This is a genomic window from Nocardiopsis sp. B62 (assembly GCF_018070675.1).
In the GTDB taxonomy this organism is placed as follows: domain Bacteria; phylum Actinomycetota; class Actinomycetes; order Streptosporangiales; family Streptosporangiaceae; genus Nocardiopsis; species Nocardiopsis prasina.
This window is the reverse complement of sequence record NZ_JAGPXK010000011.1, coordinates 115,154-171,922: the sequence shown is the minus strand read 5'-3', so window position 1 is coordinate 171,922 and position 56,769 is coordinate 115,154. Positions and strand designations below refer to the sequence as shown.

The window sequence follows — 56,769 nt, the reverse complement described above, 5'->3', positions numbered from 1 at the left end:
GGCTCCCGTCGATCCGAACGACCGGGGCCAACTCCATGGCGGTTCCGGCGAGCATGACCTCCTCGGCTCCGGACAGTTCACGGGGTTCGACCGGGCGGCACAGGGTCGGCATCCCGTGGTCCTCGGCCAGGGTGAGAACGGCGTCCCTGGTGATCCCGGGGAGGATTCCCTCGCTCAGGGGCGGCGTGACGAGCGTGTCGTCGATGACAGCGAAGACGTTGGCCGCGGACGCCTCGGCGACCCGGCCCTCCTGGTTCAGCAAGATCGCCTCGTGGTCGCCTCCGCGAACGGCGTCCAGCCGCGCCAGGGAGGGATTGAGGTACCCGCCGGTCGACTTCACGCTGGGTGGGATCTGGGACGCGGCGCACCGCACCCAGGAGCTGGTGCGCACGGAGATACCGCTGTCCGCGTCGCTCACATAGCCCGACCAGGTCCAGCAGCCGATCACGACACTGACGTCGTCGATCTGGCCCGCGACCGACATCGCGCCGGCCCTGAGCATCACCAGCGGCCGGAGGTACCCCTCGGAGAGCCCGCTACGGCGCACCAGTTGGACACACGCGGCGATGAGTTCCTCCTGGCTGTGGGGCAGGCTCATCCCCAGGGCCTCGGAGGAGGCCTCCAGACGACTCAGGTGTTCGGCCAGGCGGAAGATGAGGGGGCCGGGGCGTTCCGGGTCGTCCGAAGTGTAGAAGCGGATGCCCTCATAGGCGCCCCAGCCGTAGTGCAGGCTCGGCGTCATCACGTGGACCATCGCCTCGGGGCCCGAGACGATCTCGCCGTCCATCCAGACGGCCTCCGTTGTCACATCCATGGTGTTCCTTCCGTGACGTCCAGGTCGGTCCGCGCCATACCGGATCCGCACTCCTGCACCAGTCGTCTCCGCTCACCGGTGTCCTGGGCGCGGAGGACCCGTTCCAGGGGGTTGTCCGGGCCGAACGAGAACAGTCCGAAACGGGGCTCGAAGCCGCATCCTCGCGTGCGTTTGGCCGGATAGGCGGACAGGCCCAGTTCCAGGCGCCGGATACCTCGGGGCAGGCCCCATTCGAGTACGTCGTAGTAGACGAGGTTGAAGTAGCAGTAGTGGTGGCTGGAGAGCCTCTCGTAGTCGAACCCCGCGGTGCGGGCGTAGACGGTGTCCCCGTCGACGAGGAGGACGACGAACCCGACGACCGTCCCGGCGCGCCAGGCCCGGTTGACGACCACACGGTCGCCGCACCAACGTGCCAAGGACCTGAACTCGGCGGCGGAGCGTTCCCGGTCCGGTGGCATCCCGTGGCGTATGCGGAGATTGGCCCGCATCTCGATGAGGTCCTCTCCCAGGGCGTCCGGTCCGGTTCGGATCTCGCTGACGACGTCGCTCTCCCCGTAGGCGCGGCGCTCGCGCCACACACGGGAGCGGCGACGGGTCGAGAGGGAGGCCAGGTAGTCCCCCCAGGAGTCACCGGAGCACTCCAGGACGCTCTCCGCTCCCAGGACTGCGGTTCGGTACTCGGAGTCGGGGGAGGCCGTGGCACGCAGGAGTTCGGGGGTGAGGTACAGGAGCGCGTGACTCGCGCACCGCAGCTCCTCGGCGGCCTCGGCGACGGCGGTCGGCAGACCTTCCAGGAGTGACGCGCGCTCGGCGGCGTCGGCCGCGGGATGGACCAGGATTCCGTGGTGGGCACCATAGCTTCCCGCGGCGAGGCTGGGGTAGGCGGCCGTCCTGGCGTCCTCCAGTTCCGTGGCCGTCACGTTCGGGTGTTCGTCCGCTCCGAGCCGTGCGGAGTCCCCGAAGGCGCGCTCGTCTCCGGCCATGGCCGGCACGTCGTAGAAGAGCAGGCCTCCCGCGTGCTCTGTGAGGAGCAGCGGCACGAACATCCGGGGGCCCCGATGGTCGAAGGCCACGAGCTGGAGCGCCCTGTGCGGCGGCAACTCCTCCGTCGCACGGCGAAAGTCCGGACGGGACCAGACCCGGGTCCGTCCGACGGGGTCCTCCCAGGTGTCCAGGTCCGTTCGTGCGGCGACGTCGGACAGTTCGGTGATCGCCCAGCGGACGGCGGAAGCGGTGTGAGTGCGAGCGTTCATCCGGCGCCCACCCCCATCACGGCTTCCTCGTGTCCTCGGTCCCGTGGCGGTGGCTCCCACCTGACCTGTGCCTCCAACAGTTCCGCCGACCGGGTCAACCGCTCCTGGAGGGTGTCGGCGTCCGGGGCGGTGACGGTCCAGGTCAGGACGAAGTCACCCGACTTGCGTCGGGCGTAACGGTCCGCGTCCCACACCTGCCCGTCACCGAACTCCAGGTCGCGCACCCACGGTGCGCATTCCGGCGGCGGTGCTTCCGGCAGGGCAGCCAGAGCGCCCAGCCGGGGCGGGAGCCCGTAGTTGGCGACCAGCCGCCCTTCTGCTGCTCGCTTCCCGAGCGCCTCGGTGTCGCACTCCAACCCCGCCGCCACACGCGTCCACACCTGTTGCAGGCTGGTGTCCAGGGCACGGTCGAGCATGGGTGGAATCGGGTGCCCTGGCATTCGTGAGGCGATCTCGCACAGCACCGGGGTCCTTCCCTCCGACACGAAGAACTCGGCGTGCAGGAGGAGGTCGTCTGCGGGGGGCAGGGCCCGCACGACGTTCCACAGTTCCTCGACGAGGGGGGTGTACCAGGGATGCTCCGGAGGCAGCAGACTGCTTCCGCCGCCCTGGTCGGCCAGGTGCGCGAGACACCCCAGTTCGGTGTACACGGCTGGCAGGGCGAACACGGGTTCGCCTCCGACCATGAGGCCGTCCACGTGGACCACGGTCCCGGGAACGAACTCCTCGACGACGTGGTCCGGCAGCTTCTCGGGCAGTTCCCCCAGCGCCCTGTGGTCGTCCAGTACGCGCACGCCGACACTGCCCGACGCCCTCCTCGGCTTCACCACCACGGGAACACCGTGCGCGTGGACGAAGGCCCGTACCTGTGACGCCTTCTCCACGCACCAGGAGCGCGGGCCGGGCAGGCCCGCCGCAGCGGTGTGCCGACGCATGAGCGCCTTGTCCCGGTAGGCCGCGGCGCTGGCGGGCGACTGCCCCACCAGACTGAGCTGTTCCCGCAGGCGGGCGGCCGCGATGACGTCGGACTCCGCGTAGGAGACCACCCGTTCGATCGGGTACCGCTCCGCCAGACGCAGCCCCGCCGCCACGATGGCCTCGGTTCCGTACTCTTCCAAGGGCACCGTGAGCGCCGCGTCCTCGGCCCCGGTCGGCAACGGTCCACCCGTGATGAGCAGGGTCCGGCCCAGGTCCTCACCGAGCGCGGCGCGCAGGTCGAGTCTCCGCTGGCGTGGACTCACGAGTATGAGGATCATCCGGTCACCTTCCGCCCTTGTCGACCCGCCGTCATCTCGGCCTCCAGGACACGTAGGAGGTCGAGGGTGGCGCCGTCCAGCTCGAGCCCCCGGGCGCTCTGACGCGCCTCGTGTTCGCGTTGCGGGTCGCCGGGCACGAGGACCGGGGAGGCGGGGTCTTTGGGCTCCGCGGCACGCACCCTGTCCACCAGGCCGTTCATCCGCTCCTCCGCGGCCTCTCGTCCTCCGAACGCGGCCGGGTCCACGGCGATGAACAGGTGCGCCACCCCCCGGTCGGACCCGTCCTCGGACGTACCGATGTGGGCCATCTGGAAGTCGAGCGGGCCACCGACGAGCACGGCCGTCAGCACGGTCACCGCCATGGCCAGACCGTGCCCCTTGTATCCGCCGAGCGGGCTCAGGGCCCCCGCGTCGTCAGGACGGATCGCCGTGTCCCCGGTGGAATCCAGCGCCCAGCCGGGCTCGAGATCGGTGCCGGTCCGGCGGCGCTCCTTGATCTCACCGAAACAGACCTGGCTGGTGGCCATGTCCAGGCAGAAGTCCGGGCCGAAGGCGATCGCCACCGGGTTGGTTCCGAACAGCGCCTCGATTCCACCGAAGGGTGCCACCCGTGAGGCTGCCGACGTGGTGACGATCCCCAAAAGCCCCTCGGCGGCGATGCGCCGGGCGTAGGCACCCGCGGCCCCGAAGTGGTTGGATCCGCGAACGCCCACCACGCCCACACCGTGGGACCGGGCTCGTTCCACCGCTGTCCGCGTGCCGTTCAGTCCGGCGGAGGCGCCCAGGGCGCCATCGGCGTCCACGTGCACCACGGGCCCGGTGTCACCGAGGGTCCGGGGCGAGGGGTCCGGGCGGGACACACCCCGGCCCAACTCGTCGATGTAGGCGGAGAGCATCCGCACGCCATGGGTGTGGATCCCCAGGAGCGACGTCTCCACAAGCAGATCGGCGACCTCCTTCGCGTCGCGAACGCCCCTGGAGGCCAGTGCGGCCGTGACCACGGTCCGCACCCGTTCCGGTGCACACTCGTCCTCGGGAGCCGTCGCGCCCTGGTGGTCGCGAGTTTCGTCGGTCTCGTTCATCCCAGTGTTCCTCCCAGGGGGACGGCCACGATGGGTCCGACCACGGATTCGGGATCCGCGGCCCATGCCTCGGATGCGGGGTCTGGAAGAAAACCGGTCCCAGGCAGACCGGACAGGCCGATCCGACCCGAACCGTCGAGCCGGACACCGGTTCCGGTGTCGGTGGCCAACAGGGCGATGGTGTCGACGTCCACGTGGTCGACCATCCCGGAGAGATGGGCCGCCGCGCTGGCGCCGATCGAGGACTCCGGCAGGCAGCCGAGCATCGTGGAGATGCCGCGCTCACGGCAGGCCCGAAGGATCTCCAGGCTGGGGGTGATCCCGCCCGCCTTGAGGATCTTGACGTTGACCCCGTCGAAGTCCCCGGCGTGGCGCTCGAACTCGTCCAGGTTGGTCACCGACTCGTCCGCGAAGATGGGCACCGGGCTCACCTCACGGGCCCGCAGCTGCGCCTCTCGGTCTCCCACGGAGAACGGCTGCTCGATCGCGGCCACCCCCAACGAGGGCAGTTCGCCGAGGACGGCCGCCAGGTCCTCGTAGGCCCAGCCCGCGTTGCCGTCCAGCCAGAAGGGGGCGTCGGTCCGCTCGCGGAGCAGGCGCAGCACGTCCAAGTCCCCGGCCTTGCCGAGTTTGACCTTGTACATGTGCCAGTCGGAGGATTCGGGAAGCTTGGCGACCATGGCCGCGGGTTCGTCCAGGCCGATGCTGTAGGCGGACCGCCTCCCAGTGGGGTCCGGACATCCGAGCCGTTCGTAGAGCGGGATCCCCGCGAGTCGGGCGGCCAGGTCGTGGCAGGCCACGTCGAGCGCGCCGAGGGCGAACGGGCAGTCGGCGAGCAGGGGGGCGAGCCTGGACCAGGTCAGCTCCGGACGTTCGGGGTCACAGGAGGACAGGGTCGATTCGACACCTCGCAACCGTTCGATCAGCGTGGCCAGACGCGAGGAGTAGACGGAGGTCATGAACTCGGGGGCCTCCCCCCACCCCGACTCACCGCGTGCCCGGACCTCGACGACCACCGCCCGGTGCTCGGGGATCGCCTCCCGGGCCGAACGCCACACGTCGTGGTCCACGGTGCGCGCCAGGTGGAGGCGCAACCGCATTCCGGCGGAGGCCGGTCTCAACGATCGGTCACCGAGGTGCCCCAATCGAACTCCACCTCCCCCAGCACGTCCATCTCGGTCATGAGCGAATGGAGACCGCTGTAGTTCCGGACCAGCCGGGAGCGGGAGGTGTCCTCCTTGGTCTCGGCGACCATGCGCTCCCGACCGGGGATCTGCTCGACCTCGAGAATGCGTTCCCAGGTCGAGTAGTCCGTGGCGACGAACGCCTCAAGGCCCGCGACCATGCGGTCCAGGAAGAAGCGGCGCTTGTTGACGTCGAGGACGTCGTAGACCATCTTGGCCAGTTCGTCGGAGATCGAGGCGTGGCAGTACTCGTCGCGATTGTGCAGCTTGGCGGTCGTGGAGTTGATGACCTGGATCTCCTGGTCATCGGCGAGGAGGTCCAGGTAGGCGTTGATCGAGATCTCGGAGACGGTCGCGAAGGCCAGGGTGGTGAGGCTGCGTTGCCAGCGTTCGGACGAGGCGTCCCTCAGCCGCTGGTGTTCCAGCGCGGTGTGGGAGGCGGGTAGGAACGCGTCGGGGAACGGGTCCTTTCGGCGCTTGCGGGTGATGGCGTTCGCGTTGATGTGCATGAGCGTGTGGTACTGCTCATCCACCATCGCCTGGGCCAGGGCGATCTCGATCTCCTGTCCGCCCAATGAGGGGTATTCGCCCTCCATCACCAGAGCGAAGGCGGGATTGGCCACACGCTGTTCGGCCATCACCGTGTGCCGGTTGTAGGCGATCCACGCCCAGCTGAGCAAACGGGAACGTTTCTCTTCGGGCAGTGCCTGCCAGATCGGGTGGCCGGAGAACGGGATGATCGCCTCTGGGTAGTCAGGCCGGGATTCGTCGAAGAGGCTGTCGAGGTCGGGCTCGTCCCGTTTCACCGTCGCACGTCGATACCAGTTACCGGCCAGACGGCTGATGACGGCGCTTTCGGCCTCGTCATTCGGGTCGAATGACGGCAAACCCGGAATGTGCACGAATCCGTCATCGGAGGGCTCAGTGGTCATTCGGCGCTCCCATCAGTGAACCAGAAGCGGGTGAAGTGCCGCCCCTTGTCTTCGTACTCGGACCTGGCATGGAGGAGACGTCGGTTATCCCAGATCAGAAGGGCGTTGTCGGGGATGAGGACGCGGGTGCGGTGTTTGTCGAACACCTCGCTGACGCGCTGGGCCAGCCTGCGGCCCTCGGCGCCGAGCGGGAGTCCGCTCTCCTGCGCCACGGCGTCGAGGTCCGGGTCGAATTCGCCGTGCACCAGGAGGTTGTAACTGAAGCGAAGTCGAGCCCGCCCCTGATCGGTGTACTCCAGCATGGGGGCCTTAAGGCCGGGCAGACCAGGAGGTCCCGGAAAGTCCAGAACGCTTTTCAGGTTCCGGATGTCAGTGGGATCCAGGTGCAGCAGGAGTTCGTCGACCGGGAGCAGGTCGGTGTGGCCACCACCGCAGCGAGCCTGCCGGTGGCAATAGAGGGCGATGAACGCGGGGCTGCTCGGCCAGCCCGGCGCCTCGGTGTGAGCGAGGATCGTGTTCGTGCTCTGCGAGTACGAACGGCTCTCGTTTCCAGGGCGGTAGGTGATCTCGTGCGTGACCTTGCCCGAGTATTGCGGTATCAGGTCGCCGAAAGATTGAACCACTTCGAAGGCGTCGTCCACGCCCCCCAGACCAGGGATTACGACGTACCCCTGTTCATGCAGCTCGCGCCTAAACGATTCCATTTCCACTTCGCCCCTTGACTAAAGAAGGTCCAACGGAAAACCACCGGCGCAAGCTACCACACCATGACGAGCTTTATGAAGGGCCTGTAAAGCGGCGAACCCAGGCCCAGTTTAGCTACTTACCGTAGTTTTCATTCCCGGCGGCGATCCGAGCCTGCCAGGAGACCCGCGAATCGTGAGGTCAAGGCTTCCCCCAAGGTGGAACCCCGTCCTCTGCGGCCTCACGATATGTAACGGAAGGCCGAGGCAGTCCGGACCATCTCACCGTTTGGTCCCGACAGTCCAAAAGGGTTCCGATTCCACGCACACCCGTGAACTGGCGCCTTGCACGACCAACGGCAGGGATTGGCCCCGAACATTCACTATATGGCGAACATCACATTATGCGGGCATCCTTTCAGGTGGATTACACATGTCGGTGACGTAAGTGTGCTCACCGGGTCCGTGGAGATCCACAGCGCGGCCTGGGCGAGGTACCAATCGACGATCCACGCCCGATGCCGGACGCCAGTCCGGCGCGCCGGGCCCTGACTGCGACCGACCCGTTCAGCCCGGGCTCATTCGGCTCCTCCCCTTTTGCTCACACCGGGGACAACGACCTCGGCCCGCGCACCCTGGAAAGCACCGGGAACCGTGGGTCCCACACAGTGGACAGGTCGGTCTGAGAACCAGAGGGATGGCCTAGGGCGCGGTCCTCGAGGAAGCCGATGTCACTCCCCCACAGGCCCGCGGCGTGGAAGGACGCGCCGGTGTCCGCTGTGCCCCAGCAGCAGTGGGGCCGGTCCCCGGGTTCACTTCGGGAGGTGAGAAGGCAGTGGGGCCGCGAGTTGGTGAGCTTCCCGATCCGGTCCGTCGTTCCCCAGCCGCTCTCCGTGGCGATCCTCCGCGACACATGATCCGCCTTCTGGGACACGCTCGAACGGAACCCCGGGTCGCAGCGGTGTTCTGGGAGGGTGGTCACTTCGGGACCACCCTCTCCGGGGACGCACATGAGCTCAGCGACCACCGCCTTTGCCGGGTACAGCCATCTGTTTCCCGGGGCCCGCGTCCTCGTGGAGACGGACGCCGAGGACCTCGCCCAGCTTCCCGAGTCGTTCCCCGTGGTGTTCTCCGACGACTCCCTTTCGACCGCCCGGCTCCTGCGGGAGGACGGCCGATCCTGGATCCTCGTGGTGGAGGGTTACTCGACCACGAAGGGAACCCGCCTCGACGAGCGGGCATGGGCCGTCAGCGCGGTCGAACCCGACGCCGAGGGGCTCGGGCTGACCCTTGGTTCCCGTCTGCCCACCGGATGAGCGAAGCGGGCCCCGGTCACTGACTGAGCGGCCCGCCCGCGGCGCGCCACTCGACGAGTCCACGACTCATGTTGACGGCGTCGAAGCCGTACTCCACCAGGAGGTTGGCCGCACCGGCGGACCGGATTCCACCGGTGCAGAAGGTGATGAGGAGACGTTCCTCGGGCAGCTCGTGAGCGCGCCCCCGCAGGTGTTCCAGCGGCATGTGGACGGCACCCGGGATGTGCGCCCGCTTCCACTCGAACTCACGGCGGACGTCCACGACGAGCGCGCCCTCCCCGACGAGGCGGACCGCCTCTGCGGCGGGGACGGACGGCGGACGGCGCAGGTAGTGGCGCAGACTCATGCGGCTCGTGCCTCCCTGCGTACGTTCACCACGGTGAGGGGTCCGCTCAGCAACGGGACCACCGCGCCGATCCGGGTCCGCGCGGTGAGGCCGCGGCCGAGGAGCGCGGTGACCGCGACCGCGAGGTAGAGCGCGCCGTGGGTCGGGCCGAGCACGCTCGAGACCGTGTCGTCGTGCACGGTGACCAGGTTGGCCAGCAGCGCGAGGACGCTGACGAGTTCGAGCGCCGAGAGCGCGGCCAGGGTTCGGAGCAGTCCGTTCATGAGTGGTCCGATCCCGGGCGCACGATCATGAGCACCACGACGACCACCCAGAGCAGGTTGAAGACACCGACCACCATGCTGAGACGGCGGAGCTGTGTGCCGTCGTCGGGCGAGGCGAGCGCGTCACGCTGGCGCGGGCTGATCTGGAGCACGAGCAGGGCTCCCGCGACCGCCGTGAGCCCCATCGCGACGACGATCCAGATCTCCGAGGTCCTGCCCTGGACGATGGCCAGTACCAGGCCGACGACCGGAACCACGAGTGTGAGGGCGCCGTAGACCCGCGTGATGCGGTGCAGCAGGCGGGCCGTCTCGGGGCCTCGCTCGATCCGGGCGGCGCCCGTGACGGGCGCGTAGCGGGGAAAGAGGCTCGTGGCCACGGCCACGGGACCAACGAAGAGAATGCCCGCCACGACATGGACGGACAGCAGCAGTGCTTCCATAACCTTCAGGCTAGCTGAAGGTTAGTCGGAGCCCGCCAGCGCCCTCGCCATGGTGAGGCGCAGCGCCTCGGTCAGTCCCGGGTGCTCCGTGGCGAACTCCTCGTCCAGCCTGGCCACCACCTCGGCCGCACGGGCGAGGAGTGCCTCGCCCTCGGCGGTGACCCGCAGTGTCGACGCGGCCCCGGCCTGGGCGGTCCCGTCGTCGACGAGTCCGGCCGCCACGAAGGCGGCCACCGCCGAGTGGGCGCTCTGCACGGTGATTCTCGACCGGCGGGCGAGTTCGCTGAACGAGATGCCCGGGGTCCCCCGAACGTGTCCCAGCAGTCCGTACTTGCGCGTGGTCAGTCCGAGTGGTTTCAAGGCCGCGTTGAAGGCGGCCTCCCACACCCGGCCCAACGTCAGCAGTGCGACCGTGGGGCTGAAGGGAGGCTGTTCCGGCATGCGAACAGGCTAACGGCGCCGCTCGCTCGGCCGGTGAGGAGACCGGCACCCCGCCTTTGGCGTCCACGGCCCCTACACCTTCTGGCCCCCTCTCCTCGCGACGTGTCCGACCATCGTCGGATGGGTGTTTGGTCCTCGCGGTCGATGTCCGCGACGCCCCTGGTTCCTAGATTCGGGGGTGACAGGGAGACGCGACACGGGACGGAAAGGTCTGGCATGACTGACAGCCGCAGGAGCCGACGGGGCGTGACGATCGCGGGAGTTCTGGGCGCGGGGGCGTTTCTGGGAGCGACGGCCCTTGCGGCCCCGGCGGGCGCGATCATCGGTGGTGACGACGCCACCGAGGAGTACGAGTTCATGGCGGCCCTGTACGACGACAGCGGCGAGCACCTGTGCGGGGGCGCGCTGGTCGATGACCAGTGGGTACTCACCGCGGGCCACTGCACCGACCCCGAACAGCTCACCGTGCGGGTGGGCAGCACCGGCCTGGACGAGGGAGGCAGCGAGCGCGCGGTCGTCGACGTCGTCCTCCACCCCGAGTACGAGGTGGAGGACGTGAGTGACGACCCCGACTACCCGCTTTCGCAGTACCTGCTGCGCAACGACGCCGCACTGGTAAAGCTGGACTCCCCCGTCGAGGAGACCCCGATCAGCGTCGGAGGGGAGTCGGCCGCCCCGGGTTCCGCGGTGCGCGGCCTGGGCTGGGGGATGCTCGACGAGTTCGGTGAGGAGGGGAAGCCGGACACCCTCCAGCAGCTGGACACCGAGGTCGTCTCCCCCGATCGCTGCGCCGAGATGGACCCTGGGAGCGACCTCTGCTCGGAGCACCCCACCGACAAGGCGCAGATGTGCATCTCCGACTCCGGGGGTCCCCTGGTCCGTGGGGAGGAGGGGAACTGGGAACTGGTGGGCGTCGCCAGCCGTGACGGCGACTTCGACGAGAACCCGCTCTGCGTGGGGTCGATGGTCATCACCGACCCGGTGGCGCACACGGACTGGATCACCACCACCGTTGCGGACGCGGAGTGGCCCGAGTACGAGCAGGGTGAGATGGGGTGGAACATCGAGGTCGCCAAGCGGCTGCTGGCCGACGAGGGATCCTTCGAGCCGGGTGAGGTCCTGGACTACCGGTTCGACGAGGCCACCGTGGCGGCCCTGCTTGACTACCAGCAGGCCACCGACCTGAAGGTCACGGGGATCCTCGACACGCGCAGCTGGGAGTTCCTGGCCGAGGAGGCGGGCAGCGTCGTCCAGGGCGACGAGGGCCACGCGGTCGGCGCCGCGCAGACCGCTCTGGCGGAGAAGTTCGGCCACGACCTCAGCGCCGACGGATACCGGATGCACAGCCCCGAGCCGGGTGTCTTCGGCGAGGCCACGCATGAGGCCGTAGTGGACTTCCAGGAGCAGGCTGGGCTGTACGTGGACGGCGAGGTCGGACCGACCACGCTCCAGGCCCTGGTCTCAGCGCCCGAACAGGGCTGACTCCCAGGAGCAGGCCTCGACCCCCAGGGGTCGGGGCCTTCCGTACTTTGTCCACAGGTTGTGGACAAAAGGTTGTCGACCCGGACCGGGTGGGGTAGCCCAGCCGGGCACCACGACGATGCCAGGAGGGGCAGGGCCGGTTCTTCAGGGGCCGGTTCTTCAGGGGCCTGTCCACAGCCTGTGGACGGACCATCCGGCACCCCACGGGAACAAAAGGAACAATTCCCAAGAATACCGATTCGTGACACCCATTACCCCGACCCCGACCAGGCGTCTGGATCGTGTCCGCATCCGGCCACAAAAGAGAAATACCCAAAAGGGCGCGGTAGTACTGGATTTCAGAGGGGCGGAGCATCTCGGCCCTTCAACCGTGAATTCTTGACGATGCCACTTTCCTCCGTCGCTCCCCCGTTTCGGAGCATCGACACGGAGAACAACAGGACCGGGGTCCTCGAATGCGCAATACCGTCAACCAAGGAATCGTCGTCGCTCTCGTCGTCGTGGGGGTCACCGCCGGGGCCACGGGTGCGGCCCTCGCGGGCACCCGCGTGGGCGGTGGCACCTGGCACCACGGAGTCACCGTCTCCTCCGTGTACTCCAACTACCACCACGCCCAGAACTGCCACGGGTCGACCGCTGTGGGCACCTACACCGACCGCTCCAGGAACACCGCTGCCGGCCACACCTCCTACGCCAGCGCCCCCAAGGCCTGGACCAACAACCAGTCCTACTTCCGCAACGGCTGCTAGGGGCCACCGTGAAGTCGCTTTCACGTGTGTTCGTCACTTTCCTCACCGCCGTCGTCATCGCCCTGGGCGGCGCAACGGCAGCGCTGGCCGCGCATTCCTATGTGGGCGGCGGTGAATGGCTCTGGGGCATCACCGGAGTTCCCGGATCGGGCGAGGTCTACTCCCATTTCCTCCACGGATCCGCCTGCCACGGAGCCACCGCGGTGGGAACGCGCACCGTGCGGGTGAACAGGAACCCCGGGCAGTGGGCCCGGGCCAACGCACCGCGTGCGAACGGAAACAACCAGAGCTACTGGCGCAACGACTGCTAGCCCCAGCAGGGAGCCCCAATGAAAGCCCTCCTCCGTCTGTCCGCCATCGTGGTCGCCGTCCTCGTCATGACCACCGGCACCGCCCTCGCCCAGACCTCCCGGGTCGGCGGCGGGGTGTGGGAACGCAGCCTCACGGGAATCCCTGGTCAGGGGTTCGTCCGTTCCTACTACCACCACCCGAAGAACTGCCACGGGGCCACCGCCGTGGGCACCCACACCGAGCGGGTCAACGCCTCCGCCGGGTTCTGGGCCAGAGCCGAGGCCTCGCGGGCCATGGCCAACAACCAGCAGTACTGGCGCAACGGCTGCTGACCCGTCCCGGGAACCCGTGGGCGCTCCCCGCCCCACGGGTCCACCTCGCCCTGACAGGACCGCCAGGTGCCCAACCGGACCCTCTCCTTCGCCTACACGGCGTGCGTCGCCTTCGCCGCGCTGCTCGCCTTCCTCCTGGCCGCCACCGCCGAACAGACCGTTCACGTGCTCGACGACCCGCACCTGGTCTGGATCACCGAGAGCGACGGCACCCACGACACCGACGAGGTGGCACGCTCCGTGCAGGAGGTCGCCGACGCCCATGACGCCGCCATCGGCTACAGCGTCCTGGACGTCCACACGCCGTCCTCGCTGGCCCACCTGTACCTGGCGGTCTCCGACCCCGGTTCCCGGTACGGCCGCTGGCTGGACGAGGGCTATCCGTCCTTCAGCCGTTCCTTCGCCGTCCGGACCCATCCCATCTCAGAGTTCGGCGACGTGGGCCCTCACGGCTACTACCTGGTGTTCGGCGCACCGGAGGCCGCTCCCGCGCTGCGCGAGGCCCTGGCCGAACACGGCCTGTCCGAGGCGCCCGGCATGCAGAGAACCCAGCTGTGGCACTTCCTCGCCAGCGGCCACCTGTTGCACCTCGTGGCCGTCGCGATGCTCACCACGGTCACCGCCACGGGCGCCGGGGTCCTGCTCGACTCCCGCGACCACGCGGTCCGGCGACTCCAGGGGCACTCCTACGGTCGGCTGCTCGCCGGTGAGCTGTTGGGGGTCCTGCGGCTGTGGGCGCTCGTCCTGCCCGTGTCGGCCGTGGCCGTGCTGGGGCTCCTCGGCGTCCACAACGGTGGGAACCAGATCGGCTTCTACTCGCTCCTGGCACTGGTCTTCCTGGCCGCGCTCACCCTGGCCTGTCTGCTCACCCACGCGGTGTTCCTGGCCCTGGTGGGCGCGACCGGCATCCTGCCCGCGCTCCGGGGGCGGCTGCCGGTTCGCGGCACCGTGGCCGCCGTCTACCTGGTGCGCGTCCCCGCCCTGGCGCTGACTCTTGTGCTGTTGGGCTCGGTGGTCACCACCGCCCGGGAGGCCCGGGAGCAGGGGCTCGGCGTGGAGGTGCATGACGCGTACGGACAGACCTCCCGCCCCGCGTTGAGCGCCAACTACGGCTGGGCGGACGACCAGGCGGTGGACGACACCCTCGGCCCGTGGCTGCGGCGCACGGACGCGGACGCGGACCTGGTGTTGGCGGCCCAGATGCACCCCTCCGAGATCGTCCCATCCGTCCCCGGGAGTCCCGCGGTTCTGGACAACCCCGTGCTGCTGGTCAACGACACCTACCTGGACGAGGAGGAGGTCCTCTCCCCCACTGGGAGACCGTACGGTTCCGCGGGAACCGTACGGGTCCTCCTCCCCTCCTCCGTCTCCGGCCACTCCGGTGCCCTGGTCGAGGGGGTGACCGGTTGGCTCGGCGTCAACGGTGCTCCGGGCGAAGGGTTCGACGTGCGGGTCCTGCCCGCCGCCGACGAACAGACCCTGTTCACCTACGGCGCGGAGGAACGTCTGGGCGGCACCCTGCCCCTGCTGTACGAACCCGTGCTCATCGTGCTGCCCAACGGGGCGGTGCTGTCCGACAACTCCTACGTGAACCACATGTCCGCCAGACAGACGGTCTTCCCCGACCCCGGGGTGGTGGAGGCGTTCCGTGCGCGGAGCCCGGAGGCCTCCCGCTACGTCTCCATGGTCGAGACGCTCGGCACCAGTGCGCGCAGAGCCCACGCGCTCACCGTGAACGCGCTGCGCACGGAGACCTTCAACCTGGTCGGGGCGGGCGCCGTGCTCCTGTTGACCGCCATGGCCGCGTGCGTGGTCCACGCGCGTACCCGGGCCCAGGAGATCTTTGCCCGGCACATCAGCGGGTGGGGGTTCCTGGCCACCCACCGCCGCCTGCTGACCGTGGAGGCCGCCCTCGCGCTGGCCTTCGTGGGCTGGGCCGTGGTCCACACAGCCGCGAGGCTGTCCGCCCCGGACGATCCCGCCCGACCGCCGACCGACCAGGCCAGCGGGGCCGAACCCCTCCACGCGGCGGGGATCGCCCTGGCCTCACTCACTCTCACGCTGGGCGTGCTCGCCTTCCTGCACCGACGCGTCGTCCGGGAGGGAGCCACACGAGCCTGAGCCGACCGGACCAACAGTCAGCGCCCGGAGACGGGAAAGCGAGGAGGCGCCTGTCCGCCGACCAGCGGAAGCGAGGCTCTGGACAGCGTCAACGACTCCGCAGCGGTGGACGCCCCGCACGGCATGACCCGGAAGGCTCGCGCCGCACTCACCGCCACCCGCGACCAGGCCGTCCGTGACCCCGCCAACGACCGCAAGTTGGTGGACGTCCCATCCGCGTGCAGCCTGACCGGACGGGAGGACCAACCGCGGCCCGTCCGAGCGCGTGAGCCTGAACAGCGTCAACCGACGGCGCCCTGGTAGTTGGGCGTCCCGCACGGCATGACCCGGAAGGCTCGCGCGGCACTCGGCGCCACCCACGACTGGGCCGTCCGTGACACCGTCGACGTCTCGGAGGCGCCCGAGGTGGGCGATGCGGACCACCGCCCCTCGTTGCTGCCGCCCCTACTCTCGGGCGCATGGAGAACCAGCCACCGTCCACGGCGGGCGCGATCGCCGCCAGGGTGACACAGGGTGCGACGAGCGCGGTCGAGGCCGTCCGGGAGTCTCTGGCGGCCGTCGACCGGATCGCACACCTGCGCGCCTTCGTCGAGGTCTGGCCGGAGGCGGCACTGGAGTGCGCGGCACGGGTGGACGCGGCGCTGGCCCAGGGCCACCCCCTCCCCCTGGCTGGGGTGCCCCTGGCGGTCAAGGCCACGGAGGGGGTCGGCTCCCACCAGGCCCGACGACTGGTCGCGGCGGGTGCGGTACCGATCGGGGCCACCTCGGTGCCCGGCCCCGGGACCCCGTGGAAGACCTGGGGGAACACCGACGACGGCCCCACCCTCAACCCCTGGAACACGGAGCGCGTCCCGGGCGGTTCCTCCGCGGGTTCGGCCGTCGCGGTGGCCACCGGCGCCGTGCCGTTGGCGACCGCGAGCGACGGTGCCGGGTCCACCCGCATCCCTGCGGCCTGGTGCGGGGTGATCGGCTACAAACCGACCACGGGGCTGCTTCCGGCGCGCGACCGGGCCGGGCTGACGGTCGGCGGGCCGATCGCGCGCACGGTCGGGGACGTCGAGCTGTACCGGAGCGCCGTACTCGGCGGCCGTCCCGTCGCCGCGCCTCCACGCATCCGAGTCGCGTGGTCGCCGACGCTGGGATTCAACGATCCGGAGCCGGAGGTGGTGGCGCTCGCGGAACGGGCGCTGTGGCGCTGGGCCCGGTCGCGCGGGGTGACGGTGACACGGTCCGAGATCGCGCTCACCGATCCCACGAGTACCTGGCACACCCGCCGGGAACGGGGCAGCAGCACGGGCCCCGCCTCCGTCGGGCAGCGGGACCAGTCGGCGCTGGACGGCCTCCTCCACTCCGTGGACCTGCTCGCCACTCCCACGACTCCGAACCGCGCCCACCCGCACTCGGGACCGGGCGACGTGATGAGCGTCGGGTTCACCTGGCTGTTCAACCTCACCGGGCACCCGGCCCTGAGCCTGCCCGCAGGGCTCACGGAGGACGGTCTGCCGGTTGGCCTGCACCTCGTGGCACGGCACCACGAGGACGCACTCCTGTTGGCCGCCGCCCGTGACGCCGAACAGGCGCTGGCGCGGGCCCTCGGGGACGGCGGTCACGCACCGGAGATGTAGCATCTGAGGCGGATTCTCCCCCTCGTCCGCGTGTTCCCCGGCCACCGGAGAAGACCGTGTGACGGGGCTGCCCCAGACACGGAAACGGACGGCATGGACACGGAAGAGACCCAGGTCATGGCCAGGACGGGCCAGTTCACCACCACTCTGGGCTGGGAGACCGCCGTCAGGGGTCGGGTGGCCGCCGCGGTCGACCGTTTCGCCGGTCCGCTCGCCGACCTCGCGGAGCGCGATGCCAACGACGGCGACACCCGCCTGTTGGTCGCCGACTTCTTCAGTGTCGGTCTGAACTTCAGCAAGTACCAGGACCTGACCACGGAGTACCGCACCAGCGGGGACTCGATCGACTACGCGATCGTCCTCGACGGCGAACTGTTCGCCCCGGTGGAGGTACGCCGGATCGGCCAGGACCTGGACCTGCGCAACATCCAGATGGCCCGGCGCCTGGCCGTCGAGCAGGGCGTGGACTGGGTGTTCCTCACCAACGGCCGCGTCTGGCGGGTCTACCACCTGAGGCCCGCCGCCGACGGCGGTGCCCCGCAGCCGGTCGTCGTGGTCGACGTGGACCTGCTGGACGAGGACTCCCACGACCGCAACGTCGACGGTCTGTTCCTCCTCACCCGCGAGTCCGTCGAGCACGGCCGGTTGGACGCGATGCGCCGCTGGCGCGAGGCGGCCGAAGCCGCCCCGCTGTCCGGTGCCCTGATCAGCGACGAGGTGGTGGCCGCGGTGCGCGATCGCCTGAGGGAGAACGCCGAGCACCCCGGGCACGTGGGTGAGGACGACGAGATCCGCCGTGTTCTGGCCGAGGAGGTCGTCGCCCGGGGCCTGCTCGACTAGTCGCCGGTTCGCTCCAGCGGCACGGTCATGATCCGGTCGTCGTCATCGGCGGGCGAGCCCCAGGAGTCGAGGTTGCTGGTGCTCAACCACAGGGTCTGGCCGTCGGGGTGGGCGACCACCGTGCGCAGGCGGCCGAACTCGTCGACGAAGTGCGGCTCCGGTTCGCCCACGGTGCCGTCGCCGTTCAGGGGGATCTCCCAGAGCCGGGCGCCGCGCAGCGCCGCCACGTACAGGGAGTCCCCGGCGACCGCCGCGCCGCTCGGTGAGGCCTCGGCGGGCTCCCAGGTGACGAGCGGGTCCGTGAACTCGTCACCGCCGCCGGGCCCCTCCACCTCCGGCCATCCGTAGTTGTTGCCCGGTTCGATCAGGTTGACCTCGTCCAGGGTGTCCTGGCCGAACTCGGTCGCGTAGAGGTTCTCCTCGGAGTCCCAGGCCAGGCCCTGCACGTTGCGGTGGCCGTAGCTGTACACGTGGTTGCCGAAGGGGTTGTCCGGGGCGGCTTCGCCGTCGTCGGTGATCCTCAGGATCTTGCCCGCCAGGGAGTCGGTGTCCTGGGAGCTGTCCGTCTCCTGGGCGTCGCCGGTGGCCACGTACAGGTAGCCGTCGGGCCCGAAGGCGATCCGGCCGCCGTTGTGGGTGTTCGCGGCTGGGATTCCGTCCAGGATCACCTCGGATCCGCCGAGTGAGCCGGATTCGTACTCCACCCGGCTCACCCTGTTGTCCGTGTCGGTGGTGTGGTGGACGTACACGTGGGGCCGCTCGGGGAAGTCCGGGTCGACGGCCAGGCCGAGCAGACCCCCCTCACCTCCGTGGCGGACGCCCTCGATGGTCCCCGCCTCGGTGACCTGGCCGTCCGGGGTCACGTGGGCGACGACGGCGGAGTCCCGCTGGGCGACCAGGGCGGACCCGTCGGGGAGGAAGTCGATCCCCCATGGAACGTCGAGGTCGGTGGCCAGGGTCTCGGGCTGCCCGAGGCCCTCGCCCCCGGTCGCCCCGTCTCCGGGCTGGCCGCCCGAGCCGGAGCCGTCGGCGCCGGTCGTGGAACAGGAGCCCACGAGGAGGACGGTCCCGAGCAGGGAGAGCGTTCGGGTGAGCAGGAGGGGCCGTGTGGTCCCGGCGCGCGTCGGTGTCCGATCCATGTCCGAACCCTGCCCGCTCCGCACACGGGGTACGCCCCCGGGTCCGGCCTCACCCGGGGTCGTGGCGCTCGGTGTTCTCCTGGCCCTGGTGGATCTCCTCGAAGATCCGCTCGACGTCGGTGATCAGGGCGCTGTAGACCGGCCAGTTCCGGTCGTCCCAGCGATCCCGCAACGCGTCGCGCTCCTCGTCCACCTTGCGCAGCGCCTCGTCGACCTTCTCCCGAAGGTCGCCGGAGGCGGTCGCACGCCCGGGCTCCTCGGAGTCGTGCACGGTCTGGAAGACGTCCGAGACGCGTTCGACCAGCGGGGCGAACTCCCGAAGGAAGGCGTCGTCGGGTTCCGGGAAGCGTGCGCCGCGTCGGGTGGTGGTGCGCAGGGTCCGGACGATGGACTGCACGTGCCGGGAGGCCCGACTCAGCGCGGAGATCCACTCGCCGTAGGTCTGGAGGGCACGGGTGTCCATGCGGGCGCCGGCGACGAGCTTGCGGGGGTTGAGCCGGGTCCGGTCCTCCTGGCGCTGGACCGCTTCCTGGGCGTTGCTGACGGAACCGTCGAGTCCGTCGCTGGCCCGGATCCAGTGGTCCAGGTCGAGTCCCTCGCCCCCTTGGCGCAGACCCTGCGCCATCTCCCCCGTCAGGGAGCGGAGTCCGTCCGCGAGGTCCCGGACCGCGTTCTCGGCGTCCCGGAACCGGATGACCGGGGCCATGACCGTGTTGGTGACCAGGGCCGAGGCGGCGCCGACGCAGACCATCAGCAGGAGGTATCCGAGGTCGGAGGCGCTCTCCGCGGTACCGCCCGCGAGCGCGAAGGCCGCGACCACCGGCAGCTGCGTACCCTGGCCGCCGAAGAACCTGGCCTGTCCGGCGATCAGCGCGATCAGCAGCAGCACGGTGAAGGACCACACCTGGGCTCCGACCGTCAGCCCCGTCAGCCCGGCGAGCAGGGCTCCGGCGAAGACCGCCGCCACGTAGCGGCCGGACTGGAGCACGGAGCCGTACACGCTCGGCCGGACCACGAGCAGGGCGGTGAACGGGGCGAATCCGATCTGGCTGGAGGCTCCCAGCAGGGTGCCCACGACCCAGGCGACGGTGGCCGCGATCGTGCACTTGACGATGATGACGGCGGTCTCGCGCTCGAACCCGCGTCGTTGGCGGGCGCGCCTGATCCCGTTTCGCAGTCCCTCGAACACCCTCGCCCCCGTTCCTCCGTGACCACACACCGTAGCCGTCGTTCCCCGTTGGGCCCGGGTTATGGGTCCGTTTCCAACAAATGTCGCGGCCACCCGACATGAGCGTCGAGAAGCGGACGACGGGGGTGACGTGGTCGGTCGTCGGGGAGGGCACGAAGATCCCCGGTGGCAGGGGGACGGCCACCGGGGCGGTGTGGAGACGGGGGGTAGCTGCCGGAATGGTGCCGTCCTCACCACTCCGGCAGCCCGACCACTCCTCTCCGCACAGGGGGAGGGCACCGGAGGAGGGCGCGAACAGTGCGGAGCGAGAGGTTGGGCGTGATGCCCAGGTGAAGTCTGTCGCCTACGGTGACCGTCGGACCACCGATCAATCGGTAATTCAGGACAAAAAGGATTACAAAGCGGCTTCGAAGACTCCGTTCAGGCGCTCCATGTCCACGATCACCACGCGCCGGTAGCTGGTGATCAGGATGCCCTCGGACCGGAAGCGCCGGATCGCGTTACCCACCGCGTCCGTGCGGGCCCCGACGAGTTTTCCCAGGTCCGTGTGGGAGAGCCGCACCCCGAGATGGACTCCCTCCTCCGTGGGCACCCCGTGCCGCTGTGCCATGTCGACCAGGATGCGGGCCACCCGGGCCTCCACCTCGTAGCCCGCGAACTCCGCCCGCTGACGGTCCGCGCACTCCTGCCGCTCCCCCATCACGGCGAGCATCGCGCGCCAGGCGTCGGGGTGCTGTTCCAGGAAGCCCTCGAAGACCTGGTGAGGGTAGACCCGGATCGTGTGCGGGGCGCACGAGGTGACCGTGGCGCTGGGCCGGGTGTCCCGGAACATGCCCAGCTCACCGACCAGGTCACCCCACCTGCGGATGCCGAACATCGCCTCGGTGCCGTTGCGCAGCACCGACGTGATCTTGACGCACGCCGGGTCGGCCGCGGTGCCGTTCTCCGGGGGACACAGGAGCATGACCTGTTCCTCCGCGTCGCCCTGGGAGATCAGGACCCGGTTGGTGGGGATGTGCCGGGGCGGCGCGAGAGCGAGGAGGCGGTCCACCGTCCGGGGACCGAGCCTGGACACGAAGCTGCCCGTCGGCCAGTCGGTCATGCGTCCTCCGATCATGCCCACAACGATGCCCAGGTGGTACCCAGTTCCGCAGGAGAAGCACGAAATCGGCGGATCTTGTTTCCCCGAACCACGGTGATCGACCGGTCCGGGATCCGGCGCGCCACGGCGCCGAACCCCGGATCACGAACCGCTCCTAGGCCCCCGCGGTGATCCGCGAGCGCGGAGCCCTGGTCAGGGCCAGGACCGCGACGACCACGACCAGCACGAACCCGCTCAGGGACAGGGCGACCCCGTGCAGGGCCCCGGTGAATGCGGGACCGGCGAGGTGACCGCCGGTGAGGACCGCCAGGGCCGCGCCGACCACGGCGATGGAGACGGTCTCCAGGCTGAGCCGGGTCGCGTTGAACACCCCGGCCGCGGTGCCCACCCGCTCGGGCGGGACCGCACCCAACCCCAGGCCGTCGATCATCCCGCCCGTCAGGCCGACACCCGACCCGACCAACAGGAACGGCAGCATGACCGTCCACGGGGTGGAGTCCGGGCCCAGCGTGGTGAAGCCGAGGACACCCGTTCCCAGCAGGAGGAGCGCGCCGACCACCACCGCCGTGGGCGGGAACCGGTTGGCCAGTTCGGCGCCCACCGCGGGCAGCACCAGGGTCGGGACGGTCATGAGCAGCAACCAGAGTCCCGCCGTGCCCGCGCCGAGGCCGACCACGTTGATCAGGTAGGACGGCAGGTAGACCAGGAGCGGGACCAGCACCGACATGAAGGTCGCGGCCGCCAGCGCGTAGGCCACGAACCGGCGGTTGGAGAGCAGGCCGAGATCCACCAGCGGCACCTCGCGGCGGCGCTCCACCAGGGTGAACAGGACGAACAGGGCCGCCGACAGGGCCAGGAAACCGACCAGCACCGGCGCGCCCCGGCTCGGGCCCTCGACCAGACCACCGATCAGGCTCAGCAGGGCGGCGGTGAACAGGGCTCCGCCGAGCCAGTCCACGGGCCGTCCGTCACCCCGCATCGCGGGAACGCGTGTCACCAGAAGCAGAACCGCCCCCGCCACCAGCGCGGGTCCTGCGAAGGCGAACCGCCAGCCCAGGTTCTCGACCAGCAGTCCGGCCACGGCGGGCCCGAAGGCGGTTCCGGCGCCCAGCACGGTACCGAGCAGCCCGAAGGCCCTCGCGCGCGCCGGTCCCTCGAAGGCCAGGGCGAGCATGGAGCCCCCTCCGGCCACGGCGGCCGCCGCCCCCACCCCACCCAGGGCACGCAGGGCGACCAGCGCCCCGATGTCCTGGACGAGCAGGCTGAGCAGTCCGCTCACGAAGAAGAGGACCACGCCGAAGGCGTAGACCCGGCGGCGCCCGACCGCGTCGGCGATCGACCCGGCACTGACCAGGAAGGCGGCGAAGCAGGCGTTGTAGGAGTTGACCACCCACTGCGCGGAGGTGAGCCCCACGCCCAGGTCGCGCTGGATGTCGGGCAGCGCGACGGAGGCCCCGGTCAGCGCCAGCGGCAGGAGGAGGGTGGAGAGCAGGACGGTGACGAGCACGATGGTGCCGCCGCCCCTGCCTGTGGACAGAGATGTGTTCACGGGTACGTCCGGTGTGGAGAGAAGGACACCGGGCAGCCCGAAGGACCGCACCGGCAGGGAAGCTGATGCGGCGGTCGGAACTGTGAGGGATCAGGCCGCCGCTAGAGGGCGGCCAACTCTTTCGCGAGCGGCATGGGCGCAGGTTAACCCCATCCGCCCTCCCGGAGCCAGCGATATTCCCTGGGCTGTCGGAGATCCGCGGTCTAGGGTGGGCCGATGACCACGATCAGAGAGTTCCAAGTCACCTTCGACTGCGCCAGTCCCGAGCGCGTGGCCCGGTTCTGGTGCGAGGTGCTGGGGTACGTCGTGCCACCGGTCCCGGAAGGATTCGCCGACTGGGACGAGTTCAACCGCTCGCTCCCGCCCGAGCAGCAGGATTCCGCGTTCGCCTGCGTCGATCCCTCGGGCAAGGGTCCCCGCCTGTACTTCCAGCGCGTCCCCGAGGGCAAGACCGTCAAGAACCGGGTGCACCTCGACGTGCGTGCCGGTACCGGTCTCGTCGGGGACGAACGCCTCTCCACGCTCCAGGCCGAACGCGAACGGCTGGAGGCGCTCGGCGCCGAGTGCGTCCGCGTCATGCGCGCCGACGGGGTCAACGAGTCGTGCATCGTGATGCGGGACATCGAGGGCAACGAGTTCTGCCTGGACTGAGTGCCGGGCGGGGCCGCAGGGGGTTCGGCCCCGCCCGGGGCCGGCTCACTCGTCCAGGTGCTTGTCGACCCAGGCGTCCAGGGGCTGGCCCTGGATCGCCGCGGCCATGAGCTCCGGGAAGGCGTCCGGGGTGCAGGCGAACGCCGGGACGCCGAGGTCGGCGAGGGCCGAGGCGTTCTGGCGGTCGTAGAACGGCGCGCCCTCGTCGGAGAGGGCCAGCAGGACCACCACCTGGACGCCCGCGGACTTCATGGCGGCCACCCGCTTCAGCATCTCGGCGCGGACGCCGCCCTCGTAGAGGTCGCTGATCAGGACGAAGATGGAGTCCTGCGGGCGGTCGATGAGCGTCTGGCTGTAGGCGATGGCCTTGTTGATGTTGGTGCCACCTCCGAGCTGGGTCCCGAAGAGCACCTCGACCGGGTCGGTGAGCTGGTCGGTGAGGTCGACGACCGCGGTGTCGAAGACGACCAGGGACGTCTTCAGCGTGCTCATGGAGGCGAGCACCGCGCCGAAGACGCTGGCGTAGACCACCGAGGAGGCCATCGAACCGCTCTGGTCGATGGCCAGGACCACGTCCTTCTGCACGCCCTGGCTGCGGCGCCCGTAACCCACGAGGGTCTGCGGGATCACCGTGTTGTGTTCGGGCAGGTAGTGCGCCAGGTTGCGGCGAATGGTGGCGTTCCAGTCGATGTCCGAGACCCGGCGGGGGCGGTGGGTGCGTGCGGAGCGGTCGATGGCACCGCGGATGACGGACCGGGTCTTCTGCGCGACCCTTCTCTCCAGGTCGTCGACGACCCCGCGCACGATCGTGCGGGCGCTCTCCCGCGCCTCGGCGGGCATCACCCGGTTGAGGGAGAGCAGGGTCCCGACCAGGTGCACGTCGGGCTCGACGGCCTCCATCATCTCCGGCTCCAGCAGGAGCTGGTGCAGCCCCATGCGGTCCATGGCGTCGGTCTGCATCACCTGCACAACGGTGGACGGGAAGTACTCCCGGATGTCGCCCAGCCAGCGTGCGACCCGGGGTGCGGAGGAGCCCAGGTCACCGGAGCGGTCGTCGCCCGAGGCGGCGGAGCCGTCGCCCTTGTTGTACAGGGCCGCCAGAGCGGAGTCCATGGTCTGGTCGCGCCCGGTCAGGGTCGCGCACTGGGACCTCTCCCCCAGGACCAGGCGCCAGCGGCGGGCGCGTTCGGTGGTTTCCGTACTCACGCGCGGCTCCCTTCGAGTAGTGCGGTCACGGCGGCCACGGCCGGTGCGGCGCGGCGGGTGTCGACGGGGCGGCGCACCCGCGCGGTGGTGGTCCGGCCGCCGTCCGCCCTGGTGATGGCGGTGCCGATCTCCTGGCGTTCGGCCGCGCCGAAGGCCCCGAAGGTGCGGCGCAGCAGCGGCAGGATCGCCACGAAGCGTTCCTCGGACAGGCTGAGCAGCCACGAGTCGATGAGGCCGAGCAGCCGCTCGTCGTGCACCAGGATCAGTCCGCTCCCCTGGAGGAAGCCCTCCAGCCAGGCGGCCGCGCGGGTGGGTTCGGTGCCGGGCGACATCGTGAGGCCGAGCCTGCGGTGCAGTTCCTCGGTGGTGATCCGGCCCGCGTCCGCGAGGATGCGGTTGACCCTCCCGGCGATCCGCCCCGGGACCTGGTCGCGGCGGGCGAGGGACTCCAGCGCCTCCGTCCAGCCGTGCGCGTCCCCGTCCAGGAGGGTGGCGGCACCGTGCGTCTGGTCGATCGCCCGGACGAACCGGGCCGCCGCGTCGTCGTCCAGCCCGCGCACCGCCGGGGCCAGGCCCACGCACACGCGGGCCAGGAGCTGTCGGGCGACCGCGCGCAGGTGCGCGCCGTCGGTCCCCCGCACGTTCCCGTACCGGGCCGATCGGGCCAACGGGGGGAGCGCCGACATCAGGTGGGTGATGTCGCTGTCGGTGGCCGCGCGGTCGGTGAGCAGGGAGAGCACGTCGGGCAGCGCGTCGCCGAGTTCGGCGAACAGACACTGTTCGGTCAGCGCGGTCAGGGTGGGCAGTTCGGCGTCGGCGGCGACCTCCACCACGCGGGCGGTGGCCGCCGAGACCACGGTGGTCCCCCAGGGCGCGGCCTCGATCAGCGCCACGTCCATGTCGGGGTCCCAGCGCAGCCGCCAGGACTCGCGGAAGGTCCCCTTCGAGTGGTGCTCTGCGGCGCGCGGCACCCCCCATTCGACGCCGAGCACGCGCAGCCGGTGCAGCAGGACGCTGCGTTCGCGCTGGCTCTCCTTGCGCAGGTCGAGGTCGAGGTCGCGGTCGAAGGCCTCGGGCTTGAGGCGGAGCCGTTTCTGCGCGGCCATGAGGTCGCGCTGCAACGGCACCATGGGGGTGTCCGGGGGCACCGAGCCGAGGCGTTCGCCGATCACCATCCGGCCGTGCACCAGGGCGGCCCGGCTCTGTTCGCCCTCGCAGAGGACGGCGGTGACCGCCTCGGAGACCTCGTCGATCCCGGCCAGCGGCCGTCCGCGCAGCACGGCCAGGCTCTCCGCGAGCCGAACACCCTCGATCACGTGCGAGGAGGAGACCGGCTGGCCCTCCTCGCGCAGCAGACGGGCGGCGTCGGTGAGCCACCGGTGGATCGGCAGATCGGGGGCGGTGAACAGGTGGTGGTACCAGCCGGGCGAGGTCACCCCGGCGCCGTAGCCGCTGGCGGTGGCGAGCCGCCCGTGCGTCCACGGCACCCAGGTGGCGGTGGTCCGCACCCTGGGCAGCCCCTTCAGGAGGGCGGCGTCGTCCTTGATCGGGTAGTCGTACAGGTCGCGCAGGGCGGGCGCGTGCCAGGCACCGCACACCACGGCCACCCGTTCGTACCCCTCCTTGAGCACGGCGCGCAGGGTCTGGCGCATGTGGGCCTCGCGGCGCGCGTCGCGCCCGGTCTCCGGACCGCTCTCGGCACGGACGGCCGCCATGGCGTCGGCGATCGCCGGGAAGGGCGAGGGTTCGCCGTCGCCGCGCTGTTCCACGACGTCGTCCCACCAGCGTTCGGCGTCGTCGTACCCGGCGGCCTCGGCGAGCACCCCGAGGGGGTCGGTACGAACCCTGCGGGGTTCGCTCTGGGGCGCGGGCCGGGCGTCCTCCTCCTGCCGGGCGTCCTCCTTCTCGGCGGCCCCCTTCTCCGCGGACTCCTCCGCAGCGGCCTCCTTCTGAGCAGCCTCCTCCTCCGCAGCCTCCGCCCGTTCGATCCGCTCCGCGATCGTGTGGGCGGCGGGCAGGTCGCAGAAGCGCACCGGTACTCCGCGTCCGTGGGCGTGCACCAGGGCCGCCCACTCCGGGGAGAAGGACGCGAACGGCCAGAACCCCCAGCCCTCCTTGGAGCGCGCCGTCCCCGCCTTGGGGGTGTCGGCCAGGTGGACCAGCAGGGCCACCGGCGGTTCCAGACCGCCCACCAGGGAGGTGATCGCGTCGGCCTCGGGCGGCCCCTCGATCAGTACGATGTCGGGCTTGATCTCGTCCAGGGCGGCCGCCACGGCCCGGGCCGAACCCGGACCGTGGTGGCGGACACCGAGGACACTGACCTTGTCGGTGCCCTGTCGGGGTCGTCCCATCAGGCGCCCACCTCGCGGCAGGCCCGGTAGAAGTCGTCCCAGCCGTCGCGCTCGCGGGCGACGGTCTCCAGGTACTCCCGCCAGACCACCCCGTCCGAGACGCGGTCCTGGACCACGGCGCCCTGGATTCCGGCGGCGACGTCGGCGGGACGCAGCAGCCCGTCACCGAAGTGGGCGGCGAGCGCGATGCCGTTGGTGATCACGGAGATCGCCTCGGCGGTGCTCAGGGTTCCGCTGGGTGACTTCACCTTGGTGGTGTTGTCCTCGGTGACTCCGGAGCGCAGCTCGCGGAAGACGGTGACCACGCGCTGGATCTCCGTGAGGCTGGTGGGCACCTCGGGCAGCTCCAGCGAGCGGCCCAGCTGCTCCACCCGCTGGGTGACGATGCGGACCTCGTCCTCCGCGCTGTCCGGGACGGGCAGGACCACGGTGTTGAAGCGGCGGCGCAGCGCGCTGGAGAGGTCGTTGACCCCCCGGTCACGGTCGTTGGCGGTCGCGATGACGTTGAATCCGCGCTGGGCCTGCACCTCGACGCCGAGCTCGGCCACGGGCAGCGCCTTCTCCGACAGCACCGTGATGAGGCCGTCCTGCACCTCGGAGGGCATACGGGTGAGTTCCTCGATGCGGCCGATCGCACCGCGCGACATGGCGGTCATGATCGGGCTGGGGACGAGTGCGGCCGCCGAGGGCCCCTCGGCGAGCAGGCGGGCGTAGTTCCAGCCGTACCGGACCGCCTCCTCGGAGGTCCCGGCGGTGCCCTGGACCAGCAGGGTGGAGTCACCGGAGACCGCCGCCGCGAGGTGTTCAGACAGCCAGGTCTTGGCCGTGCCGGGGACACCGATGAGCAGCAGGGCGCGGTCGGTGGCCAGGGTGGCCACGGCCACCTCGACCACCCGGCGCGAGCCGATGTACTTGGGCGTGATCTCGGTGCCGTCGTCGAGGGTGGTGCCCAGCAGGTACTGGGTGACCGCCCACGGGGAAAGACTCCAGCCCGGGGGGCGCTGGCGGTCGTCGGCCCCGGCCAGGGCCTTGAGCTCGGCGGCGTAGGTCTGCTCGGCGTGCGGGCGCAGCGCGCTGGCGGCGTCGGTGCTGATGCCAGAGCCGGTGGCGGAGGTGGTCAACTAGAGCTCCCTGTGCATTTCGAGCCGGAATCGGAGGGTGTCGCGGAGGCGGAGGTAGGCGGGGCCCTCCTCCTCGTGGGGTGGTTCCTTGGGCAGGAGGTCGAGGTGTTCGGGAGGCATGTGCTCGGCGGCGGCCTCGCAGAGGAAGCGGTAGCCGCGTGAGTCGCGCGTCCCGATCGGCCCGGTGAGTCGGCGCGTGACCTCGTCGGAGAGCGCGCGTGTCCACGGGGCGTCGACCGTGTGCAGGACCTCCCCGAGAACGTGGAGGTCGGTCCGCCCGGTGGTCGGTGCGCCCTCCACGGAGCCGAGTGCGGCCACGACCCGGTCGCACCGCTCCTGGACCGGAAGCGCGGCCAGGAGCTCCTGTGTGCGCGGCCACTCGCGGTGGCGACCCGCGGCGCGGAGCAGCGGGGCCAGCCCGGCCCCGGGGTGGTCGAGAACGGCGCGGGCCCAGTCCGGGACGGCCTGGAGGCAGGCCGCGTCGGCCAGGGCCTCGCGCAGGTCCTGCTCGTCCTCGGCCAGGTCGAGGACCCCGGCGGGGTCGGTTCCCAGGAAAGCGGTCCAGGTGTCCAGCGGCGCGTGGGTGATCAGGACGCGGCCGAGTTCCCAGCGGGCCCGGCGCGCCTCCGGCCGCTTCTTCGGCGGCACCAAGGCGAGGTCGCGGAGCTGGTCGGCGGTCGGGACGTCCATGTCGACCACGTCGACGGCGCGCGGGGGCCCCTGGTAGCGCCCGAGATGGGCCCTCAGGTGGGCGCGGAGGCGGTGCGCGTGGGCGCTGTCCGGCAGCCGGGTGAGCAGGGCCAGGGCGAGTCCGCGCACGCTGGCGGCGCGGTCGTCCAGGGCCTGGTCCAGCACCGCCTCGTCGTCGGGGCCGAGGCCGACCGCGAGGGCCTCCAGGAGGCCGCGTCGCTCCTCGCTCCTGCTCTCCTGTGGCAGGACCCCGGCGAGGAGGTCGCGGGCGGCCGCCGGGTCGGTGGCGCGCAGGGCGAACAGGGACCGACGGCGTTGCGCCGGGGTGCCCTCGTGCCAGGCGGCGTCGGTGTGCACGTCGGTGGCCAGGGGTTCGCGTGCGATGAACGACCACGCGGTGTTGTGCGAGGCCAGCCAGGTGCCGCGTTCCCCGACGACGGGGGCGACCAGGGGGCGCAGCGAGCTGTCACGGGAGGCGCGGTCCAGCAGGTCGGGGACATGGACGTGGCTGACCCTGCGTCCGCCCCGTGCGGCGGCGCCCAGCCACTCGGGGAGGAGTTCGGGGCGGGTGGCGAGGATGACGTCCAGCCGGTGGTTCGCGGCGGGCCCGACATCCGGACGTGTGTCGGGGGCGTCGGGGGTGACGGGTTCCGCCGTGTGCGCCGTGTATCCGGCGCGGGTGCGCACGGCGTCCAGGGCGACCAGGTCCAGCAGCCCGGCGGCGCCCTCGCGGGTGGCTGTGGGGAGGTCGGGCAGGTCCGGGACGGGGCGGCGGGTGGTGCCGACCAGCGCGGTGGAGACCAGCCGGTCCCAGGAGGGGGTCTCGGGGGAGGTCGTCCCTGGCTCGGGGGCCCGGGTCTGGTCGATGGGGGTCGGGTTCACAGCGCGACTGCCTTTCCGTCGGCGTCCCACAGGGTCATGGGGCTCAGGCCGGTGCCGGGCGACCATTCGGCGGCGATGGTGGTGGGGCGCCCGCCGGTGGCCGCGAGGAGCCGCCACAGTTCCCCCTGGTTCAGAGGCAGGGAGGCGCCCGTCGGGTCGGCCAGGTGCCAGCCCTCGGCTCGGGCTGGGACCGCGTTCTCCAGCACCACGGGCCAGGCCTCCAGCCACGGGTCCTCGGCCAGGGCCTCGGCGAAGGAATCCAGGGCCTGGTCAATGCCGCCTCCGGGCGGGGGCAAGGCCGGGCCCTCGGTTCCCTGGCCGGCCCGGACCGCCCGGCGGCCGTCCGGGTGGAAGGCGAGTTCGCCCTCGAACTCGGTGCCGGGACGGAAGGCGGAGTCGGGGGTCTGGGTGGGCGGGGCGAAGGTGAGGGAGAGGGCGAGGCGGCCGGTCGAGGCCCCGTGCAGCCACTGGCGGCGGCCGCGCATGCGGTCCGGGGTGATGGCGTCACGGTGTCCGAGCACCCGCCATGTGTCCCGCACCCGTTCACCGCTGGCCAGGACCTCCTCGGAGCGGGTCGGGATGCCCACCCGGGAGCGCAGCACCGCCCGGAACCGGGGGTCGCCGTCCTCACCCGCGAGGTAGGCGTCGGTCAGCAGGTGCAGCATGCCCAGGCGTTCCAGGAGGCGATCCGGCCAGCGGTCGGCCCCGCCGTTCTGGGGGAGCTGGGTGACCAGGGACGCGGCGCCGCCCGCCTTGGCGTCCACCAGGCGCTTGGCCATACGGTCCCAGTGCCCGTAGCCGAGTTTGGGGACCTCGGCGAGGCCGCCGTCCACCTGGTCGTGCAGCCAGAGCCGGAGCTCCTCCAGCCCGGCGGCGACCGTCTTCTCCCGGGCGCGCAGGGTGGCGGCGGCCCTGTCCGGGTCGACCGGGGCGGCCGCGGCCGCGCCGCTCGCGCGCTCCTGTCTGGCGACCCTGCCGGAGAGCCACGTCGTGACCCATTCGGGCCGGTCCTCGCGCTCGGCCACGGTGTCCTGGCTCCACAGGGAGAGCAGGGCCAGGACGTGTTTACAGGGGAACTTGCGGCTGGGGCAGCTGCACTTGTAGGCGGGTCCGCCGTCCCCGTCCAGGTGCGCGGCCGCCAGGTAGGGCTTGCTCCCGCTCCCCTTGCACTCACCCCAGACCGCCGAGGTGCCGCCGCCGTCGGCGACCACCACTCCGCTCTGGGGCCACGATCCCGCCTTGGCCACCTTGAGTGCGGCCTTGTGTGAAGAGGGGTCCGGAGCCAGAGCCCAGACTTCGTCGGTACTCCATCGATCGCTCACACAGGTAACTCTAGGGATCACCAGTGACAATCCGGCACTCTCGGGACAGCCACCCAGCGCGGGACAAAAGAGAAGAAACAAACTCCGGGAACGAAAGGGACGACGCGAATAATCCGTTCCTGTTGAAAATCGGGTGTCGACAAACCTAGAATGCCACGACCAGGTTGGCTCGATCCCCGGCCGCCGCCCCGAAGCGATTTCGGGATCTCCCGCTTCCCCCTTCCCGTCACCATGACAGAGCCACGTCTCCTCGAAGGGAGGGAAGCGGCCCCGTGAATGTGTTCCGGGTGTCCGCCACCCGAAATGACCACGACTCAGCACGGTGAATCCCAGAACTCGGAGTCGGGCGCGGAACAGGGCGCCCAGGCCCCCGGTCCCCCCTCCGCCCAGGGCTGCCCGGTCGACCACGTCCGCCTCTACGACCCCACCCCGCACGAGGGGCGCGCCGAACTCTGGCAGCACCTGCGCGAACGGCACGGGCCGATCGCCCCGGTCCAGTTGGAGCCCGGAGTGCGCGCCTGGCTCCTGCTCGGTTACCAGGAGAGCCTCGCCGTCCTCCAGCAGCCGCACCTGTTCTCCCGGGACACCCGCAACTGGCGCGAGGCGACCGAGGGACGCGTCGACCTCGACAACACCGTCGCGATGATGACCTGGCTGCCCAACGCCTTCTACGCGGACGGCTCCGAGCACGCCCGGCTGCGCGCGCCCATCATGGACGGGCTGGCCAGGATCGACATGACCGCGATGGCCCGCACCGTGCACCGGATCGCCGACGGCCTGGTCGACCGGTTCGTCAAGGACGGCGAAGCCGACCTCGTGAGCGACTACGCCCAGCTGCTCCCCGCCCTGGTGGCCAACCGGCTCTTCGGCCTGCCCGACAGCTACGGCCACATGCTCAACGACCTCACCGCGGTCATCTTCAGCGAGAACTCCCAGCGCTCGGAGGACTCCATCACCGGCCTGCAGCAGTACTTCGCCGGCCTGGTGGCCCGCAAGGCCGACAAGCCCGGGCACGACCTGACCAGCTGGATGCTCGAACGCTCCACGGACCTCACCCTGGAGGAGGTCGCCTACGCGGCGTCCCTGGTGGTCAGCGCCAGCCACATGATGACCGTCCACCTCATCGGCAACACGATGCGCACTCTGCTGACCGACGACCGCATCCGCTCCGCCAACACGGACGCGCGTCTGTCCACGCACGACCTCCTGGACCACATCATGTGGAACGACAGCCCCCTCCAACTCCTGGCCGGACGGGTCGCCCTCCAGGACGTGCGGATCGGCAACGCGCGGGTGCGCAAGGGCGACGCCCTCTACCTCGGGGTCGACGCCGCGCACCGCGACCCGGCCGTGCGGCGGGGCAGGTCGGACCCGGACACCGGAGTGTCCAGCGGCAGCCGCGCGCACCTGACCTTCGGGGCCGGGCCGCACAGCTGCCCCGCGCGGTCGCTGGGCCGCCTCGTGGCCTCGACCGGGGTGACCGTCCTCCAGGAGCGGCTGGGCGGGCTGCGGCTCGCGGTGCCCCCGGAGGAGCTGCGCCTGCTGACGTCACCGTTCCTGCACGGGGCGCGGGAACTGCCCGTCACGTTCACCCCCGGGCCCCTGAGCGAGCCGCCCGAGCTCCAGACCCAGGAGATGGAGCAGGTCCCGGCGGTCGCAGAGGAGGAGCAGCCGCCAGAGGACCTGTTGGGCAGGCTGCTCAGCTGGTGGCGCGGTATGGGCCGGTGAAACGGTGGTCGTCCCCTTTTCGAACGCGTGAACTGGGGCGCCGCAAGCACTGGTGGTTCAACGGATGCGTGTTCACACCTTCGTCTTCATAGTGAACGCACGCCCACGGAACGGATGCGAATCCCGTGCGTTCCTCCCTCGAATACCGACGGGAAAACGGATCCGTGGCGTCCACGGCGAGCCGTGGATTCCCGCTGCGCGAGAAAAGGAAGACGACGTGAGTACCGACCATCCCCTGTCCCCCGTGTCCCCCTCACCGGTACCCCGCACCGCCCGCTCCCGCCGGAGCGCCCCCGCCCACCCGACCGCTCAGGTGCCGCGCACCCGTTCCTGGGCGGCGGCGCTCGCCGCGAAGTCCGCTCTGGTGGTGGGTCTGGCCCTGTTCGGCGCGGGTGCGGCCGTCGCACCGGCGCAGGCCGCCAACCCGCACGAACGCGGTCCGGCCCCGACGGAGCAGAGCGTCACCGCGCCCCGGGGCCACTTCGACACCGCCACGACCTCCGTGTCCTCCCTCGTGAGCGGCTTCGGCGGCGGAACCATCTACTATCCGACCGATACCTCCCAGGGCACCTTCGGCGGCGTGGTGGTCGCCCCCGGTTACACCGCCGGTCAGTCGTCCATGTCCTGGTACGGGCACCGCTTCGCCTCGCAGGGCTTCGTGGTGTTCACCATCGACACGAACACCCGGTACGACCAGCCGAACAGTCGGGGCCGCCAGTTGGAGGCCGCTCTGGACTACCTGGCCGACAGCAGTTCGGTGAGCGACCGCGTGGACAGTGACCGCATGGCCGTCATGGGGCACTCGATGGGCGGTGGCGGCACCCTGGCCGCCGTCGACTCGCGGCCGGAGCTGCGCGCGGCGATCCCTCTGACCCCCTGGCACACGCAGAAGAACTGGTCGAGCGTGCAGACGCCCACGCTGGTCGTCGGCGCCCAGAACGACGTCACCGCGTCGGTCCGCTCGCACGCCATCCCGATGTACGAGAGCCTGCCCAGCTCTCTGGACCGGGCCTACCTGGAGCTGCGCGGCGCGAGCCACTTCGCGCCGAACGTCTCCAACACCACCATCGCGAAGTACGGCATCTCGTGGCTCAAGCGGTTCGTGGACGACGACGAGCGCTATGAGCAGTTCCTGTGCCCGCCGCCCCGCACGGGGATCGGCACCGACTTCTCCGACTACCGGGACTCCTGCCCGCACGGCGGCTGATCCTGCGTCGGGTCGTCGAGATGAGACCCGGTCGGGGCCGGTGGGGATCCCCTCCCCACCGGCCCCTTCCCATGGTCGCCGTCATCTCACGCCCTGGGCTTCAGGGGCACCCGGGTCCAGCGGCCCCAGGCCACCAGGACCGCAAGGACGAGCACGACCACGTTGAAGAGGACGTCGGTCTCGCCCCGGAGGAGGTGGAAGGCGATGGCGGACACCTGGAGCCCGGCGCATCCGGCGGCGGCCAGGACGGTCACCCCCGGCAGGACGCGGGTGAGCGCGGGGAGGAGGACCCCGAGCCCTCCGAGGACGTCGAGTACGGACGTCACGAGGAAGAGCGGCAGGGGTGTCTCCCCGACCCACGGGAAGACCTCCGCGACCTGCGCCAACGGCGTGGCCAGTTTCCAGACTCCCCCGCCGACGAACACCAGCGCCAGGGCCCACTGCGCGACCCACAGGGTGGTGTTCAGGCCCCGGGGCGCGGAGGAACCGCTCCGCGGCGGATCGGTCTTCGTCATGGCGTCGCTCGTCTCTCACTCGTCTCGCGGTCGGAACCCCGGACTCCCGAGAGGCCCCTGCCGCCAGCATTTAAATGAACTACTCGTACAGTAATGTACTAGTGGTTCAGAATCTACCGCCGCGTCCAGAGGACCCCGGTAGGATCACGGCCATGGGAGAGAGGAAGGCGTCCGGCGAGGACCCCCGGGTCCAGCGCACGCACCGTGACGTGGTCGACGCCGCGGTGCGGCTGTTCGCGGACGAGGGATGGGCCGCCGTCACCCACGCGGAGGTGGCGCGCAGGGCCGGCTACTCCAAGGCGACCGTCTACGCGCACTGGCCGACACGCCTGGACCTGATGCGGGCGTCCGTCGGCAGGATCTGCGACGAGACCGACCACCCCGAACCCACCGGGGACCTGCGCGCGGACCTCGTCGACGGGTTGGTCGACTTCGCCGAGGACCTGGCGGGCGGGCACCTGGACCGGGTCCTCGGGGGACTCCTGGAGCGCAGCGGCAGCGACCCGGCGGTGGACGAACTCCGCCGCAGGCTCTACGAGGCGGGAACCAGTTCACTGGCGTCGGTGCTGCGCGCCCACCTGCCCGCCGAGGACGTCGAACCGTCCCTGGCGCTACTGGTGGGGGGCGTCCTGGCCAGGATCTCCTTCCAGGCGGAGCCGTCCTCCCGCGCCTTCGTGGAGGACCTCGTCGATCGGGTCCTCTCCTCCTCCGGTCGCCTCGACCCCGCCTGACCGGCCCAGGACGGACCGCGCCAGTTCGCGGAGGCCCTCCCTCGGGTCCACTCCGGACTCCTCCCGTACGTACTCGACCAGGTCGCCACGCACGGCGGCCAACAGCGCGTGTGCGAGGAAGTCAGCGTTGCGCGGCCCCCGGGCCCGGCTGACCAGGTCCGCCAGGTGCCGGTGGAGCCGGTCGTAGCTCTCGTTGCCGTACGGACTGGCGAAGCCCTCCTGCTCCAGCGCCAGCGCCAGCACCCGGTGTCGCCGCTTGAAGTCCCAGACACGGGTCAGCAGGTCCGGCACGTTCTCGGGCAGGGCCTGGAACTCATGGGCGGCGTACTGGTCGTACAGCGCCCGAATCAGGCCACTGCGGTCACCGAAGCCGCGGAAGACCGTGCCCTTGCCGACCCCCGCGGCCCCCGCCACCGCGTCCATCGAGATCTGGTCGGGGTCGGCCGCCTCGTCGAACAGACGGGCCGCCGCCGCCAGAATCGCCTCTCGGTTACGCGCCTTGTCCGCCCGCACGGACCCCACCCCCAAAACGGACCGATAGTCCGCTATAGTCGAAACGGACCAGTGGTCCGATTATGCGTCACAGCTTAGAGGAGCAACTGTGCCCGACAGCCCCACGACGGTCTTCCGCCGCGCCACCGAACACCTGCTCTCCCACGACATGCGGGCCTTCACCGCCCTGTACGCCGAGGACGCCGTGATGGAGTTCCCCTTCGCGCCCCCGGGGGCTCCCCGGCGCCTCGAAGGCCGAGAGACGATCGAGGCCTACCTGGCCGGTTACACCGACAAGCTCAACGTCCAGAGCGTGCACGACGTCACCGTCCACCAGACCACCGTCCCGGAGGTCATCGTCGCCGAACTGGCGGTGAGCGGACGCAGGGTCCCCACCGACGCACCCTACACAGCCCGTTACGTGGCCGTTCTGACGATCTCCGGCGGCCTGATCCGGCACTACCGTGACTACTGGAACCCGCTCGACTTCGGATCGGACGCGGAGGCCGCGCTGTGACGATCCTGATCACCGGCGCCACCGGGACGACCGGCTCCCGCCTCGCCCGCCTCCTGGACCACCACGCCGCCCCCGTCCGACGGGCAGGGCGCTCCCCCGGCACCGACGTGCGCTTCGACTGGGCCGACCCGACCACCCACGCTGACGCTCTACGGGGCGTCCGGGCGGTGTACCTGGTGGCTCCCCCCGGTGCCGCCGACCCGGAGACCCCGGTCATCCCGTTCCTGGAGACCGCCCGCGCCGAGGGGGTGGAGCGGGTGGTCCTGCTCGGCTCGTCCGCGGTGCCGATCGGAGCCCCGGGACTCGGCGCGCTCGGAGCTCGCCTGGGCTCCTTCGTCCCCCACCCGGTGGTTCTGCGTCCCACCTGGTTCTCCAGCAACTTCACCGGCGACCACCCGCACGCCGATTCCCACCGGCGCGACGGTGAGATCGTCAGCGCGACAGGGCGGGGCAGGACCCCCTTCATCGACCCGGGTGACATCGCGGCGGTCGCGGCGCGTGCGCTCATGGGCGAGGTTCCGGCCGGGGCCGACCTGGTGCTGACCGGGCCGCGACCGTTGAGCTTCGACGAGGTCGCCGCCACGCTGGCCGAGGCGACCGGACGTCCGGTTCGGCACCGCCGTGTCAGCGTGGCCGAGCTGTCCCGGCTCCATCAGGGGTACGGGCTGCCCGCTCGGTTCGCGGACCTGCTGGCCGCCATGGACGAGCGGATCGCCGCCGGGGCGGAGGACCGCACGACCACGGTGGTGGAGGACGTCACCGGCAGGGCGCCCCGCTCCTTCCCCGAGTTCGTCTCGGACTCACTCGGCGCCGGGACGGGTCCTCCGGCCTAGATCCGTCGTACGGCGCGCTGGACGCGCGCTCGTCTCGCGGGTTCCGGATCGACCAGGCGCCCCCTCCGGAGCGACCTGATCGACCCGCGTTCCCGGGGCCCTCCCACTCCACGGAAGAGGCGTCCGCGTCCCGTCCTCCCGCACGGGAGGACAGGGCGCGGCACGCGGTGAACGGAGCGGGGGAAGCACCCTCGGGGCCCGAGATCACGGCCGCCGCGACGGCTGCCCGGACTGGGCCCTGTCTTTGGATGATTCCGCGCTCGCGATGTCGGCTCCGCCGACACCAGCGAAAGCATCCAGAACAACAGGACCTAGTCGTGGAAGGGCAGGTCCTGCGGGGAGAGCCGCTCGAAGTCGACCTCCTCGACGGGGCCGTCCTCGCGGTCGGTCACCCGGGCCTCCTGGACCATCTCGATGGCGCCGCCCGCCTCGAACCGCACGACGTACACGCCCTGGTGGCCGCCGTGGTCACCCTCACTGGAGGAGAAGGGTGTGAAGCCCGGACCCTGCCACTCCTGGGTCTCCAGGGCGTCGACCAGGGACTGGCGGGTGAGGTCCTCCCCCGCTGACATCAGGACCTGGGCGAACATGACGGCCTGGGTCATGCCGAACATGTGCGTGTTGGTGGGCGGCCCACCGTGTCCGTACTCCTCGTACACGTCCACGAAGAACCGGCCCCACTCGTCGTCCTCGTCCTCGACGCGCGGCATGTAGCTCGTCACGACCGCCCCTTCGAGGAAGGCGTCGGCCGGGACGCCCTCAGCGTCGGTGTCCTCGGTGAACTCGGTGAGCAGCGCCTGGAGCGTGGCGGTGTCCCCGCCGATGCTGGAGATCACCCACTGGGGCTCGTAGCCGATCCGGGCGGCCTCGAGCATGCCGAGCGCGACGAAGGCCGGAATGCAGGAGCAGACGACCACCTCCGCTCCGGCGTTCTCCAACTCCGCCATCTGCGAGCCGAGGTCGGGGATGTCCGACTCGTAGTGCTCGCGGGCCACGACCTCGGCGGACAGGTACTGGTCGAGTCCGGCCTGGGAGTCCTCGCCGACGTCGTCGTTCTGGAACAGGTACCCGACGTCCTGCCCGGCGAAGTTCTCGGTGATGTACTCGCCCTGGATCTTGGCTTCCTTGGTGTAGTCGGTCTGCCAGCCGTAGGTGAGCGGGTGCTCCTCCGTGTTGTTCCAGGCCAGGGCCCCCGAGGCCGGGAAGACGTCGGGCACCCCCTCGTCGTTGAGGTAGTCGATGACACCGCCGTGGGTGGGCGTGCCGAGGCCGCCCACCATCGCGAAGATCTCGTCCTCGATGACCAGTTGGCGGGTGACGTCGATGGTCCGGGAGGGGTCGTAGCCGTCGTCCTCGACCCGGTAGTCGATCCGCCTCCCGTTGACCCCGCCCTGATCGTTCACGTAGTCGAACACGGCCCCCGCTCCCTGGGAGACCGCCAGGTACCCGGGGGCGGCCGGACCGGTGAGCGGTTGGTGGGTGCCGATGACGACGGCGTCGTCCGTGACGCCCGGCGCCACGTCCAGGTCGACGTCGGCGCCCTGGCCGACCTCGCCCGCGCCCGAGCAGGCCGCGGCCAGCATGACCAGGGCCAGGGCCGGGGCCAACAGGACCCGGGTTCCGTGTTCGCGCATGGTTGTCTCCTTCACTGGGGGGTTCTCGAGGAGGTGTCGGAGCGGACCGCCCGAAGGCGGGCTCCGAGGCTTCGGAGGGCGCCGTGGACGCCGAGGGGCCAAAAGCGCAGGACGAGGATGAGCACGACGCCGAAGAACACCACCGGCAGGTTGTTCTCGGCGTTGCGTCCCAGGTTCGCCGCCCGTGCGAGGTCGGTGGCCCACACGTCCAGGTAGACGATGGCGATCGAGGCCCACAGCGCGCCCCACAGGCTGCCGATGCCGCCGAGCACGAGCGCGGCGAGCAGGGTCAGCGAGAGCACGAGGGTGAAGCTGCTGGGGGTGACGGTGCCGAGTACGTAGGCCTGGAGGCCTCCGGCCAGGCCACCCGCTGCGGAGGCGATCACGAAGGCGACGACCTTGGTGGCGCCGACCGGGACGCCCGCCATGGCGGCGGCGGTCTCGTCGTCCCGGATGGCGCGCATGCGGCGGCCGAGGCGCCCGGCGGAGATCGTGGCGAGCGCGGCGAGGCCGAGCACGACCGTGGTCCACACGACCAGGGCCCGCCACTCGCTGGTGGTCACGAGTCCGTCGAGGAACGGCGGGGCTCCGGCGGTACGGATGTTGAGGCCGTTGCTGCCGCCGAGGAACGCGTGGAAGCGGTGGGCCAGCCCCGGCAGGCCGACGGCGAGAATGAGTGTGGCCCCGGCCAGGTAGGGGCCGTGCAGACGCGCGCTGGCGGCGCCGACCGCGACACCGGCCACGACGGACACCACGACGATGACGCCGAGGTTGACGGCCAGCGGCAGGGTCGGCTGGTGCAGAACCAGCAGCGCCATGGAGTAGGCGCCGATCATCATGAACGCGCCGTGGCCGAGGGAGACCTGTCCGGAGCCGCCGACCAGCAGTTGGAGTCCGGCGACGGCGAGCATGGTGTACCCGACCGCGGCGATGCGCAGGGCGGTGAGGTCGCCGGTCACGGACAGCAGCCCGGCGACGGCGGCCAGTCCGAGGGCGGCCAGTAGCAGGTGGCGGACGGGCAGGGGCATGGCTGGCTAGACCTTTCGCGCGGTCGGTCGGGAGAGGATGCCGTCGGGGCGCACGCTCAGGACGGCCACGACGATGACGAGGGCGGCGAGGGTCGCCAGTTCGGGCCCCAGGAATCCGGAGACGTACGACATGCCGAGCCCGATGAGCAGACCGCCGATCACGGCGCCGAAGGGGTTGTCCAGGCCGCCCACCACCGCCGCCGTGATCCCGAAGACGAACACGACGTCGAAGACGTTCGGCGAGATGAACGGCGGCCCGGCGAGCATGCCCGCCAGCGCGCCGATGAGGGAGGCGATGCCCCAGCCCGCCGTGAGCATGAGGCCGACCCGCACCCCGCTGAGCCGGGCCGCCTCCGGGTGGAAGGCGGCGGCACGCATCCGCAGTCCGAGGGGTGTGAACCGGTACAGGGCGAACAGCAGGAGGGCGACCACCCCCACGGAGACCAGGGCGAACACGTCCGAGGGGGCGAAGCGGCCCACGTAGCTGAACGCGTAGCGGAAGCCGTGCTGCTCGTTGCCCCAGACCATGCCGACACCGCCCTGGACCACCAGGAGGAGGCCGAGGGTGACGATGATGGCGTTGAGCTGGGAGGTGCGGGCGATGGGACGGATGATGACGCGCTCCACGAAGGCGCCGACCAGCAGGCCGGCCGTCAGGGCGGCGGCGAACCCGAGCCAGTAGGAACCGGTGAGCTGGGTGACCGTGTAGGCGGTGTAGACGGACAGCAGCGCGAGCGCGGGCTGGGCGAAGTTCACCAGCCGGGTGGCCTGGTAGATGATCACCAGGGACAGCGCCAGTGCCGCGTAGGCCGCCCCGGAGGCCAGCCCGTTGAGGGTCAGGGTGACGAAGTAGTTCATGGGGTCTCCCTCAGAAGCCGAGGTAGGCGTGGCGCGTGCGGTCGTCGGCCAGGAGTTCGGCGGAGGGCCCCTCCGCCACGACGCTCCCCTGGTTGAGGACGTAGCCGTGGTCGGTCACGGACAGGGCCCCGGCGGCGTTCTGCTCGACGAGGACGACGGTGAGGCCGGTGCGGTCGCGCAGGTCGCGGAGCAGGTCGAGGATGCGCCGGGTGATCAGGGGCGCGAGGCCGAGCGAGGGTTCGTCGAGGAGCAGGACGCGGGGCCGGGCCATGAGCGCGCGGCCGATGGCGAGCATCTGCCGCTCCCCGCCGGAGAGGGTGGCGGCGGCCTTCGCGCGGCGCTCCGCCAGGGGCGGGAACAGGTCCATGACCTCGTCGAGGGTGGTCCGGTCGCGTCGGTCCGCGCGCCAGAGGGACCCAAGGCGCAGGTTCTCCTCCACGGTGAGTTCGACGACCACGCCGCCGCCCTCGGGGACGTGGGCCAGACCCCGGGTGATGACCTGTTCCGTGGGGAGCCGGGTGATGTCCTCGTCCGCGAGCAGGACCCGCCCCGAAGCGGCGCGGTGCAGGCCGGTGAGGGTGCGCAGGAGCGTGGTCTTGCCCGCGCCGTTGGCCCCGAGGACGGCGCACAGTCCGCGTTCGGGGACGGTGAGGCTGACGCCGTCGAGGGCCCGGACGGCGCCGTAGGCGGCACTGAGGTCCTCGACGGTGAGCAGGTGCCGGGTCATCGGGGGTCCCCGTTCCGGTCGTCGGGTCCGGTGGCCGGGTCGGTGGAGGTGCCCAGGTAGGCCCGGGTGACGGCGGGGTCGGCCTGGACCTCCTCGGGGGTCCCGGAGGAGATGACCCTGCCGAAGTCGAGGACGACGACGCGGTCGCAGACGTCCATGACCAGGTCCATGTGGTGTTCGACGAGGACCACCGCCATGTCCTGGCTGAGTCCCCGGATCCGATCGGCCAGTTCGGTCATCTCGTGGCCGGAGAGCCCGCTGGCGGGTTCGTCCAGGAGGAGGAGTTCGGGTTCGCCGACGCAGGCGCGGGCGAGGGCGACCTGCTTCTGCACCCCGTAGGGCAGGGTGCCGGGCAGCCGGTGCGCGTGCTCGGCGACGCCGAAGCGTTCCAGTGCGGCCATGGCCCGCTCCCTCAGCTCGCGTTCGTCGCGGTGGTGCCGTCCGAGGCCGCTGACGAGGGAGAACGCCCCGCCCCTGGCGAGGCGGTCGGCCCCCACCATCACGTTCCCGATGACGGGCATCATCGGGAAGAGGTTGAGGCCCTGGAAGGTCCGGGCGATCCCGGCCCTGGCCAGGTGGTGGGTGCGCCTGCCGGGTGGCGGCGCCCCCTTCCACGAGACGGCTCCCCTGGTGGGGCGCAGCACCCCGGACAGGACGTTGAAGAGGGTGGTCTTTCCCGCTCCGTTGGGTCCGATGAGACCGACGACGGAGCCCGGGTCGACCCGGAGCCCGACGTCGTCGAGCGCGGTGAGCCCTCCGAAGCGCACGGTCACCCCCTTGGCTGTCAGGAGGTGTTCCGGTGCGGTCGTTGTCATGACTGCCTCTCTCCGGCTGCTTGCCGGACTTCATACCGACCAGTTGGTATCCCCTGGTCGGCGCGACGGGGCGCCCGCACGCGCCGTCGCGTCCGGTCCCGGGACGTGTTCAGTTCAGGAGTCGGGCCAGGTCCACTCGGGACCGGATGTTGAGCCTGCGGAAGATGCCGCGCAGGTGGTGCTCCACGGTGCGCGGGCTGATGAACATGTGCGCGGCCACCTCACGGTTGGTCGCGCCCTCCGCCACCAGTTGGGCGATCTGCTGCTGTTGGGCGGTCAGGTCCCCCGTGGCCGGGGTCTGCGGGCCGCGTTCGGCGGTCCCGATGGCGCGCAGCTCGGCGCGGGTCTGCCGGACCCACAGCCGCGCCCCGAAGCGCTCGAAGGTCTCCAGCGCGTTGTACAGGTGCTCGCGGGCGCGCCCGGGCAGGCGGGACCGCCGCAGGGAGGCGCCGAAGAGCAGCTGGGTGCGCGCGTGTTCGACGTCGTCGTCCCCGCAGGCCCGGTGCAGGTCGAGCGCGGTCTCGAAGTGGTCGGCCGCCTCCTCCCCGGTGGCGAGCAGACCGTCCCCGCGGGCGGCCAGGGCCAGGAGGCTCGGGCTCTCCACGGCCTCGGCCCAGCCCCGGTACCCGGCCTGGGAGGCGCGCGCCCACCCGGTCTTGCCCGTGCGGACCGCGGCCTCCACGAAGTGCGGGGCGGTGAGCAGTCGCATGGTGGGGTGCCCGTGTCCGGGGCCCGCGTGCACCAGGGAGCGCAACCGGAAGAAGGCGTCGGCGGCGTTGCCGCGTGAGAGTTCGAGGACGGCCTGGGCCCAGGAGGCCAGGGCGGAGGGCAGTCCGAGGCTCTTCTCCCCGGCCTGGGCGGTCACCGCGCGCGCCCGGATGTGGCAGGTGTCGACGTCGCCCTGGATGGCGGCGATCATCGCCAGCGAGGCGAGGTTCTGGGCGACCCAGATGGACTGGCCGGACTCGCGGGAGGCCCGCAGCCCGGTCAGGGCGGTCCCGGCGGCGGACGGGAAGCGCCCGCTCCAGAACTCGGAGAACACGAGGAAGGCCAGAGCCGAGGGCACGAACGCGTGTTCTCCTCGGGATCGGGCCGACTCCGCCGCACGGGTGGTGACGGTGCGGACGAAGGGGGCGTCCCCCAGGCGGAGGCCGCAGATCCCCGCCCACACCAGCTCCGAGGGGGCGCTCATTCCGTGTGAGAGTCGGATCGCCTCGCGCAGCAGCGGGGTGGAGTTCACGTAGTCGCCCCGGAACGAGACCGTGCACCCCTCCAGGAAGGCGGCGATCAGTCGCATCGAGGGCGGGTCGTCCGGGCGGACCAGCGGGACGGCGAGTTCGGTGGCCCTGGCGTGGCGGACCGGGTCCCCCGCGTAGGAGGCGCTGTCGGCGGAGCGGACCAGGGCGCGCAGGGCGAGGGTGCGGTCGTGCGGAATGAGCTCGCGGCCGACGGCGTACAACCGTTCGGCGGCGTCGACGGCGTTGGAGTCGCAGGTCTCGAAGGCGGCCTCGATGAGGGAGATCACGGCCCGGCGGCGGTCGGAGACCGCGAGCGGCCGGGCCCGCCCGAGCAGCTGTGCGGCGCGCTCGGGCTCTCCGGCGAGGTGGGACTCGTAGGAGGCGGTGGCCAGGCGGCAGGCGCGTTCGTCCGGGTCGGGGGTGAGGGCGGCGGCGCGCTCGTTGGTGTGGGAGGCGGCGAGCGGTCCCGCCAGGCGTTTGGCCCGCCTGGCGGCGGCCGCGATCCGGTCGGCGAGGTCGGCGTCGGGGGCGTCGGCGCCGCAGGCGGCGTGCCTGGCGAACTCGACCGGAGCGTGCTCGCGGTCGGTCACCCCGGCCAGGGCTCGGTGGGCCGCGCGCAGGCGACCGGCGGGGGTGCCCTGGACGACGGCCTCCCGCAGGAGCGGGTCGGGGAAGACCAGGGTGTCGCCGTCCACGCGCACCAGGCCGCGTTCCTCGGCCGGTTCGAGGGTGGACACCGAGGGCGCGGGTTCGGGGTGGTCGGGCTCGCACGCGGCGTCCAGGAGCAGATGGACCCGGGGCTCGGCGGCCAGCGCGCCGAGCAGCAGGAGCCGCCTGGCGTCGTCGGGCAGCTCCTCGTAGGGGGCGAGCTGCGCGGAGCGCAACCGTGCCGCGAGCGGAAGGGGTTCGGGCGGGGGATGTTCACCCCGGACCTGCTCCGGGGTGAGGGCAGAGAGGAAACCGAGGGCCGCTGCGGGATTTCCGTGGGCGGCGCGGACCAGTCCGGTGCGGACCGGGGACGACAGGTGGGCGGGGGCGCGGTCGGTGAGCAGGTCGTGGACCGCGCGGTCCTCCAGCGGGGCGAGGACCAGTTCGGTCACCCCCGGGACCGGACCGGGGGCGGTGGATCGGGGGTGTCCGCCCCGGGCCGCGAACACGGCCGCGATCCGGGTGCCGGTGAGACGCCGCGCGGCGAACGCCAGGGCGTCGAGCGAGGCGGAGTCCAGGAGTTCGGCGTCGTCCACGCACAGCAGGAGCGGCCGTTCGGTGCTCGCCTCGGAGAGGAGTTCGAGGACCGCGGTGTAGAGCGGGTACCGGTCGGTGTCGCTGCCGCCGCCCCGGGTGAGGGCCTCCCGCAGGAGGTCGCGCTGGGCTGCCGGGAGTCGGTCGAGCACCGGCCCCACGGGGCGCAGGAGGCGTTGGAGGCCGGAGCAGGGGAGGTCGGTCTCGGTGGGGACCCCGCCCACGTGGAGGACGGTGAAGTCACCTGCGGTGTCGCGGACGTGGTCGAGCAGGAGGCTTCGGCCCTGGCCCGGACCGCCCGTGAGGAGCACGGACGCGCCTCGCCCGGACCTCGCGTCGCCCAGGGCGTCGGCGAGGGTCCTCCGCTCAGCGTCCCGGCCCCGGAGGCGTACGCTCGGGGGCTCCGTGTACCGTTCCGTCACGTTGTTCACATTCGCACAGCGCCGCCCCGCTCCGGCAGATGTGAACGGACACACTGGTCGTTTCACCGATACCCGCTCGGGGTCGCGAGTGGCGCCCGCGCACGGGGGTTCTGGTGGTCTTCGGGTGACTTCTCGGGGATGGTGTTCCGCAAGCGAAACCGGTGGCCAGAACGGCTTTTCGGTGTCAGAAAAGTGATCCCGGTCACTCTCTCGGCGCGATACCGGAACTCCGCGCACGTCCGTCCAGGTAATCAGGACACCGTGCGCGGAAGCGCCCCGACAGCGAAACAGACAAACGACACAAACGACTCGTGGATAGCTTTTTGTCCACTGCGGGACACTGTCGCCGCCGTCCTCGTGCGGGATATCCAGTGCGGGACACACTGGATCGGACAGCCGGAGGACCCGCATGGAGAACCGCTCCCTGACAGCGGACGACCGACGCATTCCCGTCGGCGCCGCGAACCGACCACTGACGTTCGGTGTGGAGGAGGAGTTCTTCGTCGTCGACCCGCGCACGCGCCGCATCCTCTCCCGGGCACCCGACGTCCTCGCCCTCACCCGCGCCTTCGGCCCCCACCTGTGCGGCGAGTTCACCCGCGCCCAGGTGGAGGCCAACAGCCCCGTGTGCACCACCTCCGAGGAGGCCCGCGCGTTCCTGGAGGCCGCACGGGCCGAACTCCACCGGGCCGCCGACGGCGCGGGCCTGGCCGTCGCCGCGACCGGTACGCCGATCCTGGGCGACCCCGCGTCGGTCGCCGTCAGCGACGGGCGCCGCTACGCCGCCATCGCGACCCACTTCGGCGCCCTGCGCGACTCCCACGTGGTGTGCGGCTGTCACGTGCACGTCGGCATCCCCGACCCCGCCACCGCCGTCGCCGTCAGCGACCACCTGCGCCGATGGCTGCCCTTCCTGGTCGCGCTGGCCGCGAACTCGCCCTTCCAGTCCGGCCGGGACACCGGTCACGCCAGCTGGCGGACGGTCACCTGGAACCGGCTTCCGTCCGCCGGACCGCCGCCGCTGATGGGCACCGTCAAGGAGCACGAGAGCGCCGTCCGGGGACTGACCTCCACCGGGGCGATCCTGGACCGCCACATGGTCTACTGGGACATCCGCCTCTCCGACCACCTGCCCACCCTGGAGATCCGGGTGGGCGACGTGGCCGCCACCGCCGACGAGGCCCTGCTCTTCGCCACCCTCACCCGCGGCCTGGCCACACGGGCCCTCAACGACGTGCGGCACGGGGTTCCCGCGCCCGCCGTCAACACGCACACCCTGCGCGCCGCCGTGTGGCGGGCCGCCCGGGAGGGGTTGGAGGGGGTGATCCCCGACCCGCTGACCGGCGAGTCCCTGACCGCGAGCGCCGCCATGGAACGGGTCCGCCGCGCCGCCCTGCCCGGCCTCGCCGTCTCCGGCGACACGGACCTGGTGTCCTCCCTGCTCGACCGGGTCCTCACCGTGGGATCGGGCGCCCACCGCCAGCGCCTGGCCTACGCGCGGCGGGAGCGGATGACCGACGTGGTGGACCATGTCGTCGCCCAGACCCGCGAGGGTCTGGGTTCGGTGCCCCGGCCCCGGAGCCCACGGGTCTGAGCCCCGGCGGGAGGCGGCCCCTCCCGCCGGGGGACGCCTAACCCCGGAGGCGTTCCCGGATGTCGGCGGTGGTGGGCGGGTCGGCCCCCTCCCGGGTGACCGTGTGCGCGGCGGCGGTGACGGCGAAGGTCAGCAGGTCCGTCAGGTACGCCTCGGTCAGCCCGGACAGACGGCTCCGCGGCCGCTCGCCGAGCCTGTCGTCCAGGTCGAGGCGGCGGAGCAGGGCTCCCATGAAGGAGTCGCCCGCCCCGACCGTGTCCACGACCTCCACACTCGGCGCGGGGACCGTGGCCACCACACCGTGGGAGAGGGCGAAGGCCCCGTCCCCGCCGAGGGTGACCACGACCAGCGCCGGACCGAGCGCGGCCAGGGCGTGCGCGGCCCGTTCCGGCGTGTACTCGGGGTAGAGGAAGGCGAGGTCCTCGTCGCTGGCCTTGACCACGTGCGCCTGGGCCGCGTGGCGCAGGGCCAGCGCGCGGGCCTCGGCCGGGTCCCCGACCACGTCGGCCCGGATGTTGGGGTCGAGGGAGACCGTCACCTGACCCCGGCCGTGCTCGCGCCGCAGCAGCGCCTCGATCCGCGAGGCCCCCGGTTCCCGGAAGAGGGCGATCGAGGCGGCGTGCAGGGCCACCACGCCGGGTCCCAGGGTGCCGGGGAGTTCGCCGGGCTGCCACCGCCAGTCGGCGGCGTCGTCCATGCGGAAGTCGTACCGGGCCGACCCGTCCTCGCCGAGGGTGGCCAGGGCCAGCGCGGACGGTTCCTCGGCCGCGACCAGCCCCGAGGGGTCCAGCCCCCCGGTGAGGAGGCGCTCCCGGATGAGATCCCCGAAGCCGTCGGCGCCGATCCGGGCGAGCAGCCGGGTGGGCGTTCCCAGTCGGGCGGCGGCCAGCGCCGTGTTGGCCGGGCCGCCGCCCGGTGCGGCCCGCAGCACGCCCGGGCCGTGCCGGGTGGGGAGCAGGTCCATGACGTTCTCCCCGACCACGACCAGTCGGGTCGATCCGGGTTCGGTGCCCGTCGCCTCCCCGCTCACCGCGTCCCTCCATTGCCGGGCAGGGCGGCCGCGATCGAGGTCGAGAACCCGACCTGCGGCAGCAGGGCGGCCTGGTAGGCGTGGTAGACGTCCGGCTTGCCCGCCCACACCGCGTCCGAGGGGCGGTTGGCGGGGTCGAGCTCGTGCCGCCAGCTGCCGTTCTCGCGGTCCACGTGGAAGCGGTCCGCGTAGTCCCACCAGCGTTCGTACTGCTCGGTGTAGGCGGTGTCGCCGGTGCGCCGGGCCAGCACCCACGCGGCCATGGTGGCCTCGGCGACCACCCAGTGCATGCGCTGGCGCACGACCGGACGGTCCTCCCAGTCCAGGGTGTAGGCGAAGCCCTCCGCGCCGTCCACTCCCCAGCCGCGCCGGACGGCGTTGGCGAAGAGGTGTTCGGCGTCGGCGCGCAGCCACGCGGGTGCGGTCCCGCCCGCGCGTTCCAGGGCGAGTTCGAGGTGGATGAGCAGGCGTGCCCACTCCAGGAGGTGGCCCGTGGTGCTGCCGTAGGGGCGGAAGGGGTGGTCCGGCTGGTCGCGGTTGTAGTCCGGTACCGGCCGCCACTCCGGGGTGAAGTGCTCGGGCAGGCGCCAGTCGTGCTCGGCGGCCACCCCGTGCACGAGGCGCTCGGCGATGGCCAGGGCCCGCCGGGTCCAGCCGGTGTCACCGGTGGCGTCGGCGGCGGCCAGGAGCGCCTCCACCCAGTGCATGGCGCTGTTGGCCCCCCGGTAGGGCTCGGTGACGGTCCAGTCGGCGTCCCAGCTCTCCCGGACGCAGGCCGCCTCCTTCTCCCAGAAGTACGTGTCGAACACCCTCAGGGCCTCGTCCAGCAGGTCGCGCGCGCCCGGCCGGGCGGCGAGGGTCGCCGACGAGGCGGCCAGGACGACGAAGGAGTGGGGGTAGGCGGACTTGTCCGGAAGCTTCTGGGAGCGCTCCCGAGCGCTGGTGGGATCCTCCTCCGGCACCTCGTCGAACCACCCGCCCAGCTCGGTGTCGCGCAGCGGCCCGGAGAGGGCCGCCAGCCCGTGGTCGGCCAGCGCGGCGGCGCGCGCGTCACCTCGCAGGTGCGCCAGGGCGAACACGTGCGTCATGCGAGCGGTGATCCAGGTCTCGGTGGGGCGGTCGGGCTCCACACCGCCCCGGGCGTCCAGCCAGCCGAACCCGTCGGGGACGGCCGCGCCGGCGGCGAAGTCGACCAGGCGCCGTTCCTCCGCTCCCAACCACGCGGGGGACCCCGGCGCGGGGCGTGTCGAAGTGGTCAAACCAGTGCCTCCTCAGGCAGTCGTTCCGCCCGCCACGCTATCCCGCGCCGCGTCTCCCGGGGAAGGCTCCGTTCGCCCCTCTCCGTGCCCGGTCGGCGGCGCTGCACGTCCAGCGGATGTGCTCGGCGACGCTGAGGGGATCGTCCGCCATCGGGATGTGTCCGACACCCAGCAGCGACACCATGCGCGCGTTGGGGACCCGCTGGTGGGCGTGTTCCGCGCTGGAGGGCAGCAGCGTACGGTCCCGGTCTCCCCAGGCGATGGTGACCGGACAGGTGATCGGGCGCGAGGTGAAGTCGTAGTCGGCGATCCTCGGCACCATGCGCACGTACGGCGCTCCCGGGGTGAGCCCCTGGATACCGAACCGGGTCGCCTTCGCCTCGGGCGAGGAGGGGTCGCCGCGCAGGGCGATGCGCGCGGCGGCACGCGCGGGCGGGGTGTCGGCGAGCCGCTCCTTGACCGACATGGGCAGGTGGGTGGCGAGGTTGGCCACCGCCCCCACCGTGCGCATGCCCCAACGGGCGAGCCGGTCGGAGAACCCGGCCGGTGAGAACACCGTCACCGATCCGGCCACCCCCTGGACCCCCAGTTCCAGGGCGATGGAGCCGCCCAGGGAGTTGCCCGCAAGATGCGGCCGCTCGAACCCGTGCAACTCGCAGAACTCCCGGATCACCCGCACCAGACTGTGCACGTCGTAGGGCTCGTCCAGCTCCGGAGCCGGAGACTCCCCGAACCCCGGCAGGTCCACGCTGACCACCTCGTAGTCGGCGGCCAGCCGGGGCGACACCGCCTCCCAGCTCTGTCTGCGATCCCCGAGCCCGTGCAGCAGGACCACGGGGCGACCGCTTCCGCTCCGTTCGAAGGCGATGCGTCTGGGGTTCATCCCACCGGTCTACCCGAGGTAACCGTCCCGACCACCGGGTCGAACCAGGAAACTGGGCAAAAGCTGGGCTCGCGTTGACCCGGCGGCGGAGCGCGCACGCGGTGCGGCGGTCAGCAGCAGACCGAACACCACGGCCACCAGGCCCAGCACCGGCGCCAGACCGAAGCCCAGACCGGCCACGGTCAGGGCCAGCAGTCCCCCGCCGATCAGCGCGGCGGCGGCCAGCACGCGGAACAGCCCCGGGTCGCCCCGCAGGACCTTCGGAGGCTCCTCGAACCGCACGGCCCAGTTGGCCAGCGGCAGGAGCAGCGGCACCAGGACCGCCACGCCGAGCACGCCCCACAGCAGCCACAGCCCGGTCATCGGGTCGGGCGTGTTGATCCCCAGTCCGTACACGACGGCCCCGGCGACCACGGAGATCGGCAGCATGTGCCACAGGTACACGGTCATCAGCTGCGGCGAGACGCGGTCCAGCATCCGCGCCGGACCGGGCCGGTCCGACCACGCGGAGATCCGGTCCCGCAGGAGCATCGCGACGCCGACCTGCACCGCACCCAGCGCCGCCAGCACCAGGGTCGGCGGGGCCACGTTCGAGGTCTCGGCGGCGAACACACCGGTCATGTTGAGGGAGTAGGGCCCCACGTACACCAGGACCACGGCGGTCACGGCGCCGACCACCGCCATCCCCACCGCGTGGGGGCGGCGGATCGCACCGGTCGCGTACCGGAACCCCAACTGGTGCACGGCCAGCCAGACGAAGGCCACGTTCAGGAAGCCGAAGGCCTCCACCCCGAACCCGAACCGGCTCAGGTCCACGACCATCGCGCCGGCCAGCAGCGCGGCGGGGACCCACCAACCGAACCTGTCCTGGGCGGCCACCAGGATCGGCGTCGCCACCACCACCAGCACGTACGCGGCCAGGAACCACAGGACCATGCCCGCCGCGCCCGCGCCGACCAGCACCGGCTGCTGGGGGGCTCCGCCCAGGACCGCCAGGTGCGAGGCGAGGATCCACACCACCGCGAGGGGCACCACCGGCCAGGCCAGCCGCCGCAGCCGCTTGGCCCACCAGACCGAGGCGGACTCGCCCCGGGCCCGGGCCGAACGCCAACTGATCAGGTTGGCGGCGCCGCCCACGAAGAAGATCAGCGGCATGACCTGGGACACCCAGGTGAGCGCGAACCCGCCCGGTGTGCTCAGGACGCTGGTCGCGGCGAGCTCGCCCTCGGACTGCACGGTCAGCACCGGCAGCCACCAGTGCTGGAGGACCACCAGGACCATGACGAACAGGCGCAGGAAGTCGAGGAAACGGTCCCGGCTCCTGGAACGGGGCGCGGCCACCGCCGGTGCTGTGGCGGTGGTCGGGGGCCGGTCCCCGCCCGCGGGTTCGACGGTCACGGTCATGGCTTGTCGCTCCTTGGTCTTTCCCGGGTTCTGGGGGACGTCCCGGCACCGGTGGCGCCTGGACGTGCTGACCGGGCTGTGCTGACCTGTGGGGGGTCCCGACACGTCCCGGTGCGTGCCCTGCTGACGGGCGCTCACCGATACGGATGACGGCAGTGGTGACGCGTCGCTGGTATCGACTCTAGGTGCCAGGTCAAAGGGGGCGCGAGGGCGCTGGGTACCCTCTCTCACCGACGGCCTGCCCTCCCCCTGAGGGTGGTGCCAGCACTACCGGGACCCCCGGTGCGCCGGTGACGCGGGGGTGTCCGCGGTGCCGGGGGTGCGGGTGGGGCCGGGGCGAGGTGGTGCCGCGGGGACCCGGGGGGGGATCAGGGAGCGGTGGGGAGGGCGCGCTTGTGCCCGGTCACACGGTAGCGGTCCACGAGGGTGCGGACCACCTCGTCGGAAACCGGGAGGCCCTCGAGGAAGTCGTCGATCTGGTCGTAGGTCAGCCCCAGCGCGTCCTCGTCGGGCTTCTGCGGGGTGAGCGTCTCCAGGTCGGCCGTGGGCACCTTGTTCACCAGGTCCTCGGGGGCGCCGAGTTCGGCGGCGACCGCGCGCACCCGGCGCTTGGTCAGGCCGGTCAGGGGAACCAGGTCGACCCCGCCGTCGCCGTACTTGGTGAAGAAGCCGGTGACCGCCTCGGCGGCGTGGTCGGTGCCGACCACCAGGCCGCGCAGGCCGCCCGCGATCGCGTACTGGGCGATCATCCGCTGACGGGCCTTGACGTTGCCGACGACGAAGTCCTCGGCGAAGGCGTGCTCGTGGGTCACGCCGGCCTCGGTGAGGGAGGCGGCCATGGCGTCCGTGGCCGGGCGCACGTCCACGGTCAGGCAGCGGTCGGGGGCGCCGAACTCCACGGCGCGGGCCGCGTCCTCCTCGTCCTTCTGTGCCCCGTAGGGCAGGCGCACGGCCACGTACTCGGCGTCGTGCCCGGCCTCGCGGGCGCGGTCGACGGCCAGACGGGACAGGCGTCCGGCGGTGAGCGAGTCCACACCCCCGCTGATACCGAGGACCAGCGCGCGGGCACCGGTCGTGGTGAGTCTCTCGGCGAGGAAGGCCACGCGGCGCTCGATCTCGGCGTCGACGTCGAAGTGCTCGGGGACTTCGAGGTCGCGGATGATCTCGCGGCGCTGCTCGCTCAGCTCGGTCTCGGTCACGTGCGCTCCCTGGGTGTGGTGCGTGGTCCACCGATTATCACCCTTGCGGGGGATGGCTTCACCACGTGGTCAGGCGTGCGAGCGCAGGCGGCGGGCGAACCGCTCGTAGTCCACCACCACGCCGTCACCGTCCACTGACAGCCGGTACTCGCCGTGGAGGGGGTCGCGGTAGGTGTACCGCTCCAACCCGTCCTCGGCCGGGTGGCGGGTGTAGCGCTGACGGACCCGGCGGACCCGCAGGCACGGGATGTCGATCCACGCGACCGCGATGTCCCGGTGTTCTCCGGGGCGCAGTCCGAGGCGGCGGATGGGGAGCGTGTTCGTCAGGGGGGTGGCCGCGACGTCGGCGTCCAGGCAGCCCACCAGTTCGGGGAGCGGGCGGCCGTCCGCGTCGGTCCAGTGGCCGCCCTGGGCCCGGAGCGTGACCGATCTGGGCCCGCTGGTGGAGAGCACCTCGGCGCGGACCTCGCGGGTCGTCCAGGCCAGGTCCGTGCGGACGGTGAAGCGCGTGAAGAAGCGCTCCTCCCCCTCCACCACGGTCTCCCCGGCCTCCAGACGGTGGCCGTCGGGCTCGGGAAGCACCGCTCCGAGCCCCAACCCCTGGGGTACGTCGGTGCGGGTCCAGGCGGCCGGGTGTTCCGTCAGTGACGACATGTCACCGTTCTACCGTTCTGGAGGGTGCGGCGCCAGAGCGCGAGCGTGCCCGTGCCGAACGTGACACGGGCACGGAAGCCTTTCGTTACGGGGCCCGCGGTCCGTCCGACAGGGACCGCGGGCTCCGTAGGACGGGTGTCAGGCGACGGGCTGGGGCTCGTCGTCCCGACCGCCGGCCTTGAGTTCGGCCTGCACGAGGTCGAAGTCCGCCTCCATCTGCGGGCTGACCTTGCCGAGCCCGTTGAAGACGAAGATGCACAGCACGCTCAGGGCGATGGCGGGCACCATGGCGTACAGCCCGAGGCCGAGGTAGGCCTCGTCGATGCTGTCCCAGATGATGGCGGTGGTGGCGCCCGCGACCATCCCGGCCAGGGCTCCGGCCCAGGTCATCCGGCGCCAGAACACGGCGAGGACCAGGACCGGACCGAAGCCCGCACCGAAGCCCGCCCAGGCGTAGCCGACCAGGCCCATGACGGACTGGTCGCCGTACAGGGCCACGAGCGCGGCCACCACGGCCACGACGACCACGGCCAGGCGGCTGAGCCACATGAGGGTCTTCGGGTCGGCGTCCTTGTTGACGAAGGCCTTGTAGCCGTCCTCGGTGATGGCGGAGGAGGCCACCAGGAGCTGGGAGTCGGCGGTGCTCATGACCGCCGCGAGGATGGCGGCCAGCAGGAAGCCCGCGACCCACGGGTTCATCAGGGCGTCGATGAGGCGGGGGAAGACCTGCTCGGGGTCGTCGAGCGGGGTGTCGAAGTAGGAGATGCCGACGAAGCCCACGAGGAGCGCCAGCGCCATAGCGGTGACCGCCCAGGTCACGCTGATGGCCGCGGCCTTGGGGATGTCCTTGAGGGAGCGGATGCCCATGTAGCGGGCGAGAATGTGCGGCTGGCCGAAGTAGCCGAAGCCCCAGGCCAGACCGGAGACGATGACGACCCAGCCGAGCGTCTCGGTGGACACCCAGGCCCCGTCGGTGAGGGTGGAGCCGCCGAAGGCCGACATCAGGTTCTCGCCGTTGGCGTTGACGCCGTCGGCGACCGCGCCGAGGCCGCCCAGGAAGCTGATCGCGACCACGGGCACCACTAGCAGGGCCAGCCACATCATCATGGCCTGCACGACGTCCGTGACCGAGACGGCGAGGTAGCCGCCGATGACGGTGTAGGCGACCACGATGCCGAGGCCGATGAGCACCGCCAGCTCCGGGTTGAGCCCGAAGACCTGGTCGAACAGCGACATCATCGCCGTCATGCCGGAGGCGACGTAGAAGAAGTAGAAGACGATGATGAGGATCGCCGAGACCGCGCGCAGCAGACGGGTGCGGTCGTTGAAGCGGTTCTCCAAGAAGGCGGAGAGGGTGAGCGAGTTGGACTCGCCACCATGGCGGGAGTCGGTGACGCGCTCGGTGTACACCCGCAGGCGGGGTGCGAGCAGGATCCAGCTGCCGAGGAAGCCGGAGGCCAGACCGACCGCGATCCAGGCCTCACCGAGACCGGACGCGTAGATCGCGCCGGGCAGACCCAGCAGGAGCCATCCGCTGAAGTCACTGGCGTTGGCGCTCAGGGCGGTGACCAGACTGCCCAGCTTGCGACCCCCCAGGACGAAGTCGGACTGTGACTGTGTGCGGCTGTAGAAGTACACAGCCATCGCGACCATGAGGCCGAGATAGATCGTGAAGGTCACGATGGGGCCGACCAAGGAGTCGGGGTTCAACCGTCTCCTCCTTTCCCTGGAACGCCAACGTTTGACCGTTTAGCGTCATTTACTAAGAACAGGCCCGATCATCACGGTTGGTAGCCCAGACCACAATGCCCTGTGTGCGAAACAACACCCGGTCGAGACCTGGTCGAGTTCTTGACCAGGCAGAATTGTCCAGAAGGCCATCGCTGCGAAGTCCTGTTTGTCGGATCGGACATACGCGACTCCCGGTGGCCCCGAAACGGTCTCGGATAACGAGACACGACCACACTCGGAAACGAGACGGCCCCTCGGGCGTCCGTGCGTTCAGCCGAGCAGCTCCCGCAACCGGCGCTCCACTCCGGCCAGGTGCCCGCCCAGTGCGAGTCGCGCCGCCTCGGGGTCGCGCGCCCTCACCGCTCGGACGATCCGACGGTGTTCCCCGTCGCTGGCCGCCAGACCGTCCTCGGTCAGCGGTGCCACGTCCATGAGCTGGTTGATCCTCATCCGCGCGTCCGTGACCGCCGCTGCCGTCCGCTCGGATCCGGTCAGCTGGGCCAGGGTGATGTGGAAGACGGTGTCGCAGCGCCGGTAGTCGGCGGGTCCGGCATCGGCGGCCACACCCACGCGCCGGTCCAGGAGGGCGTGCTGGTCCACGGTGAGGCCGGTCTCGGCCAGCCGGACCACCGCACCCGTCTCCAGGGTGCGCCGGAAGGAGAGCAGGTCCTCCAGGGCGGTCGTCCCGGTCCCACCGAGGCCGTGGCGGGCCTCCTCGGGGGTGGGCCTCGGGGGCGGCTCGGCGACGAAGGTGCCACCGCCCCGACCGCGACGGGACTCGACGAAGCCCCGTCGCCGGAGGTGCTGGATCGCCTCGCGCAGGGTGACACGGCTGACGCCGAGCCGGGAGGAGAGGTCGCGCTCGGCCGGGAACCGGCCGCCCGCCGGGACGACACCGAGCCTGATGGCGCACATCAGCCGCTCGACGGTGACCTCCAGGGCGTTGTCGGCCCGGACGCGGCGGAAGACCGCTTCGGCCGCGGGATCGCAGGAGGGGATCACTCGGTCAGCTTAGGACGTGTTCCGCGCTCTCGCCCGGAAAAGGCGGATCACCGATCTTCTCGGCCTGTCCGTATACCCCTGGGGAGAACGACCCCTTCGCACCTCGGCGAATCCGCATTCACTTGCGCCACTCCCGGCACGTGTACCTCGGTTCGCACGAGTCAACGCGACTGCCAGGGATGACCAGCGGCGCCTCGCTCGGGAACCCACCACTCCGCTCACCACACGGCACCATTGTGGCGTCGGATCCCGGGCACCATTCACCCTTTTGTTTTCTGCCTCCGACACCGAATTGATCGGTAGGGGAAATGACCGAGGACGGGGCCCACAATGGGCAGCGTGACTGATCGGGGAGGCCCGGGCACGCGAACGGCCCGGGGCGCGCGCCCGCCCCGGGCCGTTGGAAGGGGAGAGACTCGTGTCCTCCCAGGAAGGACCTAGTCCCAGTCCAGGCCGCCACCCGTCTGGTACTCGATCACTCGGGTCTCGAAGAAGTTCTTCTCCTTCTGGAGGTCCATCATCTCCGACATCCACGGGAACGGGTTCTCGGTCTCGCCGAAGATGGGGGCGAGGCCGATCTGCTCGGCGCGGCGGTCGGTGATGAAGTGCATGTACTTCTCGCACAGCTCGGCGTTGAGGCCCAGCACGCCGCGCGGCATGGTCTCGCGGCCGTAGGCCACCTCAAGCTCGCAGGCGTCGGTGAGCATCTGCCGGACCTCGGCCTGGAACTCCTCGGTCCACAGGTGCGGGTTCTCGATCTTGATCTGGTTGATCACGTCGATGCCGAAGTTCAGGTGGATCGACTCGTCGCGCAGGATGTACTGGTACTGCTCGGCGATGCCGACCATCTTGTTGCGGCGGCCCAGCGAGAGGATCTGCGCGAAGCCGGTGTAGAACCACATGCCCTCGAAGATCACGTAGAACGCGACCAGGTCACGCAGGAAGGACTGGTCGGCCTCGGGCGTGCCGGTCCGGAACTCCGGGTTCTCCAGGTTCTGGGTGTACTTGAGCGCCCAGGCGTCCTTCGCGGTGATCGAGGGGACCTCGCGGTACATGTTGAAGAGCTCGCCCTCGTCCAGGCCGAGGCTCTCGCAGATGTACTGGAAGGTGTGCGTGTGCACCGCCTCCTCGAAGGCCTGGCGCAGCAGGTACTGGCGGCACTCCGGGTTGGTGAGCTGGCGGTACACGGCCAGGACGATGTTGTTGGCGACCAGGGACTCCGCGGTGGCGAAGAACCCGAGGTTGCGCTTGAGCATGAGGCGCTCGTCCTCGGTGAGCCCGTCCTTGGACTTCCACAGCGCGATGTCGGCCTGCATCGCCACCTCGGTGGGCATCCAGTGGTTGTTGCACCCGGCCAGGTACTTCTCCCACGCC

51 protein-coding genes and 1 pseudogene (2 of these 52 only partly in view) are annotated in these 56,769 nt (G+C 71.2%); 15 read left to right on the top strand and 37 right to left on the bottom strand.

Going from position 1 to position 56,769, the window contains the following annotated elements; all coding sequences use genetic code 11:
* The 7 genes in view from KBX21_RS14490 to KBX21_RS14460 are tightly spaced (at most 23 nt apart) and all read right to left on the bottom strand, a layout consistent with a single transcriptional unit that may run on beyond the window.
* On the bottom strand, positions 1–814 hold the 5' portion of the coding sequence (locus KBX21_RS14490) for a branched-chain amino acid transaminase (protein WP_210842217.1). It extends 167 nt beyond the left edge of the window; the window shows 814 of its 981 coding nt (coding positions 1–814); it begins with the start codon at positions 812–814; its stop codon lies off the left edge, out of view.
* On the bottom strand, positions 805–2,067 hold the full coding sequence (locus tag KBX21_RS14485; protein ID WP_210842216.1) for a GNAT family N-acetyltransferase: 1,263 nt from the start codon (positions 2,065–2,067) through the stop codon (positions 805–807). Before KBX21_RS14485 ends, KBX21_RS14490 begins: the two co-directional genes overlap by 10 nt.
* A complete protein-coding gene (locus KBX21_RS14480) occupies positions 2,064–3,323 on the bottom strand; it encodes an acetyl-CoA carboxylase biotin carboxylase subunit family protein (RefSeq protein WP_210842215.1) in 1,260 nt (419 codons plus the stop codon). Before KBX21_RS14480 ends, KBX21_RS14485 begins: the two co-directional genes overlap by 4 nt.
* Entirely contained in the window at positions 3,320–4,405 is a 1,086-nt protein-coding gene (locus KBX21_RS14475; protein WP_082206359.1) for an Ldh family oxidoreductase, read from the bottom strand. Before KBX21_RS14475 ends, KBX21_RS14480 begins: the two co-directional genes overlap by 4 nt.
* On the bottom strand, positions 4,402–5,499 hold the full coding sequence (locus tag KBX21_RS14470; RefSeq protein WP_210842214.1) for an enolase C-terminal domain-like protein: 1,098 nt from the start codon (positions 5,497–5,499) through the stop codon (positions 4,402–4,404). The genes KBX21_RS14475 and KBX21_RS14470 overlap by 4 nt, the downstream gene beginning before the upstream one ends.
* 23 nt (positions 5,500–5,522) lie before the next feature.
* Complete coding sequence (locus KBX21_RS14465) at positions 5,523–6,521, bottom strand: diiron oxygenase (protein WP_247665728.1); 999 nt, start codon at positions 6,519–6,521, stop codon at positions 5,523–5,525.
* Positions 6,518–7,225: a TauD/TfdA family dioxygenase gene (locus KBX21_RS14460; protein WP_247665759.1), complete on the bottom strand. Its 708-nt coding sequence runs from the start codon at positions 7,223–7,225 to the stop codon at positions 6,518–6,520. Before KBX21_RS14460 ends, KBX21_RS14465 begins: the two co-directional genes overlap by 4 nt.
* 989 nt (positions 7,226–8,214) lie before the next feature.
* On the opposite strand from KBX21_RS14460, the gene KBX21_RS14455 reads away from it, so the two are divergent.
* Entirely contained in the window at positions 8,215–8,520 is a 306-nt protein-coding gene (locus KBX21_RS14455; protein ID WP_210842212.1) for a hypothetical protein, read from the top strand.
* Positions 8,521–8,536: 16 nt separating this feature from the next.
* Here the strand turns inward: KBX21_RS14455 and KBX21_RS14450 are convergent, their stop codons facing one another.
* From KBX21_RS14450 to KBX21_RS14435, 4 genes are read right to left on the bottom strand one after another with little or no spacing between them, the layout of a single operon-like run.
* The gene (locus KBX21_RS14450) at positions 8,537–8,866 is read right to left on the bottom strand and encodes a rhodanese-like domain-containing protein (RefSeq protein WP_210842211.1); all 330 of its coding nucleotides are present in this window, start codon (positions 8,864–8,866) and stop codon (positions 8,537–8,539) included.
* Positions 8,863–9,129, bottom strand: coding sequence for a hypothetical protein (locus KBX21_RS14445; RefSeq protein ID WP_210842210.1), 267 nt, complete (start codon positions 9,127–9,129; stop codon positions 8,863–8,865). Before KBX21_RS14445 ends, KBX21_RS14450 begins: the two co-directional genes overlap by 4 nt.
* Positions 9,126–9,569 (bottom strand): hypothetical protein, encoded by a 444-nt coding sequence (locus KBX21_RS14440; protein WP_210842209.1) that lies wholly within the window; start codon positions 9,567–9,569, stop codon positions 9,126–9,128. Before KBX21_RS14440 ends, KBX21_RS14445 begins: the two co-directional genes overlap by 4 nt.
* Before the next feature lie 21 nt (positions 9,570–9,590).
* Positions 9,591–10,010, bottom strand: coding sequence for a MarR family winged helix-turn-helix transcriptional regulator (locus KBX21_RS14435; RefSeq protein WP_210842208.1), 420 nt, complete (start codon positions 10,008–10,010; stop codon positions 9,591–9,593).
* A 246-nt stretch (positions 10,011–10,256) separates the two neighbouring features.
* On the opposite strand from KBX21_RS14435, the gene KBX21_RS14430 reads away from it, so the two are divergent.
* From KBX21_RS14430 to KBX21_RS14400, 7 genes are all read left to right on the top strand, one after another.
* Positions 10,257–11,492, top strand: coding sequence for a trypsin-like serine protease (locus KBX21_RS14430; RefSeq protein WP_307869217.1), 1,236 nt, complete (start codon positions 10,257–10,259; stop codon positions 11,490–11,492).
* Between the two features lie 455 nt (positions 11,493–11,947).
* Positions 11,948–12,241, top strand: a complete 294-nt coding sequence (locus KBX21_RS14425; RefSeq protein WP_049570460.1) for a lactococcin 972 family bacteriocin — start codon at positions 11,948–11,950, stop codon at positions 12,239–12,241.
* 8 nt (positions 12,242–12,249) lie between these two features.
* Positions 12,250–12,552 (top strand): lactococcin 972 family bacteriocin, encoded by a 303-nt coding sequence (locus tag KBX21_RS14420; RefSeq protein ID WP_210842206.1) that lies wholly within the window; start codon positions 12,250–12,252, stop codon positions 12,550–12,552.
* A gap of 18 nt (positions 12,553–12,570) precedes the next feature.
* A complete protein-coding gene (locus tag KBX21_RS14415) occupies positions 12,571–12,864 on the top strand; it encodes a lactococcin 972 family bacteriocin (protein WP_210842205.1) in 294 nt (97 codons plus the stop codon).
* A 66-nt stretch (positions 12,865–12,930) separates the two neighbouring features.
* Positions 12,931–14,985 (top strand): bacteriocin-associated integral membrane family protein, encoded by a 2,055-nt coding sequence (locus tag KBX21_RS14410; RefSeq protein WP_210842204.1) that lies wholly within the window; start codon positions 12,931–12,933, stop codon positions 14,983–14,985.
* Positions 14,986–15,443: 458 nt separating this feature from the next.
* Entirely contained in the window at positions 15,444–16,610 is a 1,167-nt protein-coding gene (locus tag KBX21_RS14405) for an amidase (protein WP_210842203.1), read from the top strand.
* A gap of 93 nt (positions 16,611–16,703) precedes the next feature.
* Positions 16,704–17,450, top strand: a complete 747-nt coding sequence (locus KBX21_RS14400; RefSeq protein WP_049570447.1) for a hypothetical protein — start codon at positions 16,704–16,706, stop codon at positions 17,448–17,450.
* Here KBX21_RS14400 and KBX21_RS14395 read toward each other — a convergent pair.
* The 4 genes from KBX21_RS14395 to KBX21_RS14380 all read right to left on the bottom strand — a co-directional run bounded on the left by KBX21_RS14395 (position 17,447) and on the right by KBX21_RS14380 (position 22,429).
* Positions 17,447–18,589, bottom strand: coding sequence for a sorbosone dehydrogenase family protein (locus KBX21_RS14395; RefSeq protein ID WP_210842202.1), 1,143 nt, complete (start codon positions 18,587–18,589; stop codon positions 17,447–17,449). The two genes, KBX21_RS14400 and KBX21_RS14395, sit on opposite strands and share 4 nt — an antisense overlap.
* A 49-nt stretch (positions 18,590–18,638) precedes the next feature.
* The gene (locus tag KBX21_RS14390; RefSeq protein ID WP_210842201.1) at positions 18,639–19,778 is read right to left on the bottom strand and encodes an aromatic acid exporter family protein; all 1,140 of its coding nucleotides are present in this window, start codon (positions 19,776–19,778) and stop codon (positions 18,639–18,641) included.
* Positions 19,779–20,172: 394 nt separating this feature from the next.
* Entirely contained in the window at positions 20,173–20,880 is a 708-nt protein-coding gene (locus KBX21_RS14385; protein ID WP_049570609.1) for a Crp/Fnr family transcriptional regulator, read from the bottom strand.
* A gap of 154 nt (positions 20,881–21,034) precedes the next feature.
* Positions 21,035–22,429: an MFS transporter gene (locus KBX21_RS14380; RefSeq protein ID WP_307869216.1), complete on the bottom strand. Its 1,395-nt coding sequence runs from the start codon at positions 22,427–22,429 to the stop codon at positions 21,035–21,037.
* Positions 22,430–22,645: 216 nt separating this feature from the next.
* Between KBX21_RS14380 and KBX21_RS14375 the strand changes: the two genes are divergently transcribed.
* Positions 22,646–23,080: a VOC family protein gene (locus KBX21_RS14375; RefSeq protein ID WP_049570436.1), complete on the top strand. Its 435-nt coding sequence runs from the start codon at positions 22,646–22,648 to the stop codon at positions 23,078–23,080.
* 45 nt (positions 23,081–23,125) lie between these two features.
* On the opposite strand, the gene KBX21_RS14370 is transcribed toward KBX21_RS14375, so the two are convergent.
* From KBX21_RS14370 to KBX21_RS14350, 5 genes are read right to left on the bottom strand one after another with little or no spacing between them, the layout of a single operon-like run.
* Positions 23,126–24,286 (bottom strand): VWA domain-containing protein, encoded by a 1,161-nt coding sequence (locus tag KBX21_RS14370; protein ID WP_049570433.1) that lies wholly within the window; start codon positions 24,284–24,286, stop codon positions 23,126–23,128.
* Positions 24,283–26,637 (bottom strand): DUF5682 family protein, encoded by a 2,355-nt coding sequence (locus KBX21_RS14365; protein WP_210842200.1) that lies wholly within the window; start codon positions 26,635–26,637, stop codon positions 24,283–24,285. Before KBX21_RS14365 ends, KBX21_RS14370 begins: the two co-directional genes overlap by 4 nt.
* Positions 26,637–27,758 carry an AAA family ATPase gene (locus KBX21_RS14360; RefSeq protein ID WP_210842199.1) on the bottom strand — a complete coding sequence of 374 codons (1,122 nt, stop codon included), beginning with the start codon at positions 27,756–27,758 and terminating at the stop codon, positions 26,637–26,639. Before KBX21_RS14360 ends, KBX21_RS14365 begins: the two co-directional genes overlap by 1 nt.
* Complete coding sequence (locus KBX21_RS14355; RefSeq protein WP_307869215.1) at positions 27,759–29,330, bottom strand: DUF5691 domain-containing protein; 1,572 nt, start codon at positions 29,328–29,330, stop codon at positions 27,759–27,761. It abuts the gene before it with no gap.
* Positions 29,327–30,577, bottom strand: a complete 1,251-nt coding sequence (locus KBX21_RS14350) for an SWIM zinc finger family protein (RefSeq protein WP_210842232.1) — start codon at positions 30,575–30,577, stop codon at positions 29,327–29,329. Before KBX21_RS14350 ends, KBX21_RS14355 begins: the two co-directional genes overlap by 4 nt.
* 378 nt (positions 30,578–30,955) lie before the next feature.
* Between KBX21_RS14350 and KBX21_RS14345 the strand changes: the two genes are divergently transcribed.
* Both KBX21_RS14345 and KBX21_RS14340 read left to right on the top strand, forming a co-directional pair.
* Positions 30,956–32,380 (top strand): cytochrome P450, encoded by a 1,425-nt coding sequence (locus KBX21_RS14345; RefSeq protein ID WP_049577641.1) that lies wholly within the window; start codon positions 30,956–30,958, stop codon positions 32,378–32,380.
* A gap of 313 nt (positions 32,381–32,693) precedes the next feature.
* On the top strand, positions 32,694–33,587 hold the full coding sequence (locus KBX21_RS14340) for an alpha/beta hydrolase (RefSeq protein WP_049577712.1): 894 nt from the start codon (positions 32,694–32,696) through the stop codon (positions 33,585–33,587).
* Between the two features lie 86 nt (positions 33,588–33,673).
* On the opposite strand, the gene KBX21_RS14335 is transcribed toward KBX21_RS14340, so the two are convergent.
* Positions 33,674–34,102 carry a DoxX family protein gene (locus KBX21_RS14335; RefSeq protein WP_210842198.1) on the bottom strand — a complete coding sequence of 143 codons (429 nt, stop codon included), beginning with the start codon at positions 34,100–34,102 and terminating at the stop codon, positions 33,674–33,676.
* A 152-nt stretch (positions 34,103–34,254) separates the two neighbouring features.
* Between KBX21_RS14335 and KBX21_RS14330 the strand changes: the two genes are divergently transcribed.
* Entirely contained in the window at positions 34,255–34,833 is a 579-nt protein-coding gene (locus KBX21_RS14330; RefSeq protein WP_156208139.1) for a TetR/AcrR family transcriptional regulator, read from the top strand.
* Here the strand turns inward: KBX21_RS14330 and KBX21_RS14325 are convergent.
* Positions 34,714–35,346 carry a TetR/AcrR family transcriptional regulator gene (locus KBX21_RS14325; protein ID WP_307869214.1) on the bottom strand — a complete coding sequence of 211 codons (633 nt, stop codon included), beginning with the start codon at positions 35,344–35,346 and terminating at the stop codon, positions 34,714–34,716. The genes KBX21_RS14330 and KBX21_RS14325 overlap by 120 nt on opposite strands.
* A gap of 88 nt (positions 35,347–35,434) precedes the next feature.
* Between KBX21_RS14325 and KBX21_RS14320 the strand changes: the two genes are divergently transcribed.
* Both KBX21_RS14320 and KBX21_RS14315 read left to right on the top strand, forming a co-directional pair.
* Complete coding sequence (locus KBX21_RS14320) at positions 35,435–35,842, top strand: nuclear transport factor 2 family protein (protein WP_049577654.1); 408 nt, start codon at positions 35,435–35,437, stop codon at positions 35,840–35,842.
* Positions 35,839–36,675 (top strand): NAD(P)H-binding protein, encoded by an 837-nt coding sequence (locus tag KBX21_RS14315; RefSeq protein WP_210842196.1) that lies wholly within the window; start codon positions 35,839–35,841, stop codon positions 36,673–36,675. Before KBX21_RS14320 ends, KBX21_RS14315 begins: the two co-directional genes overlap by 4 nt.
* Before the next feature lie 311 nt (positions 36,676–36,986).
* Here the strand turns inward: KBX21_RS14315 and KBX21_RS14310 are convergent, their stop codons facing one another.
* The 6 genes and pseudogenes from KBX21_RS14310 to KBX21_RS14285 form a co-directional block, all read right to left on the bottom strand.
* Positions 36,987–38,309: an ABC transporter substrate-binding protein gene (locus KBX21_RS14310; RefSeq protein WP_049577662.1), complete on the bottom strand. Its 1,323-nt coding sequence runs from the start codon at positions 38,307–38,309 to the stop codon at positions 36,987–36,989.
* A gap of 11 nt (positions 38,310–38,320) precedes the next feature.
* Positions 38,321–39,340, bottom strand: a pseudogene (locus tag KBX21_RS14305) (branched-chain amino acid ABC transporter permease); the annotation flags it as partial.
* 3 nt (positions 39,341–39,343) lie between these two features.
* Positions 39,344–40,195 carry a branched-chain amino acid ABC transporter permease gene (locus tag KBX21_RS14300; RefSeq protein WP_049577668.1) on the bottom strand — a complete coding sequence of 284 codons (852 nt, stop codon included), beginning with the start codon at positions 40,193–40,195 and terminating at the stop codon, positions 39,344–39,346.
* A 10-nt stretch (positions 40,196–40,205) separates the two neighbouring features.
* Complete coding sequence (locus KBX21_RS14295; RefSeq protein WP_049577673.1) at positions 40,206–40,922, bottom strand: ABC transporter ATP-binding protein; 717 nt, start codon at positions 40,920–40,922, stop codon at positions 40,206–40,208.
* Positions 40,919–41,737: an ABC transporter ATP-binding protein gene (locus KBX21_RS14290; protein WP_210842194.1), complete on the bottom strand. Its 819-nt coding sequence runs from the start codon at positions 41,735–41,737 to the stop codon at positions 40,919–40,921. Before KBX21_RS14290 ends, KBX21_RS14295 begins: the two co-directional genes overlap by 4 nt.
* A gap of 109 nt (positions 41,738–41,846) precedes the next feature.
* Complete coding sequence (locus KBX21_RS14285) at positions 41,847–44,639, bottom strand: AAA family ATPase (RefSeq protein ID WP_307869213.1); 2,793 nt, start codon at positions 44,637–44,639, stop codon at positions 41,847–41,849.
* 409 nt (positions 44,640–45,048) lie between these two features.
* On the opposite strand from KBX21_RS14285, the gene KBX21_RS14280 reads away from it, so the two are divergent.
* Positions 45,049–46,233, top strand: a complete 1,185-nt coding sequence (locus tag KBX21_RS14280; RefSeq protein ID WP_210842192.1) for a glutamate--cysteine ligase — start codon at positions 45,049–45,051, stop codon at positions 46,231–46,233.
* A 37-nt stretch (positions 46,234–46,270) separates the two neighbouring features.
* Here the strand turns inward: KBX21_RS14280 and KBX21_RS14275 are convergent, their stop codons facing one another.
* The 9 genes from KBX21_RS14275 to KBX21_RS14235 form a co-directional block, all read right to left on the bottom strand.
* A complete protein-coding gene (locus tag KBX21_RS14275) occupies positions 46,271–47,263 on the bottom strand; it encodes a carbohydrate kinase (RefSeq protein WP_210842191.1) in 993 nt (330 codons plus the stop codon).
* On the bottom strand, positions 47,260–48,522 hold the full coding sequence (locus KBX21_RS14270; RefSeq protein ID WP_210842190.1) for an AGE family epimerase/isomerase: 1,263 nt from the start codon (positions 48,520–48,522) through the stop codon (positions 47,260–47,262). The genes KBX21_RS14275 and KBX21_RS14270 overlap by 4 nt, the downstream gene beginning before the upstream one ends.
* Positions 48,523–48,559: 37 nt before the next feature.
* Positions 48,560–49,405: an alpha/beta fold hydrolase gene (locus KBX21_RS14265; RefSeq protein ID WP_049577690.1), complete on the bottom strand. Its 846-nt coding sequence runs from the start codon at positions 49,403–49,405 to the stop codon at positions 48,560–48,562.
* Positions 49,406–49,414: 9 nt separating this feature from the next.
* The gene (locus KBX21_RS14260) at positions 49,415–50,809 is read right to left on the bottom strand and encodes an acyltransferase (protein WP_210842189.1); all 1,395 of its coding nucleotides are present in this window, start codon (positions 50,807–50,809) and stop codon (positions 49,415–49,417) included.
* A 368-nt stretch (positions 50,810–51,177) separates the two neighbouring features.
* Positions 51,178–52,008, bottom strand: a complete 831-nt coding sequence (gene nadE, locus KBX21_RS14255; RefSeq protein WP_049577697.1) for an ammonia-dependent NAD(+) synthetase — start codon at positions 52,006–52,008, stop codon at positions 51,178–51,180.
* Positions 52,009–52,077: 69 nt separating this feature from the next.
* Complete coding sequence (locus tag KBX21_RS14250; protein ID WP_210842188.1) at positions 52,078–52,662, bottom strand: putative glycolipid-binding domain-containing protein; 585 nt, start codon at positions 52,660–52,662, stop codon at positions 52,078–52,080.
* Positions 52,663–52,800: 138 nt separating this feature from the next.
* A complete protein-coding gene (gene putP / locus KBX21_RS14245) occupies positions 52,801–54,372 on the bottom strand; it encodes a sodium/proline symporter PutP (protein WP_199776648.1) in 1,572 nt (523 codons plus the stop codon).
* A 291-nt stretch (positions 54,373–54,663) separates the two neighbouring features.
* Positions 54,664–55,395 carry a FadR/GntR family transcriptional regulator gene (locus KBX21_RS14240; RefSeq protein WP_210842187.1) on the bottom strand — a complete coding sequence of 244 codons (732 nt, stop codon included), beginning with the start codon at positions 55,393–55,395 and terminating at the stop codon, positions 54,664–54,666.
* A gap of 437 nt (positions 55,396–55,832) precedes the next feature.
* Positions 55,833–56,769: the 3' portion of a ribonucleotide-diphosphate reductase subunit beta gene (locus KBX21_RS14235; RefSeq protein ID WP_017544419.1), read on the bottom strand. 146 nt of this gene lie beyond the right edge of the window; 937 of the gene's 1,083 nt are visible here — the last part of the coding sequence; the start codon falls outside the window, past its right edge — the gene reads right to left on this strand; the stop codon is at positions 55,833–55,835.

Excerpts from the sequence above, each read along its gene's own strand:
- KBX21_RS14485 (WP_210842216.1), bottom strand. The coding sequence starts at position 2,067 with ATGAACGCTCGCACTCACACCGCTTCCGCCGTCCGCTGGGCGATCACC.
- KBX21_RS14480 (WP_210842215.1), bottom strand. The coding sequence starts at position 3,323 with ATGATCCTCATACTCGTGAGTCCACGCCAGCGGAGACTCGACCTGCGC.
- KBX21_RS14475 (WP_082206359.1), bottom strand. The coding sequence starts at position 4,405 with ATGAACGAGACCGACGAAACTCGCGACCACCAGGGCGCGACGGCTCCC.
- KBX21_RS14465 (WP_247665728.1), bottom strand. The coding sequence starts at position 6,521 with ATGACCACTGAGCCCTCCGATGACGGATTCGTGCACATTCCGGGTTTG.
- KBX21_RS14460 (WP_247665759.1), bottom strand. The coding sequence starts at position 7,225 with ATGGAATCGTTTAGGCGCGAGCTGCATGAACAGGGGTACGTCGTAATC.
- KBX21_RS14455 (WP_210842212.1), top strand. The coding sequence starts at position 8,215 with ATGAGCTCAGCGACCACCGCCTTTGCCGGGTACAGCCATCTGTTTCCC.
- KBX21_RS14450 (WP_210842211.1), bottom strand. The coding sequence starts at position 8,866 with ATGAGTCTGCGCCACTACCTGCGCCGTCCGCCGTCCGTCCCCGCCGCA.
- KBX21_RS14445 (WP_210842210.1), bottom strand. The coding sequence starts at position 9,129 with ATGAACGGACTGCTCCGAACCCTGGCCGCGCTCTCGGCGCTCGAACTC.
- KBX21_RS14440 (WP_210842209.1), bottom strand. The coding sequence starts at position 9,569 with ATGGAAGCACTGCTGCTGTCCGTCCATGTCGTGGCGGGCATTCTCTTC.
- KBX21_RS14435 (WP_210842208.1), bottom strand. The coding sequence starts at position 10,010 with ATGCCGGAACAGCCTCCCTTCAGCCCCACGGTCGCACTGCTGACGTTG.
- KBX21_RS14425 (WP_049570460.1), top strand. The coding sequence starts at position 11,948 with ATGCGCAATACCGTCAACCAAGGAATCGTCGTCGCTCTCGTCGTCGTG.
- KBX21_RS14415 (WP_210842205.1), top strand. The coding sequence starts at position 12,571 with ATGAAAGCCCTCCTCCGTCTGTCCGCCATCGTGGTCGCCGTCCTCGTC.
- KBX21_RS14405 (WP_210842203.1), top strand. The coding sequence starts at position 15,444 with ATGGAGAACCAGCCACCGTCCACGGCGGGCGCGATCGCCGCCAGGGTG.
- KBX21_RS14400 (WP_049570447.1), top strand. The coding sequence starts at position 16,704 with ATGGACACGGAAGAGACCCAGGTCATGGCCAGGACGGGCCAGTTCACC.
- KBX21_RS14395 (WP_210842202.1), bottom strand. The coding sequence starts at position 18,589 with ATGGATCGGACACCGACGCGCGCCGGGACCACACGGCCCCTCCTGCTC.
- KBX21_RS14385 (WP_049570609.1), bottom strand. The coding sequence starts at position 20,880 with ATGACCGACTGGCCGACGGGCAGCTTCGTGTCCAGGCTCGGTCCCCGG.
- KBX21_RS14375 (WP_049570436.1), top strand. The coding sequence starts at position 22,646 with ATGACCACGATCAGAGAGTTCCAAGTCACCTTCGACTGCGCCAGTCCC.
- KBX21_RS14365 (WP_210842200.1), bottom strand. The coding sequence starts at position 26,637 with ATGGGACGACCCCGACAGGGCACCGACAAGGTCAGTGTCCTCGGTGTC.
- KBX21_RS14345 (WP_049577641.1), top strand. The coding sequence starts at position 30,956 with ATGACCACGACTCAGCACGGTGAATCCCAGAACTCGGAGTCGGGCGCG.
- KBX21_RS14335 (WP_210842198.1), bottom strand. The coding sequence starts at position 34,102 with ATGACGAAGACCGATCCGCCGCGGAGCGGTTCCTCCGCGCCCCGGGGC.
- KBX21_RS14330 (WP_156208139.1), top strand. The coding sequence starts at position 34,255 with ATGGGAGAGAGGAAGGCGTCCGGCGAGGACCCCCGGGTCCAGCGCACG.
- KBX21_RS14310 (WP_049577662.1), bottom strand. The coding sequence starts at position 38,309 with ATGCGCGAACACGGAACCCGGGTCCTGTTGGCCCCGGCCCTGGCCCTG.
- KBX21_RS14300 (WP_049577668.1), bottom strand. The coding sequence starts at position 40,195 with ATGAACTACTTCGTCACCCTGACCCTCAACGGGCTGGCCTCCGGGGCG.
- KBX21_RS14295 (WP_049577673.1), bottom strand. The coding sequence starts at position 40,922 with ATGACCCGGCACCTGCTCACCGTCGAGGACCTCAGTGCCGCCTACGGC.
- KBX21_RS14290 (WP_210842194.1), bottom strand. The coding sequence starts at position 41,737 with ATGACAACGACCGCACCGGAACACCTCCTGACAGCCAAGGGGGTGACC.
- KBX21_RS14280 (WP_210842192.1), top strand. The coding sequence starts at position 45,049 with ATGGAGAACCGCTCCCTGACAGCGGACGACCGACGCATTCCCGTCGGC.
- KBX21_RS14265 (WP_049577690.1), bottom strand. The coding sequence starts at position 49,405 with ATGAACCCCAGACGCATCGCCTTCGAACGGAGCGGAAGCGGTCGCCCC.
- KBX21_RS14260 (WP_210842189.1), bottom strand. The coding sequence starts at position 50,809 with ATGACCGTGACCGTCGAACCCGCGGGCGGGGACCGGCCCCCGACCACC.
- KBX21_RS14250 (WP_210842188.1), bottom strand. The coding sequence starts at position 52,662 with ATGTCGTCACTGACGGAACACCCGGCCGCCTGGACCCGCACCGACGTA.